This is a genomic window from Jeotgalibacillus sp. JSM ZJ347 (assembly GCF_044383825.1).
Lineage (GTDB): Bacteria > Bacillota > Bacilli > Bacillales > Jeotgalibacillaceae > Jeotgalibacillus.
On record NZ_JBISEN010000007.1, the window covers coordinates 1 to 55,572 of the forward strand.

70 protein-coding genes, 1 rRNA gene and 2 other annotated features are annotated in these 55,572 nt (G+C 45.0%); of the genes, 70 read left to right on the forward strand and 1 reads right to left on the reverse strand.

The features are described 5' to 3' along the window. From rrf to rpsI, 70 genes are all read left to right on the forward strand, one after another. Nucleotides 1-76 (forward strand): 5S ribosomal RNA (gene rrf / locus ACH6CZ_RS16240); the annotation flags it as partial. A gap of 473 nt (nucleotides 77-549) precedes the next feature. Next, complete coding sequence (locus ACH6CZ_RS14640) at nucleotides 550-1,011, forward strand: CtsR family transcriptional regulator (RefSeq protein WP_374098204.1); 462 nt, start codon at nucleotides 550-552, stop codon at nucleotides 1,009-1,011. A gap of 18 nt (nucleotides 1,012-1,029) precedes the next feature. Further along, nucleotides 1,030-1,578 (forward strand): protein-arginine kinase activator protein McsA, encoded by a 549-nt coding sequence (gene mcsA, locus ACH6CZ_RS14645; protein WP_374098205.1) that lies wholly within the window; start codon nucleotides 1,030-1,032, stop codon nucleotides 1,576-1,578. Next, nucleotides 1,568-2,647 (forward strand): protein-arginine kinase McsB, encoded by a 1,080-nt coding sequence (gene mcsB, locus ACH6CZ_RS14650; RefSeq protein ID WP_374098206.1) that lies wholly within the window; start codon nucleotides 1,568-1,570, stop codon nucleotides 2,645-2,647. The genes mcsA and mcsB overlap by 11 nt, the downstream gene beginning before the upstream one ends. Continuing rightward, nucleotides 2,644-5,082, forward strand: coding sequence for an ATP-dependent protease ATP-binding subunit ClpC (clpC, locus tag ACH6CZ_RS14655; protein WP_374098207.1), 2,439 nt, complete (start codon nucleotides 2,644-2,646; stop codon nucleotides 5,080-5,082). Before mcsB ends, clpC begins: the two co-directional genes overlap by 4 nt. 61 nt (nucleotides 5,083-5,143) lie before the next feature. Further along, nucleotides 5,144-6,520 (forward strand): DNA repair protein RadA, encoded by a 1,377-nt coding sequence (gene radA, locus ACH6CZ_RS14660; protein WP_374098208.1) that lies wholly within the window; start codon nucleotides 5,144-5,146, stop codon nucleotides 6,518-6,520. Nucleotides 6,521-6,523: 3 nt separating this feature from the next. Then, nucleotides 6,524-7,588, forward strand: coding sequence for a DNA integrity scanning diadenylate cyclase DisA (gene disA / locus ACH6CZ_RS14665; protein WP_374098209.1), 1,065 nt, complete (start codon nucleotides 6,524-6,526; stop codon nucleotides 7,586-7,588). Nucleotides 7,589-7,725: 137 nt separating this feature from the next. Beyond that, nucleotides 7,726-8,826, forward strand: a complete 1,101-nt coding sequence (locus ACH6CZ_RS14670) for a PIN/TRAM domain-containing protein (protein ID WP_374098210.1) — start codon at nucleotides 7,726-7,728, stop codon at nucleotides 8,824-8,826. A gap of 12 nt (nucleotides 8,827-8,838) precedes the next feature. After that, nucleotides 8,839-9,519: a 2-C-methyl-D-erythritol 4-phosphate cytidylyltransferase gene (ispD, locus tag ACH6CZ_RS14675; RefSeq protein WP_374098211.1), complete on the forward strand. Its 681-nt coding sequence runs from the start codon at nucleotides 8,839-8,841 to the stop codon at nucleotides 9,517-9,519. 15 nt (nucleotides 9,520-9,534) lie between these two features. Continuing rightward, nucleotides 9,535-10,011, forward strand: coding sequence for a 2-C-methyl-D-erythritol 2,4-cyclodiphosphate synthase (gene ispF / locus ACH6CZ_RS14680; RefSeq protein WP_374098212.1), 477 nt, complete (start codon nucleotides 9,535-9,537; stop codon nucleotides 10,009-10,011). 240 nt (nucleotides 10,012-10,251) lie between these two features. Next, nucleotides 10,252-11,709, forward strand: coding sequence for a glutamate--tRNA ligase (gene gltX / locus ACH6CZ_RS14685; protein ID WP_374098213.1), 1,458 nt, complete (start codon nucleotides 10,252-10,254; stop codon nucleotides 11,707-11,709). A gap of 69 nt (nucleotides 11,710-11,778) precedes the next feature. Then, nucleotides 11,779-11,994, forward strand: a binding site (T-box leader). 97 nt (nucleotides 11,995-12,091) lie between these two features. Next, nucleotides 12,092-12,742, forward strand: coding sequence for a serine O-acetyltransferase (gene cysE, locus ACH6CZ_RS14690; protein WP_374098214.1), 651 nt, complete (start codon nucleotides 12,092-12,094; stop codon nucleotides 12,740-12,742). Next, entirely contained in the window at nucleotides 12,739-14,136 is a 1,398-nt protein-coding gene (gene cysS / locus ACH6CZ_RS14695; RefSeq protein ID WP_374098215.1) for a cysteine--tRNA ligase, read from the forward strand. The genes cysE and cysS overlap by 4 nt, the downstream gene beginning before the upstream one ends. A gap of 2 nt (nucleotides 14,137-14,138) precedes the next feature. After that, the gene (locus ACH6CZ_RS14700; RefSeq protein ID WP_374098216.1) at nucleotides 14,139-14,564 is read left to right on the forward strand and encodes a Mini-ribonuclease 3; all 426 of its coding nucleotides are present in this window, start codon (nucleotides 14,139-14,141) and stop codon (nucleotides 14,562-14,564) included. Continuing rightward, the gene (rlmB, locus tag ACH6CZ_RS14705) at nucleotides 14,561-15,304 is read left to right on the forward strand and encodes a 23S rRNA (guanosine(2251)-2'-O)-methyltransferase RlmB (RefSeq protein ID WP_374098217.1); all 744 of its coding nucleotides are present in this window, start codon (nucleotides 14,561-14,563) and stop codon (nucleotides 15,302-15,304) included. Before ACH6CZ_RS14700 ends, rlmB begins: the two co-directional genes overlap by 4 nt. Nucleotides 15,305-15,310: 6 nt before the next feature. Beyond that, the gene (locus ACH6CZ_RS14710; protein WP_374098218.1) at nucleotides 15,311-15,823 is read left to right on the forward strand and encodes an NYN domain-containing protein; all 513 of its coding nucleotides are present in this window, start codon (nucleotides 15,311-15,313) and stop codon (nucleotides 15,821-15,823) included. 4 nt (nucleotides 15,824-15,827) lie between these two features. Next, a complete protein-coding gene (gene sigH, locus ACH6CZ_RS14715; RefSeq protein ID WP_374098219.1) occupies nucleotides 15,828-16,544 on the forward strand; it encodes an RNA polymerase sporulation sigma factor SigH in 717 nt (238 codons plus the stop codon). 77 nt (nucleotides 16,545-16,621) lie between these two features. Next, nucleotides 16,622-16,771 carry a 50S ribosomal protein L33 gene (gene rpmG, locus ACH6CZ_RS14720; protein WP_374098220.1) on the forward strand — a complete coding sequence of 50 codons (150 nt, stop codon included), beginning with the start codon at nucleotides 16,622-16,624 and terminating at the stop codon, nucleotides 16,769-16,771. Between the two features lie 55 nt (nucleotides 16,772-16,826). Beyond that, the gene (secE, locus tag ACH6CZ_RS14725; protein ID WP_374098221.1) at nucleotides 16,827-17,006 is read left to right on the forward strand and encodes a preprotein translocase subunit SecE; all 180 of its coding nucleotides are present in this window, start codon (nucleotides 16,827-16,829) and stop codon (nucleotides 17,004-17,006) included. 173 nt (nucleotides 17,007-17,179) lie between these two features. Beyond that, a complete protein-coding gene (nusG, locus tag ACH6CZ_RS14730; protein ID WP_374098222.1) occupies nucleotides 17,180-17,716 on the forward strand; it encodes a transcription termination/antitermination protein NusG in 537 nt (178 codons plus the stop codon). 446 nt (nucleotides 17,717-18,162) lie between these two features. Then, nucleotides 18,163-18,588, forward strand: a complete 426-nt coding sequence (gene rplK, locus ACH6CZ_RS14735) for a 50S ribosomal protein L11 (protein ID WP_039806251.1) — start codon at nucleotides 18,163-18,165, stop codon at nucleotides 18,586-18,588. A 104-nt stretch (nucleotides 18,589-18,692) separates the two neighbouring features. Continuing rightward, nucleotides 18,693-19,391 carry a 50S ribosomal protein L1 gene (gene rplA / locus ACH6CZ_RS14740; RefSeq protein ID WP_374098223.1) on the forward strand — a complete coding sequence of 233 codons (699 nt, stop codon included), beginning with the start codon at nucleotides 18,693-18,695 and terminating at the stop codon, nucleotides 19,389-19,391. A gap of 58 nt (nucleotides 19,392-19,449) precedes the next feature. Then, nucleotides 19,450-19,596, forward strand: a sequence feature (ribosomal protein L10 leader region). Nucleotides 19,597-19,642: 46 nt separating this feature from the next. Further along, complete coding sequence (gene rplJ / locus ACH6CZ_RS14745; RefSeq protein ID WP_374098224.1) at nucleotides 19,643-20,143, forward strand: 50S ribosomal protein L10; 501 nt, start codon at nucleotides 19,643-19,645, stop codon at nucleotides 20,141-20,143. 66 nt (nucleotides 20,144-20,209) lie between these two features. Beyond that, nucleotides 20,210-20,572, forward strand: a complete 363-nt coding sequence (gene rplL, locus ACH6CZ_RS14750; RefSeq protein ID WP_374098225.1) for a 50S ribosomal protein L7/L12 — start codon at nucleotides 20,210-20,212, stop codon at nucleotides 20,570-20,572. 76 nt (nucleotides 20,573-20,648) lie between these two features. After that, complete coding sequence (locus ACH6CZ_RS14755) at nucleotides 20,649-21,251, forward strand: class I SAM-dependent methyltransferase (protein ID WP_374098226.1); 603 nt, start codon at nucleotides 20,649-20,651, stop codon at nucleotides 21,249-21,251. A 223-nt stretch (nucleotides 21,252-21,474) separates the two neighbouring features. Beyond that, nucleotides 21,475-25,035, forward strand: a complete 3,561-nt coding sequence (gene rpoB / locus ACH6CZ_RS14760; RefSeq protein WP_374098227.1) for a DNA-directed RNA polymerase subunit beta — start codon at nucleotides 21,475-21,477, stop codon at nucleotides 25,033-25,035. Between the two features lie 60 nt (nucleotides 25,036-25,095). Next, complete coding sequence (gene rpoC, locus ACH6CZ_RS14765; RefSeq protein ID WP_374098228.1) at nucleotides 25,096-28,695, forward strand: DNA-directed RNA polymerase subunit beta'; 3,600 nt, start codon at nucleotides 25,096-25,098, stop codon at nucleotides 28,693-28,695. 371 nt (nucleotides 28,696-29,066) lie between these two features. After that, a complete protein-coding gene (locus tag ACH6CZ_RS14770) occupies nucleotides 29,067-29,315 on the forward strand; it encodes a 50S ribosomal protein L7ae-like protein (RefSeq protein ID WP_041120830.1) in 249 nt (82 codons plus the stop codon). Nucleotides 29,316-29,415: 100 nt separating this feature from the next. Then, nucleotides 29,416-29,835: a 30S ribosomal protein S12 gene (gene rpsL / locus ACH6CZ_RS14775; protein ID WP_041120831.1), complete on the forward strand. Its 420-nt coding sequence runs from the start codon at nucleotides 29,416-29,418 to the stop codon at nucleotides 29,833-29,835. A 47-nt stretch (nucleotides 29,836-29,882) separates the two neighbouring features. Beyond that, the gene (gene rpsG, locus ACH6CZ_RS14780) at nucleotides 29,883-30,353 is read left to right on the forward strand and encodes a 30S ribosomal protein S7 (RefSeq protein WP_039806267.1); all 471 of its coding nucleotides are present in this window, start codon (nucleotides 29,883-29,885) and stop codon (nucleotides 30,351-30,353) included. Nucleotides 30,354-30,404: 51 nt separating this feature from the next. After that, nucleotides 30,405-32,483 (forward strand): elongation factor G, encoded by a 2,079-nt coding sequence (gene fusA, locus ACH6CZ_RS14785; RefSeq protein ID WP_374098229.1) that lies wholly within the window; start codon nucleotides 30,405-30,407, stop codon nucleotides 32,481-32,483. Between the two features lie 134 nt (nucleotides 32,484-32,617). After that, a complete protein-coding gene (gene tuf, locus ACH6CZ_RS14790) occupies nucleotides 32,618-33,808 on the forward strand; it encodes an elongation factor Tu (RefSeq protein ID WP_374098230.1) in 1,191 nt (396 codons plus the stop codon). Between the two features lie 334 nt (nucleotides 33,809-34,142). Further along, complete coding sequence (locus tag ACH6CZ_RS14795) at nucleotides 34,143-34,607, forward strand: hypothetical protein (protein WP_374098231.1); 465 nt, start codon at nucleotides 34,143-34,145, stop codon at nucleotides 34,605-34,607. 253 nt (nucleotides 34,608-34,860) lie between these two features. Further along, nucleotides 34,861-35,169, forward strand: coding sequence for a 30S ribosomal protein S10 (gene rpsJ / locus ACH6CZ_RS14800; protein WP_039806276.1), 309 nt, complete (start codon nucleotides 34,861-34,863; stop codon nucleotides 35,167-35,169). 43 nt (nucleotides 35,170-35,212) lie between these two features. Then, nucleotides 35,213-35,842, forward strand: coding sequence for a 50S ribosomal protein L3 (rplC, locus tag ACH6CZ_RS14805; protein ID WP_374098232.1), 630 nt, complete (start codon nucleotides 35,213-35,215; stop codon nucleotides 35,840-35,842). A gap of 30 nt (nucleotides 35,843-35,872) precedes the next feature. Then, nucleotides 35,873-36,496, forward strand: a complete 624-nt coding sequence (rplD, locus tag ACH6CZ_RS14810) for a 50S ribosomal protein L4 (protein ID WP_374098233.1) — start codon at nucleotides 35,873-35,875, stop codon at nucleotides 36,494-36,496. Continuing rightward, complete coding sequence (gene rplW, locus ACH6CZ_RS14815) at nucleotides 36,496-36,780, forward strand: 50S ribosomal protein L23 (RefSeq protein WP_374098234.1); 285 nt, start codon at nucleotides 36,496-36,498, stop codon at nucleotides 36,778-36,780. Before rplD ends, rplW begins: the two co-directional genes overlap by 1 nt. A gap of 34 nt (nucleotides 36,781-36,814) precedes the next feature. Then, a complete protein-coding gene (gene rplB, locus ACH6CZ_RS14820; protein ID WP_374098235.1) occupies nucleotides 36,815-37,645 on the forward strand; it encodes a 50S ribosomal protein L2 in 831 nt (276 codons plus the stop codon). 60 nt (nucleotides 37,646-37,705) lie between these two features. Continuing rightward, complete coding sequence (gene rpsS, locus ACH6CZ_RS14825) at nucleotides 37,706-37,984, forward strand: 30S ribosomal protein S19 (protein WP_374098236.1); 279 nt, start codon at nucleotides 37,706-37,708, stop codon at nucleotides 37,982-37,984. 19 nt (nucleotides 37,985-38,003) lie between these two features. Next, nucleotides 38,004-38,345 carry a 50S ribosomal protein L22 gene (gene rplV, locus ACH6CZ_RS14830; protein WP_039806287.1) on the forward strand — a complete coding sequence of 114 codons (342 nt, stop codon included), beginning with the start codon at nucleotides 38,004-38,006 and terminating at the stop codon, nucleotides 38,343-38,345. A 3-nt stretch (nucleotides 38,346-38,348) separates the two neighbouring features. Further along, complete coding sequence (gene rpsC, locus ACH6CZ_RS14835; RefSeq protein WP_374098237.1) at nucleotides 38,349-39,011, forward strand: 30S ribosomal protein S3; 663 nt, start codon at nucleotides 38,349-38,351, stop codon at nucleotides 39,009-39,011. 2 nt (nucleotides 39,012-39,013) lie between these two features. Then, the gene (gene rplP, locus ACH6CZ_RS14840; protein ID WP_039806290.1) at nucleotides 39,014-39,448 is read left to right on the forward strand and encodes a 50S ribosomal protein L16; all 435 of its coding nucleotides are present in this window, start codon (nucleotides 39,014-39,016) and stop codon (nucleotides 39,446-39,448) included. Further along, on the forward strand, nucleotides 39,438-39,638 hold the full coding sequence (gene rpmC / locus ACH6CZ_RS14845; protein WP_039806292.1) for a 50S ribosomal protein L29: 201 nt from the start codon (nucleotides 39,438-39,440) through the stop codon (nucleotides 39,636-39,638). The genes rplP and rpmC overlap by 11 nt, the downstream gene beginning before the upstream one ends. Before the next feature lie 23 nt (nucleotides 39,639-39,661). Then, nucleotides 39,662-39,925 carry a 30S ribosomal protein S17 gene (gene rpsQ / locus ACH6CZ_RS14850; RefSeq protein WP_039806294.1) on the forward strand — a complete coding sequence of 88 codons (264 nt, stop codon included), beginning with the start codon at nucleotides 39,662-39,664 and terminating at the stop codon, nucleotides 39,923-39,925. Between the two features lie 42 nt (nucleotides 39,926-39,967). Further along, on the forward strand, nucleotides 39,968-40,336 hold the full coding sequence (rplN, locus tag ACH6CZ_RS14855; protein ID WP_039806296.1) for a 50S ribosomal protein L14: 369 nt from the start codon (nucleotides 39,968-39,970) through the stop codon (nucleotides 40,334-40,336). Between the two features lie 37 nt (nucleotides 40,337-40,373). After that, on the forward strand, nucleotides 40,374-40,685 hold the full coding sequence (gene rplX / locus ACH6CZ_RS14860; RefSeq protein ID WP_374098238.1) for a 50S ribosomal protein L24: 312 nt from the start codon (nucleotides 40,374-40,376) through the stop codon (nucleotides 40,683-40,685). A 26-nt stretch (nucleotides 40,686-40,711) separates the two neighbouring features. Then, nucleotides 40,712-41,251 (forward strand): 50S ribosomal protein L5, encoded by a 540-nt coding sequence (gene rplE / locus ACH6CZ_RS14865; protein ID WP_322422660.1) that lies wholly within the window; start codon nucleotides 40,712-40,714, stop codon nucleotides 41,249-41,251. A gap of 24 nt (nucleotides 41,252-41,275) precedes the next feature. Then, nucleotides 41,276-41,461, forward strand: coding sequence for a 30S ribosomal protein S14 (gene rpsN, locus ACH6CZ_RS14870; protein ID WP_036787751.1), 186 nt, complete (start codon nucleotides 41,276-41,278; stop codon nucleotides 41,459-41,461). Between the two features lie 30 nt (nucleotides 41,462-41,491). Continuing rightward, nucleotides 41,492-41,890: a 30S ribosomal protein S8 gene (rpsH, locus tag ACH6CZ_RS14875; protein WP_039806304.1), complete on the forward strand. Its 399-nt coding sequence runs from the start codon at nucleotides 41,492-41,494 to the stop codon at nucleotides 41,888-41,890. 31 nt (nucleotides 41,891-41,921) lie between these two features. Further along, a complete protein-coding gene (gene rplF / locus ACH6CZ_RS14880) occupies nucleotides 41,922-42,458 on the forward strand; it encodes a 50S ribosomal protein L6 (protein WP_039806306.1) in 537 nt (178 codons plus the stop codon). A gap of 33 nt (nucleotides 42,459-42,491) precedes the next feature. Continuing rightward, nucleotides 42,492-42,848, forward strand: coding sequence for a 50S ribosomal protein L18 (gene rplR, locus ACH6CZ_RS14885; protein WP_039806308.1), 357 nt, complete (start codon nucleotides 42,492-42,494; stop codon nucleotides 42,846-42,848). 23 nt (nucleotides 42,849-42,871) lie between these two features. After that, the gene (gene rpsE, locus ACH6CZ_RS14890) at nucleotides 42,872-43,372 is read left to right on the forward strand and encodes a 30S ribosomal protein S5 (RefSeq protein ID WP_204730749.1); all 501 of its coding nucleotides are present in this window, start codon (nucleotides 42,872-42,874) and stop codon (nucleotides 43,370-43,372) included. Between the two features lie 13 nt (nucleotides 43,373-43,385). Beyond that, the gene (gene rpmD / locus ACH6CZ_RS14895; protein ID WP_039806311.1) at nucleotides 43,386-43,568 is read left to right on the forward strand and encodes a 50S ribosomal protein L30; all 183 of its coding nucleotides are present in this window, start codon (nucleotides 43,386-43,388) and stop codon (nucleotides 43,566-43,568) included. 30 nt (nucleotides 43,569-43,598) lie between these two features. Next, nucleotides 43,599-44,039 carry a 50S ribosomal protein L15 gene (gene rplO, locus ACH6CZ_RS14900; RefSeq protein ID WP_039806313.1) on the forward strand — a complete coding sequence of 147 codons (441 nt, stop codon included), beginning with the start codon at nucleotides 43,599-43,601 and terminating at the stop codon, nucleotides 44,037-44,039. Continuing rightward, nucleotides 44,039-45,340 (forward strand): preprotein translocase subunit SecY, encoded by a 1,302-nt coding sequence (gene secY / locus ACH6CZ_RS14905; protein WP_374098239.1) that lies wholly within the window; start codon nucleotides 44,039-44,041, stop codon nucleotides 45,338-45,340. Before rplO ends, secY begins: the two co-directional genes overlap by 1 nt. A 56-nt stretch (nucleotides 45,341-45,396) precedes the next feature. Further along, entirely contained in the window at nucleotides 45,397-46,047 is a 651-nt protein-coding gene (locus ACH6CZ_RS14910; RefSeq protein WP_374098240.1) for an adenylate kinase, read from the forward strand. Next, nucleotides 46,047-46,793 (forward strand): type I methionyl aminopeptidase, encoded by a 747-nt coding sequence (map, locus tag ACH6CZ_RS14915; RefSeq protein WP_374098241.1) that lies wholly within the window; start codon nucleotides 46,047-46,049, stop codon nucleotides 46,791-46,793. The genes ACH6CZ_RS14910 and map overlap by 1 nt, the downstream gene beginning before the upstream one ends. Nucleotides 46,794-46,848: 55 nt before the next feature. Further along, complete coding sequence (locus tag ACH6CZ_RS14920; RefSeq protein ID WP_374098242.1) at nucleotides 46,849-47,100, forward strand: RNA-binding protein; 252 nt, start codon at nucleotides 46,849-46,851, stop codon at nucleotides 47,098-47,100. Nucleotides 47,101-47,121: 21 nt separating this feature from the next. Beyond that, a complete protein-coding gene (infA, locus tag ACH6CZ_RS14925) occupies nucleotides 47,122-47,340 on the forward strand; it encodes a translation initiation factor IF-1 (protein ID WP_039806323.1) in 219 nt (72 codons plus the stop codon). Nucleotides 47,341-47,378: 38 nt separating this feature from the next. Further along, nucleotides 47,379-47,492 (forward strand): 50S ribosomal protein L36, encoded by a 114-nt coding sequence (rpmJ, locus tag ACH6CZ_RS14930; protein WP_036787716.1) that lies wholly within the window; start codon nucleotides 47,379-47,381, stop codon nucleotides 47,490-47,492. Nucleotides 47,493-47,515: 23 nt separating this feature from the next. Next, entirely contained in the window at nucleotides 47,516-47,881 is a 366-nt protein-coding gene (rpsM, locus tag ACH6CZ_RS14935) for a 30S ribosomal protein S13 (RefSeq protein ID WP_374098243.1), read from the forward strand. A 26-nt stretch (nucleotides 47,882-47,907) separates the two neighbouring features. Continuing rightward, the gene (gene rpsK / locus ACH6CZ_RS14940) at nucleotides 47,908-48,297 is read left to right on the forward strand and encodes a 30S ribosomal protein S11 (protein WP_039806328.1); all 390 of its coding nucleotides are present in this window, start codon (nucleotides 47,908-47,910) and stop codon (nucleotides 48,295-48,297) included. Nucleotides 48,298-48,458: 161 nt separating this feature from the next. Then, entirely contained in the window at nucleotides 48,459-49,403 is a 945-nt protein-coding gene (locus ACH6CZ_RS14945; protein WP_039806329.1) for a DNA-directed RNA polymerase subunit alpha, read from the forward strand. A gap of 42 nt (nucleotides 49,404-49,445) precedes the next feature. After that, nucleotides 49,446-49,826 (forward strand): 50S ribosomal protein L17, encoded by a 381-nt coding sequence (gene rplQ, locus ACH6CZ_RS14950; protein WP_039806331.1) that lies wholly within the window; start codon nucleotides 49,446-49,448, stop codon nucleotides 49,824-49,826. A 636-nt stretch (nucleotides 49,827-50,462) separates the two neighbouring features. Next, entirely contained in the window at nucleotides 50,463-51,299 is an 837-nt protein-coding gene (locus ACH6CZ_RS14955; protein ID WP_374098244.1) for an energy-coupling factor ABC transporter ATP-binding protein, read from the forward strand. After that, complete coding sequence (locus tag ACH6CZ_RS14960) at nucleotides 51,275-52,135, forward strand: energy-coupling factor ABC transporter ATP-binding protein (protein WP_374098245.1); 861 nt, start codon at nucleotides 51,275-51,277, stop codon at nucleotides 52,133-52,135. Before ACH6CZ_RS14955 ends, ACH6CZ_RS14960 begins: the two co-directional genes overlap by 25 nt. After that, complete coding sequence (locus tag ACH6CZ_RS14965) at nucleotides 52,132-52,935, forward strand: energy-coupling factor transporter transmembrane component T family protein (RefSeq protein WP_374098246.1); 804 nt, start codon at nucleotides 52,132-52,134, stop codon at nucleotides 52,933-52,935. The genes ACH6CZ_RS14960 and ACH6CZ_RS14965 overlap by 4 nt, the downstream gene beginning before the upstream one ends. Nucleotides 52,936-52,947: 12 nt before the next feature. Beyond that, nucleotides 52,948-53,688 carry a tRNA pseudouridine(38-40) synthase TruA gene (gene truA, locus ACH6CZ_RS14970; protein ID WP_374098247.1) on the forward strand — a complete coding sequence of 247 codons (741 nt, stop codon included), beginning with the start codon at nucleotides 52,948-52,950 and terminating at the stop codon, nucleotides 53,686-53,688. 471 nt (nucleotides 53,689-54,159) lie between these two features. Beyond that, on the forward strand, nucleotides 54,160-54,597 hold the full coding sequence (gene rplM / locus ACH6CZ_RS14975; protein WP_039806340.1) for a 50S ribosomal protein L13: 438 nt from the start codon (nucleotides 54,160-54,162) through the stop codon (nucleotides 54,595-54,597). 25 nt (nucleotides 54,598-54,622) lie between these two features. Next, the gene (rpsI, locus tag ACH6CZ_RS14980) at nucleotides 54,623-55,015 is read left to right on the forward strand and encodes a 30S ribosomal protein S9 (protein ID WP_041120857.1); all 393 of its coding nucleotides are present in this window, start codon (nucleotides 54,623-54,625) and stop codon (nucleotides 55,013-55,015) included. A 165-nt stretch (nucleotides 55,016-55,180) separates the two neighbouring features. On the opposite strand, the gene ACH6CZ_RS14985 is transcribed toward rpsI, so the two are convergent. Continuing rightward, nucleotides 55,181-55,546 (reverse strand): potassium channel family protein, encoded by a 366-nt coding sequence (locus ACH6CZ_RS14985; protein ID WP_374098248.1) that lies wholly within the window; start codon nucleotides 55,544-55,546, stop codon nucleotides 55,181-55,183. Nucleotides 55,547-55,572: the final 26 nt, after the last annotated feature.

Here is a 55,572-nt window from a genome sequence, read left to right on the forward strand (position 1 = left end):
CGAACACGGAAGTTAAGCTCTTCAGCGCCGATGGTAGTTGGGGGTTTCCCCCTGTGAGAGTAGGACGTCGCTAGGCACACTGAGTCTTTCCTGAGGGGGAGGCTTTTTTTGTGTTTAAAAAAGCATTTGAAGAGGAGAGATCCCAAGAGCATTGAAGTCAAAAGTCCAGAATCCTAAAGGCATGAAAAGCAAAAAGACGAAACTCTAAGTACAGGTATGGACAATGGAATTCCTTTAACTCGAAAGTTATTGCCTCAATCCTGGATCAATCATTTCAATATATGATTTGATTCCCTCAATCCTAATTATAATTGCTTCAGCAACCTGAAATACATCTGGAAATCCTTCATTTTATGGAGTATTTTCCTCGTAAACTTCATTAATCTCATCAAGAAAAGTCACATATCCCTTATTTCCCCTCCACCAGTACGCTCCACACCAATCTCCCCTCCAATTACCAGTATCCATCCCCTCAATTGCACATACACTGAACTATGTTGTATAATCTTAGTCAAAGATAGTCAAAGTCAAGATAGAGGAGGTGGCAACGTGAAAAATATTTCTGATGTCATTGAAAACTATTTAAAAGAGGTTTTAGAAAAGAGCGGGAGTGAAATAGTGGAAATAAAGCGCAGTGAGATTGCTGAGCGTTTCCAGTGTGTGCCTTCTCAGATTAATTATGTGATGAAAACCCGCTTTACGATTGAAAGTGGCTATGTTGTGGAGAGTAAGCGTGGCGGCGGAGGGTATATACGTATTATAAAAGTAAGAAGTGATGATCATGCTCACCTGATAGATCAGATTTTAGAGATTTTACAGCCGGTGGTTTCACAGGCTGCTGCTGAGAGTGTGGTCTTCCGTTTAATTGATGAAGAAGTGATTTCGAAAAGAGAAGCGAAGCTGATGCTGAGTGCGATAGATCGTTCCACTTTAAACGTTCCTCTTCCTGTGAGGGATGAGATCAGGGGGCGAATCCTGACTGCCATGCTGACGGTTTTAAAATATCAATAAGGTCGCGGGGTGAACGAGATGATGTGTGAGCAATGCCAGGAGCGGCCTGCAGCTGTTCATTTAAAGAATGTTGTTAATGGCAAAAAGACAGAAATTCATTTATGCGAGGTATGTGCCCAGGATAAGGGTGAAGCATTTATGAATGATGATGGTGCTTTTTCATTTAATCATCTGCTTGCTGGACTGTTGAATGTTTCGCCTGTGATGAAGCAGAGTCAGCCCCAGCAGAATAAACGCCAGACAGTTGAATGCAGTGGCTGTCAGATGACGTTTGATCAGTTTTTAAAAATCGGAAAGTTTGGCTGTCCGAAATGTTATGAATCTTTCAGGGATCAGCTGCCGCCCATTTTAAAAAGGCTGCACAGCGGCAATACTGTGCATCAGGGGAAGCTTCCTGAGCGACAGGGTGGAACGATTCATATGAAGCGGAAGGTAACGGAGCTACGTTCTGACCTGAAAACTTTAATTGAACAGGAAGAATTCGAGCAGGCGGCTGAGATCCGTGATCAGATCCGTTCACTGGAAGCGGAGATTCGTGACGAAGGGGGCGGTGCTGATGAGTCTTAAGAAGTTTTTAAGTCAGGCAGTCAGTTCGTGGATGAATGAGGATGGTCCTTCGTCTGAGATTGTCCTGTCTACGAGGATCCGTCTGGCGAGAAATCATCATCAGCATGCGTTTCCGACTGTATTTACGAAGGAAGAGGCGGAGCAGACTGCAGAGGCAGTAGGTGCGGCAGTTCAGCAGACAGGGTATCCGCTCGAGGAGTTAAAGATGGAGGATTTGCAGGGGCTTGAGAAAAGGGTGCTGGTTGAGAAGCATCTGATCAGCCCGAACCTTGCTGAGGATTCAGGTTCATCTTCTGTCTGGCTGTCAAATGATGAAGATGTCAGCCTTATGGTGAATGAAGAAGATCATTTGCGGATTCAGTGTCTGTTTCCAGGGCTTCAATTGAAGGAAGCACTGCGAAAAGCGCTTGAGATAGATGATGCGATTGAAAAGCATTTTGATTATGCGTTCGATGAGCATTTCGGTTATTTAACTACCTGCCCGACAAATGTTGGGACGGGATTACGTGCATCTGTTATGATGCATTTACCAGGGTTAATGATGACGCACCAGATGAACCGGATTATTCCTGCAATTGGACAATTTGGTCTGGTGGCTAGAGGAATTTACGGTGAGGGTAGCGAAGCTTTAGGTAACATCTTTCAGATCTCCAACCAGACGACACTCGGAAAGTCGGAAGAAGACATTACTGAGGACCTTCTGCACGTGGTGGATCAGATTATTGCCCAGGAGAAGTCAGCCAGGGAGGCACTGGTTAAATCATCAGGGATCCAGCTCGAAGACAGGGTATTCCGGTCTTATGGTACACTTCGTTACAGCCGCGTGATTGAGTCAAAAGAAGCGGCAAAGTGCCTGTCGGATGTGCGTCTCGGCATTGATCTCGGCTTTATTGAAAATGTGTCAAGGAGCATCTTAAATGAGCTGATGATTTTAACACAGCCAGGATTTTTACAGCAGTATGCAGGAGGTTTCCTGCGTCCTGTGGAAAGAGACATCAGGCGGGCTTCGCTGATTCGCGAGCGTCTGGAGATGGATGTAAGTAAAGATAAAGGAGGATCAGACATATGATGTTTGGACGATTTACAGAGAGAGCACAAAAAGTATTAGCATTGGCACAGGAAGAGGCGATCCGCCTTTCCCATTCAAATATCGGTACTGAGCATATCCTTCTTGGTCTCGTTCGTGAAGGAGAGGGCATCGCAGCGAAAGCACTGCAGACGCTTAATTTGAGCACAACGAAAATTCAGGAAGAAGTAGAAGAGTTAATCGGTAAAGGGACAGAACAGTCACCTAGCGTTCACTATACACCGAGAGCAAAGAAAGTCATTGAGCTTTCAATGGATGAAGCACGTAAGCTAGGTCACTCATATGTAGGCACTGAACATATTCTGCTTGGCTTGATCCGTGAAGGTGAAGGCGTGGCAGCACGCGTACTGAACAACTTAGGTGTGAGCCTGAATAAGGCACGCCAGCAGGTACTGCAGCTTCTTGGCAGTAATGAAGCAGGCGGACAGCAGGCTTCAAATGCAAGTGCGAATACACCAACACTTGATGGGCTGGCACGTGACCTGACAGTGATTGCCCGGGAAGGAAGCCTTGACCCGGTGATCGGCCGAAGCAAGGAAATCCAGCGTGTAATTGAAGTATTAAGCCGCCGTACAAAAAACAACCCGGTATTAATCGGGGAGCCTGGTGTTGGTAAAACAGCGATCGCAGAAGGGCTTGCACAACAGATCGTACAAAATGAAGTGCCTGAAATTCTTCGCGATAAGCGCGTGATGACACTTGATATGGGTACAGTTGTTGCAGGTACGAAATACCGTGGAGAGTTTGAAGACCGTCTGAAGAAAGTGATGGATGAAATTCGTCAGGCAGGAAACGTGATTCTGTTTATCGATGAGCTGCACACGCTGATCGGTGCAGGTGGCGCAGAAGGTGCGATTGACGCATCAAACATTCTGAAACCGTCTCTTGCACGTGGTGAACTGCAGTGTATCGGTGCAACAACACTTGATGAGTACCGTAAGTATATTGAAAAGGATGCAGCGCTTGAGCGTCGTTTCCAGCCGATTCAGGTGGATGAGCCGACAGCTGAAGAGTCTGTACTGATTCTAAAAGGTCTGCGTGACCGTTATGAAGCGCACCACCGTGTATCGATTACAGATGCAGCCATTGAAGCAGCAGTGAAAATGTCAGACCGCTATATTTCTGACCGCTTCCTTCCGGATAAAGCAATTGATTTAATTGATGAGGCAGGGTCGAAAGTGCGCCTGCGTTCATATACAACACCACCAAACCTGAAAGAACTTGAAGCTAAGCTTGAAGGAATCCGCAACGAAAAGGATGCTGCGGTTCAGAGTCAGGAATTTGAAAAAGCGGCTTCTCTTCGTGATTCAGAGCAGAAAACGAAAGAAAAGCTTGAAGAAACAAAGAAAGAATGGAAAGAAAAGCAGGGTCAGGAGAATACTGAAGTGACAGTAGAGGATATCGCACACGTTGTATCTACATGGACGGGTGTACCGGTATCACGTCTTGCTGAAACAGAAACACAGAAGCTTCTGCACCTTGAAGATTCACTTCATGGGCGCGTCATTGGTCAGGAAGATGCGGTAACGGCTATTGCAAAAGCAGTTCGCCGTGCACGCGCAGGACTGAAGGATCCGAAGCGTCCGATTGGTTCATTTATCTTCCTGGGACCAACTGGTGTCGGTAAGACAGAGCTTGCCCGCGCACTTGCTGAATCAATGTTCGGTGAAGAGGATGCAATGATCCGGATTGATATGTCAGAGTATATGGAAAAGCACTCGACGTCACGTCTTGTCGGTTCACCTCCAGGCTACGTGGGATATGAAGAAGGCGGTCAGCTGACTGAGAAAGTCCGCCGTAAGCCATACTCAGTCGTGCTGCTTGATGAAATCGAAAAGGCACACCCTGATGTATTCAATATCCTTCTGCAGGTACTTGAAGATGGACGCCTGACAGACTCTAAGGGTCGTACAGTTGACTTCCGTAACGTTGTGCTGATAATGACGTCTAACGTTGGTGCGAGCGCGCTGAAACAAAACCGTCATGTCGGGTTTGCCGTACAGGATTCCAGTCAGGATTATAAGGATATGAAAGGCAAAGTGCTTGAAGAATTAAAGCGTGCGTTCCGTCCTGAATTCCTGAACAGAATTGACGAAACAATCGTCTTCCACTCGCTTGAGAAGAACCATCTGAAGCAGATTGTTTCACTGATGGCCGGCGAGCTTGTGAAGCGTCTGAAAGAAAAAGACATCGAGCTTGAGATCACAGAAGCTGCAAAAGAAAAAATTGCAGATGAAGGGTTCGATCCGGAATACGGTGCACGTCCACTGCGTCGTGCAATCCAGAAGCATATCGAGGACCGCCTGTCTGAAGAACTGTTAAAAGGTAATGTGCTTGAAGGCTATAAGGTGGAAATCGATTATAGAGACGGAGAATTTACCGTATCCCGCAAAGAAGAAGCAGATGTAACGAAATAATGTCAGAAGGTGCACGTGTGAAAGGCTGTCACGTGCACCTTTTTTAACGGAGGGAACAGGTTTGGCAAAAAAGAAATCCAAGTTTATGTGTAATTCATGCGGGTATGAATCTGCTAAGTGGATGGGAAAATGCCCTGGCTGCGGTGAGTGGAACACAATGGTGGAGGATGTGACGATAACCGGTAAACAACCGAGAAAATCGTTCACCCATACACCGGAGGGAAGCCAGTCTAAGGCAACGCCACTCATTAAAGTAGAGACACGTGAAGAAACGCGCGTGACGACCAAGATGCAGGAGTTAAACCGCGTGCTTGGCGGCGGTGTGGTTCCAGGTTCAATGGTACTGATCGGGGGAGATCCCGGAATCGGTAAGTCTACGCTCTTACTTCAGGTGTCATCACAGCTTGCTGAGACGAAAAATAAAGTGCTGTATATCTCAGGTGAGGAGTCAATTAAACAGACGAAGCTTCGCGCTGATCGGCTGAGTGTGACAGCTGAAGAATTAATGATTTATGCGGAAACAAATCTCGAATCGATTCACCACTCCATAGAACAGGTGTCCCCTGATATTGTCATCGTCGATTCAATTCAGACCGTCTATCACCCTGAAGTCACATCAGCACCGGGAAGCGTTACGCAGGTACGTGAATGTACAGCTGAGCTGATGCGGATTGCCAAAACGAAAAACATTGCGATTTTCCTCGTTGGTCACGTCACAAAAGAAGGATCAATTGCAGGACCAAGAATTCTGGAGCATATGGTGGATACCGTTCTCTATTTTGAAGGGGAGCGTCATCATACTTACAGAATTCTGCGCGCTGTGAAAAACCGATTTGGTTCGACAAATGAAATGGGTATTTTTGAAATGCGTGAAGAAGGTTTGCGTGAAGTTGGGAACCCGTCTGAGATTTTTCTTGAAGAACGTTCACAGGGAGCGGCTGGTTCTACTGTTGTTGCTTCAATGGAAGGAACAAGGCCGATACTTGTTGAAATTCAGGCACTTGTCACACCGACAAGCTTTAATAATCCGAGAAGGATGGCAACCGGAATAGATCAGAACCGCGTGTCATTATTAATGGCTGTACTTGAAAAGCGTGTCGGGCTGATGCTGCAGACGCAGGATGCCTACTTAAAAGTAGCAGGCGGTGTAAAGCTGGATGAGCCGGCAGTCGACCTGGCTGTACTCGTCAGTATCGCCTCAAGCTACCGTGATGAGCCGCCAAAACCGTTTGACTGTATGATTGGTGAGGTTGGTCTGACAGGTGAGGTGCGCCGCGTCTCAAGGATTGAACAGCGCGTGCAGGAAGCAGCAAAGCTCGGATTTAAGCGTGTCATTATTCCTGAAAATAATATCGGTGGCTGGACATTCCCTGAAGGTATTGAAGTCATCGGGGTATCAAATGTAGCAGAAGCCTTAAAGAAAACACTGGAGGGATAAAAAATGGATAATCGGAGAAGAAAGCGTCCGTCAGCTGACATTATTCAGCTCGTGGCACCGGGAACACCTTTTAGAGAAGGGATTGATAATGTCCTGCGTGCCGGGACAGGTGGCCTGATTGTTGTTGGCTGTAACGATAAGATGAAGCCGCTTGTAGACGGGGGTTTTCAGATCCATTGTCCATTCTCCCCAACTTATCTATATGAGCTTGCAAAGATGGACGGGGCGATTATTCTGAATGAGTCAGGCAGTAAAATTCTGATTGCCAATGCGCAGCTGAACCCGAGCCCGATGATTCCTTCATCAGAAACCGGGATGCGGCACCGGACTGCGGAGCGGGTCGCAAGAGAGACAGATTCTCTGGTCATTGCCATTTCACAGAGGCGGAATGTCATCACACTTTATAAAGGCACGTACCGCTATGCGTTAAAAGAAATTGCAGTGATTCTTGCAAAAGCAAATCAGGCGCTGCAGACGCTCGAAAAATATCGTACGGTGCTCGATCAGAGTCTGTCTCATTTAACGCTGCTTGAATATGAGGAAGCTGTCACATATAACGACGTTCTTCAGGTACTTCACCGTTTTGAAATGGTGATCCGGATCAAAAATGAGCTGCTGCTTTATTTGAGTGAGCTTGGATCTGAGGGCAGGCTGGTCCGCCTCCAGCTGAATGAGCTGCTTGCAGACCTTGAGAAAGAAGCAGTGATGGTGATCCGTGATTATGCCTGTAATAATCATGCAGCGGCGCAGGATATGTATGAAGTATTTGCTGAAGATGTATCATCTGAGGTGATGGATGATGAGACCATTATGAAATTGCTCGGACACCCATCTTCTACAGAGTTTGAGAGTCAGGCAGAGCCAAGAGGGTACCGTGTGCTGAATAAAATTCCTCGTCTGCCGCTTACAATTATTGAAAATATTATCGGAGATTTTGGCACGCTTGATCAATTAAAGCAGGCGACAGTGGAAGAACTTGATGAAGTGGACGGGGTCGGAGGGATCCGTGCGAGAAAAATAAAGCAGGGACTCAAATCCGTCAGGGAACAATCTCTAGCAGATCACTAACAAAAAATGGTTTGTAAGCATTTCTGTTGTATGATATGATATTTCGTTTTTGTTTAAATTGACTTGCTTATTACACTCATGCTACTCTTTTCACAAGCTTATCTAATAGAAAAAATTTCATCTGAGGAGGTGAAGGGATGCTAAAAAGAATTATTCAAATCTGTTTTCTGATCGTCGGTGGAACATTGGGGGTATTTTTATTACCTGAATTAGTCCTTATTCCTTTTAATCTTGATTATGCCATTTTAAACAACCCTTATGTAACCGCGATTTTAGGAGCAATCATTTTTTATGCAGCAACGTTCTGGGCCATTAAATATGTTGTCAACTATATTAAATGGGCGGAAGATTCATTGGTCAAAGCGCCGGTCACTGATATTTTATTCGGGACACTCGGTTTGATTATCGGTCTGATCACCGCTTTCCTTCTGGGGGTGGCAGTCAATGACATTGAAATCCAGATTGTGAATACAGTCGTACCGATTCTCCTGACGTTAATTCTCGGTTATCTTGGCTTTCAGGTTGGTTTTACGAAAAGAGATGAACTGATCCAATTGTTTTCAAGAAGTAACTCTTCTAAAAAGCTGGAGGAATCAGCTGCTAAGGAAGTCAGTGATGTACCGGCTTCAAAGCGTCATAAGATTCTTGATACAAGCGTCATTATTGATGGCCGGATTGCAGATATCTGTCAGACAGGCTTTTTAGATGGGGAAATTGTCATTCCTCAGTTTGTGCTTGGTGAGCTTCAGCATATCGCAGATTCATCAGATGCACTGAAGCGAAACAGAGGTCGCAGAGGGCTTGATATTTTAAAAAGGATCCAGCGTGATATCCCGATTCAGGTCACGATCTATGAAGGTGACTTTGAAGATATTCAGGAAGTGGACAGTAAGCTTGTGAAGCTTGCGAAAGTACTGAACGGGATTGTTGTAACGAACGATTTTAACTTGAATAAAGTGTGTGACCTGCAGGATGTGCAGGTATTAAATATTAATGATCTGGCGAATGCAGTGAAGCCGGTGGTATTACCGGGTGAAGAATTGCATGTTCAGATGATCAAAGACGGGAAAGAGCAGAATCAGGGTATCGCCTATCTTGATGACGGCACGATGATTGTTGTGGAAGATGGCAAGAACTTTATCGGCAAACATATCGATGTAATCGTCACAAGCGTACTTCAGACGTCTGCAGGCCGAATGATTTTCGCAAAGCCAAAGTCTTATGAGAAAGCACTGTAAAAGGAGTCATTTATGAATTATGAAGTTGTCATTCCGGCAGCGGGCCGGGGGAAACGAATGGGAGCGGACCGCAACAAGCTCCTGCTTGAACTGAGTGGGGTTCCCATCATTATTCATACGCTGCGTGTCTTTGAACAGGACCCATCATGCAGCGGCGCTATTCTTGTAATTCATCCGGATGACAGAGAGACGCTCGAACAGCTAATCAAACAGCACAGCCTGACGAAAGTCACGCAGATGGTGCCAGGCGGGGAAGAGCGTCAGCATAGCGTATATGAGGGGTTAAAAGTATCCGCTGCGGAGATCGTGATGGTCCATGATGGGGCACGGCCATTTATCAAGCGTTCAGTGATTCATCAGCTGGCTGAAGCAGCTGAAGCTGAAGGTGGTGCGATCGCAGCAGTCCCTGTAAAAGACACCATTAAAAAAGTACAAAATGGGTTAGTAACAGAAACAGTAGAGCGGTCAAGCCTGTGGTCGGTACAGACCCCGCAGGCTTTTCAGCTTGATCTCCTGATGAAAGCCCACAAAGAAGCAGTGCGCACCGGCTACCTTGGGACTGATGAAGCTTCATTAGTCGAAAAAACCGGTGGAAAAGTAGCGGTCATTGAATCAGATTATGATAATATAAAGCTGACCACAAAAGAAGATCTCGTTTTTGCTGAAGCCATTTTAGCCAAAAGCGATCAATAGAGAGGGGAAACTGCCATGTTTCGAATTGGACAGGGCTATGATGTCCATCAGCTTGCAGAGAACCGCCCGCTGATTATCGGCGGAGTCACCATTCCTTATGAAAAAGGACTGCTCGGACATTCAGATGCAGATGTACTGCTTCACGTTGTCGCAGATGCAGCACTTGGTGCAATCGGTGAAGGGGATATCGGACGACACTTCCCGGATACAGATCCGGAATTTAAAGGTGCCGACTCGAAAAAACTACTTCAGCACGTCTGGGGCATCGTCAGAGAACACGGCTATCGCCTGGGGAACATTGACTGTACCATTATCGCGCAAAAGCCGAAAATGGCGCCTCATATCGGGGGCATGCGCACAGTCATTGCAGAACTGCTTGAAGCATCAGAGACGCAGGTCAACGTAAAAGCAACCACAACCGAAAAGCTCGGCTTCGAAGGCCGTGAAGAAGGCATCGCAGCACAAGCGGTTATCCTTTTACAGAAGACCTGATCAGTAGAACTTGCTAAAGTCGTTATGCGCACGAAAATGGTATGAAACACGACTTTAAAAAGCATACACTTTGTACATGCACAGCAGTGATCGCAGTAGAAGGTGGCGACTCCTGTGGCAGGAAGGGACCGGTGAGGCAATGGCGCAGCCTGCTGACTCACCGCCCGGCCATGGAAAGCGTCCGCCTGAAACGGAGATCTAACGCCAATATATTAAGCAATCATTTTAGGAGGATTTTCTATGTCTACAGACATTCGCGTACGTTACGCACCAAGCCCGACAGGACACCTGCATATCGGGAATGCAAGAGCAGCACTATTCAACTACCTATTCGCAAGAAGCCATAATGGCACATTCATCATCCGTGTAGAAGACACAGATACAAAACGTAACATCGAAGGCGGAGAAGAGTCTCAGCTGGAGTACCTGAAGTGGCTCGGTATTGACTGGGATGAAAGCATTGATGTAGGGGGCGACTACGGTCCATACCGCCAGTCAGAGCGTAATGACCTTTATAAGAAGCATTATGATGACCTGCTTGAGCGAGGACTTGCTTATAAGTGTTATTGCACAGAAGAAGAGCTTGAAGCAGAGCGCGAAGGACAGATTGCACGCAGTGAAATGCCGCGTTACAGCGGAAAGTGCCGCAACCTGACAGATGATGAGCGCACTGCACTCGAAGCAGAAGGACGTAAGCCAAGCATCCGTTTTGCTGTACCACAGAACAAGACATATACGTTCAATGATATCGTAAAAGATGATGTATCATTTGAAAGTGACGGCATCGGCGACTTTGTTATTGTGAAAAAAGATGGAATTCCAACGTATAACTTCGCAGTAGCTGTCGATGATCACTACATGAAGATCTCTCACGTATTGCGTGGAGATGACCACATTTCAAATACACCGAAGCAGCTGATGATTTATGAAGCGTTTGGCTGGGACATTCCGAAGTTTGGTCACACAACACTGATTGTCAATGAAGACCGTAAAAAGCTGAGTAAACGTGATGGCGCAATCATTCAGTTCATTGAGCAGTATAAGGATCTTGGCTATCAGCCGGATGCGTTATTTAACTTTATTGCACTGCTTGGCTGGTCTCCAAAAGGGGAAGATGAGCTATTCTCTAAAGAAGAACTGATCGAGCGCTTTGATGCTGACCGCCTGTCGAAGTCACCGGCAGTATTCGACACGAAAAAGCTTGAGTGGATGAACAATCAGTATATGAAGAATCTTGACCTGGACGAAGTAGTAGCACTGTCAACACCTCACCTAGAAGAAGCAGGTAAGATCCCGAAAGACCGTACACCTGAGCAGGATGAGTGGGTGCGCAAGCTTGTCGGACTTTATCAGGAGCAGATGAGCTATGGTGCTGAGATTGTGGCACTGTCTGAACTGTTCTTCAAAGATGAAATTGCGTATGACGAGGAAGCGAGTGCCGTGCTTGCTGAAGAACAGGTACCTGAAGTTATGGCAGAGCTGAGCCGTCAGCTTGAAGCACTTGAAAACTTTGAAGCAGCGGAAATTAAAAAAGCGATTAAAGCAGTACAGAAAGAAACAGGTCATAAAGGTAAAAAATTATTTATGCCAATTCGTGTCGCAACAACTGGCCAGACGCATGGACCGGACCTTCCAAGCGCAATTGAAGTGTTGGGTAAAGAAAAAGTACTTGCACGTTTGAGTAAGCTGACTGATTAACATTTTGAAAAGAATAGTATATAGTATGTCTATAGAAAACTTTAAAACAGCTCATCCATCGTTTGATATATAAAAGCTTTGAGAGGGAGAAGTAAGAAAAATAAAAGCTCAAAAAGAGAGAACCGCCAAAGGCTGAAAGCGGTTTGGGCTGACTGTTTTCTGAAATGCACCCTTGAGCCTTTTGCTGAAAGTATATGTAGGCAACAGCGGTTCAGGCCGTTATCCTGACTAAGTTGGGGGCAGATTGCCTCAAACAGAGTGGAACCGCGCAAAAGCGTCTCTGTCATTTGACAGAGACGCTTTTTCTATTTTAAAACAACTAATTCATATCGTATTAGTTGGAATTATAAGAAATTCGGATAAAATGAAAGGAGTGAATGGTGTGTTCAAAAGGATTCGTGAGGATATAGATACTGTGTTTGACCAGGACCCTGCAGCCCGCTCTGCTTTTGAAATCGTCTTAACTTATTCCGGGCTTCATGCGATCTGGGCCTACCGGATTGCGCACTGGTTTTATAAGCGGAAATTGTTTTTTATTGCCCGGGCAATTTCGCAAATGGCGAAAGTGCTGACAGGGATTGAAATTCACCCTGCAGCTAAGATCGGCCGCCGCTTCTTCATTGATCACGGTATGGGTGTTGTGATCGGGGAAACGTGCGAAATCGGGAATAACGTGACGGTTTTTCAGGGCGTCACACTCGGTGGAACCGGTAAAGAAAAAGGGAAGCGGCATCCGACACTTGAAGATAATGTCCTGATTGCAACAGGTGCAAAAGTGCTTGGATCAATTGTTGTAGGGGAAAACTCAAAGGTCGGTGCAGGCTCTGTCGTATTAAAGGATGTACCTGCAAATTCGACTGTTGTCGGTATCCCCGGCAAGGTCGTCATCAGAGACGGCAAAAAAGTCCGCAGGGATCTGGATCATCAGGATATGCCGGATCCAATCTGGGAGCGGATCAGAACACTTGAAACAGAACTGGCTTTTGTCAAAGACCAGCTGAAGAAAGAACGTGAAAGGAGCTCACAGCCATGAGCATTCAGATGTATAACACAGTAACAAGACAAAAAGAACCGTTTAAACCGCTTGAAGAAGGAAAGGTATCCATGTATGTATGTGGTCCGACGGTTTATAACTATATTCATATCGGTAACGCCCGTCCGCCAATCGTATTCGATACAGTGAGACGCCATTTGGAATACAGAGGATATGACGTGAATTACGTTTCTAACTTTACAGACGTAGATGACAAGTTAATTCGCGCAGCAAATGAGCTGGGTGAAGAGGTTCCTGCAGTTGCAGAGCGCTTCATTGATGCTTACTTTGAGGATGTCGGGGCACTTGGGTGCGCACGTGGCACCGCTCATCCGCGTGTTACTGAAAACATTGAACTGATCATTGAGTTTATTGAGTCGCTTATTGAAAAGGGTTTTGCCTATGAGTCAGGCGGAGACGTCTACTACCGTACAAGAAAGTTCGATGGCTACGGTAAGCTGTCACACCAGTCAATTGATGAGCTGCGCATCGGCGCGAGAATCGAATCTGATGAACGTAAGGAAGATGAGCTGGACTTCGTTTTATGGAAAGCGGCGAAAGAAGGGGAGATCTCTTGGGAAAGTCCGTGGGGTGAAGGGCGTCCGGGCTGGCATATTGAGTGCTCTGCGATGGCAAGAAAGTATCTTGGAGATACAATTGATATCCACGCAGGCGGTCAGGATCTTGCTTTCCCTCACCATGAAAATGAGATTGCCCAGTCAGAAGCATTAACAGGCAAGCCTTTTGCGAACTACTGGCTGCATAATGGTTACATTAATATTGATAATGAAAAAATGTCGAAGTCACTCGGCAACTTTGTACTCGTTCATGACATTTTAAAAGAAGCAGATCCGCAGGTACTGAGATTCTTTATGCTGTCGGTTCACTACCGTCACCCGATTAACTATAACCGTGAGCTGCTTGAAGCGGCTGGAGCGGGACTCGACAGAATCCGTACAGCGTATGAAAACCTGAAGCACCGCAGAGAATCAAGCTCAGGTTTAACTGACAATAATGCAGAATGGATCGAAAAAGCTGAGGCAAAGAACGACGCATTTATTAAAGAGATGGATGACGACTTTAACACAGCTAATGCCATTTCAGTGTTATTTGATCTTTCAAGTGAAGCGAACCTTTACTTAAGAGAAAAGAATACATCTGTTGAGGTCATTGATGCATTTACAGAGACGTTAAAAGAGCTCACAGGCGTGCTTGGTATTGAATTAAAGGATCAGGAAATGCTTGATGAGGACATTGATGAATTAATCAGAAAGCGTGAAGCGGCTCGTAAAGACCGCGATTTTGCAACAGCGGATGCGATTCGTGACCAGTTAAAAGAAATGAATATCATTTTAGAGGATACAAAACAGGGTATTCGCTGGAGAAGAGGGTAACAATGGATTACTCATCTTCTTCACTAGATCCGAAACAGCTGAATGCATTAGCACTTGCTTATATGGGAGATGGCGTCTACGAACAGTTCGTCAGACACCACCTTCTCCTGATCGGGACGATTCGACCGAACGCACTTCAGCGTGAAGCGATCCGTTATGTTTCAGCAAAAGCCCAGGCGCAGGTGCTGCACAAAATGTTTGACATGGAGCTGTTTTCTGAAGAGGAAATGGCGATTATCCGCCGCGGACGCAATGCAAAGTCGGGCAGTATACCAAAAAACACAGATGTGGCAACCTACCGCTACAGTACAGCATTTGAAGCTTTAATTGGCTATTTATATTTAACAGACAGGAAAGAACGTATGGAAGAGATCATAGTTAAAGCCATCTCCATGATTGTAGATGAGCAGAAAGGAGCCGGGCGATGAGTGAAGAGTTTATTGGCGGGAAGAATCCGGTGCTAGAAGCGCTGAGAGCCGGAAGAGAAATCAATAAAATCTGGATCGGCGAAGGTTCACAGAAAGGGCAGATGCAGCAGGTCATTCAACTCGCAAAAGAGGCGAATGTACTGGTTCAGTTTGTACCGAAAAAGAAGATTGACCAGCTGATGGATGGTCAGCATCAGGGTGTTGTGGCGTCCATTGCAGCATATGAATACGCAGAAATGGATGATGTTTTTGCGCTCGCTGAGAAAAAGGGTGAAGATCCGTTTATCCTGATTCTGGACGAGCTTGAAGACCCGCATAACCTTGGTTCAATTATGAGAACAGCAGATGCAGTTGGCGTACACGGCATTATTATTCCAAAGCGCCGCGCAGTCGGGCTGACAGCCACGGTTGCAAAAGCGTCTACAGGCGCAATTGAACACGTGCCGGTTGTGCGTGTGACGAATCTTTCACGTACGCTGGATGAACTGAAGGATAAAGGCCTTTGGATTGCCGGAACCGATACAAAAGGCAGTGAAGATTATCGCCGCTTTGACGGAACAATGCCGGTTGGACTCATTATTGGCAGTGAAGGAAAAGGGATGAGCAGAATCCTGCGTGATAAATGTGACTTCCTGATTCACCTGCCAATGAGCGGTCATGTCACTTCGCTGAATGCATCAGTTGCTGCAAGTATCTTAATGTATGAAATTTACCGTCGCCGTCATCCGCTGGAAGGATGATCCGGGATGAAAAATGTACTGCTCGTCGATGGCTATAACATAATAGGCGCCTGGCCTGAACTGACTGAATTAAAAAGTCATGACCTTGGTTCTGCACGGGACAGGCTGATAGAGATGATGGCAGAATATCAGGGGTATACAGGCCACCGCGTGATTATTGTCTTTGACGCGCAGTTTGTCGAAGGCATGTCTAAGAAAATGTACAATTACCGCGTGGAGATTATCTTCACGCGGAAAAATGAAACAGCTGATGAGCGGATTGAGAAGCTTGCAATTGAACTGAATGATATTCAGACGCAGGTCATTGTTGCAACAAGTGACTTTACTGAGCAGTGGGCTATTTTTGGTCAGGGAGCGCTCAGAAAGTCTGCCCGCGAACTTTTAATTGAAGTAAATCAAATCGAAAAGAAAATTTCCAAAAAGATCGAAAAAAACCAATCAGCACGCCCTGTTTCAAAGATTCCAATCAGTAATGAAATCGCCGAAATATTCGAAAAATGGAGGCGCGGCGGCAAATGAGCGGTTGACGCTTAAAAATTCTGTAAAGTATAATATTTCTATCTATTTGTTTCACAGAGGCGGGGGGATCCATTTGAACGCACAAACTCAGACAGCAGGAAACGTATTCAGTGGAATGGAAGACGATAAAATTATCGAACAGATTCACAGTGGAAATAGTGATGCACTTGATTTTCTGATCAATAAATATCGCCATTTTGTCAGAGTGAAAGCACGCTCTTATTTTCTGATTGGCGCTGACAAAGAGGATATTATACAAGAAGGAATGATCGGGCTTTATAAAGCGATTCGCGATTATAAAGGCGAAAAGCTCACATCCTTCAAAGCATTTGCTGAATTGTGTATTACCCGTCAGATCATTACAGCGATTAAAACAGCAACCCGCCAAAAACATATTCCGCTTAATTCCTATGTATCTCTGGATAAACCGATTTACGACGAAGAATCGGACCGGACGCTGATGGATGTGATCTCACCTGCAAAGCAGACTGATCCTGAAGCCCTGATGATTCACCGGGAGGAATTCAGCAAGATAGAAGGTAAGGTAGCTGAGCTTTTAAGTGACCTTGAAAGACAGGTGCTTGCTTTGTATCTGGATGGTCAGTCCTATCAGGAGATTTCAGAGGAGCTGGACCGTCATGTGAAATCAATTGATAATGCACTCCAGCGTGTCAAAAGGAAATTAGAGCGCTATCTGGAGGCTCGGGAATTGACTTTCTAACAGGAATGTTATATTGACATGACTTCCATAGAGTGTTATTTTTTAAAGGATGCACATCCTGAAAAGGAATGAACATTATGACTAAAAAGACAATCCTTGCCTGTACTGAATGCGGTTCCCGTAACTATTCGATCCCTTCAAATGGAAACAGGCAGAACGATAGATTAGAAGTGAAGAAATTTTGTCGCTACTGTAATGCTCATACTGTCCATAAGCAGACGGTATGATGGCCTGCCCCCTGGCAGGCTGTTTGAAATAACACTGGTTGGAGGGTACGTCATCATGAGTAAAATCAGCAACTTCTTTCGAAACGTTGCTTCCGAAATGCGTAAGGTCAGCTGGCCGAAGCGTAAAGAACTCACAAAGTACACGGTTACAGTTTTAACAACAGTGATCTTTGTTGCAGTATTCTTTTTCGTGATCGACATGGGTATTGATGCGATCATTAACTGGATTTTATAATCCGCTTTCTTTTCGCACCTGAAGCGCATTTCGTGTACAATAGCAGGAGACATGTCAAAGCCCGTTTAACGGGTTTTTTCATTGTTTAAAATGATTTTTTGGATAATATGACGATCAGATAGATAAGTGTTGTGTAAAAAAGGCATCTGCCTTAATAAAGGAGGAACCCATTCGTGGAAAAGAATTGGTATGTGGTTCACACATATTCCGGCTACGAGAATAAAGTGAAAATGAACTTGGAAAAACGTGTTGAGACAATGGGGATGCAGGATAAAATCTTCCGCGTTGTCGTACCGGAAGAAGAAGAAACTGAAATCAAAGACGGTAAAGCAAAAACAGTGAAACGTAAAACGTTCCCTGGTTATGTACTTGTAGAAATCGTTATGACCGATGATTCATGGTACGTTGTGCGTAACACACCTGGCGTAACAGGATTCGTTGGCTCATCAGGCGGTGGCGCAAAGCCGACACCACTTCTTCCTGAAGAAGTAACACAGCTGCTCAAGCAAATGGGTATGCAGGAACGCACAGTAGACGTAGACTTTGAACTTGGCGAAAACGTCACAGTCAACGAAGGACCATTCGCGAACTTCGCAGGCGTTATCGAAGAAATCGACGCTGACAAAGGGAAAGTCAAAGTACTCGTCAACATGTTCGGCCGCGAAACACCAGTTGAACTTGAATTCACACAAATTACGAAGCTGGATTAAGAGGTGTTGGGAGCGGTTTTGATTTTGGTTGATGGAAAAAGACTTTGTTAAAAGGGTTTGATAAAATCCATCTCTATACTTGCACAGCTGATGAGCGGAGCGGAAGGGGGCGACTCCTGTGGCAGGAAGGGACAGGTGAGGCAATGGCGAAGCCTGCTGGCTCACCGCCCGGCCACGGAAAGCGCCCCCCCTGAAGCGTAGCTCATCAGCCAGCCTTAACAAAGTACAACCAAAAGAAAATCCGCTTATTTCACCAATTTCCTTAAAATATAAAAAGAACGGCTTGAATTATGATTTGAAAGATGGTAACATCTTTTAAGTCAGTATGTCTCAATAGAGAGACTGAACTAACATTTTATATTCTTTATATAAAAGAATCAGTTTTGAGTGGGAGGGCAAAAACAAAAGCCCTATTACCACATCACGGACTTAAGGAGGTGTGTCTCGTGGCTAAAAAAGTTATTAAAATGGTAAAGCTTCAAATCCCTGCTGGGAAAGCTAATCCAGCTCCGCCGGTAGGTCCTGCATTGGGTCAGGCTGGTGTGAACATCATGGGATTCTGTAAAGAGTTTAATGCTCGTACAGCTGATCAGGCTGGTCTTATCATCCCTGTTGAAATCACGGTTTTTGAAGACCGTTCATTTACATTCGTTACTAAAACTCCGCCAGCTGCAGTTCTTCTAAAGAAAGCAGCAGGAATCGAGTCAGGTTCTGGTGAACCAAACCGCAACAAAGTAGCGGCTGTCAAGCGTGACAAGGTACGTGAAATCGCGGAAACAAAAATGCCTGACCTTAACGCAGCTGATGTTGAAGCAGCAATGCGTATGGTTGAAGGTACTGCTCGAAGCATGGGGATTACGATTGAAGACTAATTGATGTTTTGTCTTGGACAGGGTTGCGAAGCTGAAGATCATTCACTCGCAACCTTTATTCGTGGGAGGTTATTCCGCTAAAACCACATTAGGAGGAACTTATAATGGCTAAAAAAGGTAAAAAGTATCAAGAAGCTGCAAAGCTTGTTGACCGTTCAGTAAACTACTCAGTAACTGAAGCAATCGAGCTTGCGCAAAAGACAAGCACTGTAAAATTCGATGCAACTGTGGAAGCAGCATTCCGCCTTGGTATCGACACTCGTAAAAACGACCAGCAGATCCGTGGGGCAGTTGTGCTTCCAAACGGAACTGGTAAAACGCAAAGCGTTCTTGTTTTCGCTAAAGGCGAAAAAGCAAAAGAAGCTGAAGCGGCTGGCGCAGACTACGTTGGAGACAGCGAACTTGTTCAAAAGATTCAAGGTGGCTGGTTTGATTTTGACGTAATCGTTGCAACACCTGACATGATGGGTGAAGTTGGTAAACTAGGACGCGTTCTTGGACCAAAAGGCCTTATGCCAAACCCTAAAACAGGTACAGTTACATTTGATGTTGAAAAAGCTGTAAATGAAATCAAGGCTGGTAAAGTTGAATACCGCGCTGAAAAGTCTGGTATCATCCACGTGCCAATCGGTAAAGTTTCATTTGATCAGGAAAAGCTTGTTGAAAACTTCAACGCAATCTTTGATGTTGTCCAGAAGGCGAAGCCAGCTTCATCTAAGGGAACTTACATGAAGTCAGTAGCAGTAACATCTACAATGGGCCCTGGAATCAAAGTTGACCCATCTTCTGTAACAGTAAAATAATTAACAAAGATTATTGACACAACATGAGAACATCTGCTATGATGTTCTCTGTTGTGAAATTATATATTCATTTGTACCGTAGACAGCAGGTGTCCTGAGTGACTTAATTTCCTGCCGAGGTCATGACGATTAAAAGAACTTTCTTTTATTTGAAATGATACGCCTCTATGTCTACTTTCCGGCATAGAGGCTTTTTTATGATCGGAACGGTATAAGTGACGCCTACAGCAAATATTACAGGAGGTGTTAGGATGAGCAGTATTATCGAGCAAAAGAAACAGCTTGTAACAGAAATCCAGGAAAAGCTACAATCAAGCGCAGCATCAGTGATTGTTGATTACCGCGGACTATCTGTTGCAGAAGTAACTGAGCTTCGTAAACAGCTTCGTGAAGCAGGCGTTGAGTTCAAGGTATACAAAAACTCAATGACTCGCCGTGCTGCAGAAGCTGCTGGTCTTGAAGGTCTTGATGAAAGCCTTACAGGTCCTAATGCAATCGCATTTTCTGCTGAAGATGTTGTTGCACCAGCGAAGATTCTTAACAACTTTGCGAAAGACCATGAAGCACTTGAACTTAAAGCAGGTGTGATCGAAGGATCTGTTGCTTCACTTGAACAAGTGAAAGCTCTTGCAGAACTTCCATCACGCGAAGGCCTACTTTCTATGCTTCTTAGCGTTCTTACTGCGCCAATGCGCGGATTCGCAGTTGCGACTCAAGCAGTTGCAGATCAAAAAGAAGAACAGGGCGCATAATTCCCTGTTAGCCGGATAGCAATATCCAAACCAAACTAAAAACATTCCACGAGGAGGAACTATATCATGACTAAAGAACAAATGATCGAAGCAATCAAAGAAATGACAGTTCTTGAACTGAACGACCTAGTAAAAGCAATCGAAGAAGAATTCGGCGTATCTGCTGCTGCTCCTGTAGCTGTAGCTGGTGGCGGAGCTGGAGAAGCTGCTGCTGAGCAAACTGAATTCGACGTTGTTCTTACTGAAGCTGGTTCTCAGAAGATCAAGGTTATCAAAGTGGTTCGTGAAATCACTGGTCTTGGCCTGAAAGAAGCTAAAGAAATGGTAGACAACACGCCTAAAGCTGTTAAAGAAGGCGCTTCTAAAGAAGAAGCTGAAGAAATCAAAGCTAAACTTGAAGAAGTTGGCGCTGGCGTAGAAGTTAAGTAATTTTGCCTTATGAGAAAGTCCGCTTGAAATATAGCGGGCTTTTTTTATCGAAAAGAAGAAGGGTGGAGTGGTCGCTATGTCGGATCATTATTACTCAAAAAAGCCTGGCGTTAAAAGTAAGCCAAGCTGGTGGAATTTTACGCTTCGCGGGCACGTGTTAAAGTTCAAAACTGATCAGGGTGTATTCTCAAAAAATGAAGTAGATTTCGGTTCGAGAGTGCTAATTGAAGCGTTCGAAGAGCCTGGGGTCGGCGGTCCGGTGCTTGACGCGGGCTGCGGCTATGGTCCGATTGGTTTGACGCTTGCGAAAGAGATGCCTGAAAGAAAGATTCATATGGTGGATGTCAATGAACGGGCGCTTGAATTAGCAAAAGAAAATGCGGAGCAGAATCAGGTTCGCAATATCTCAATTTATGAAAGTGACTGCCTTGATCAGGTTGAAGAGCAGTCTTTTGCAGCGATCCTGACAAACCCGCCGATACGTGCGGGGAAGCAAGTCGTGCACCGTATTTTCGAGCAGAGTGCAGAAAAAATCGTATCAGGCGGAACGCTATGGGTAGTGATCCAGAAAAAGCAGGGAGCACCATCTGCAAAAGCGAAGCTTGAAGCACTATTTTCAAGTGTGGAAGTTGCGGATAAGCAAAAAGGCTACTTTATCTTCAAAGCAAAAAAAGATTGACCGCCTATAGTGGTTGTGTTACTATTATAAGATGTAAAAATATTAATATCAGTAAGTATGTCCATTTTGTATAAATGGGCTGTCTTTTGGGTAAAATGGTTTAAATAAAGTTTTAAAGAATAGAAAATGTGGAGTTTTCCCGTTTTCTATTTGTGTTATGTTCGTTTTTTCTTTTTTAAGAGATAAGCGGACGCTAAAATGCTTGATTTGAGGGGTGAATCAGTTGACAGGTCAACTAGTTCAGTATGGACGACACCGCCAGCGCAGAAGCTATGCGCGTATTAGTGAGGTGCTGGATTTACCGAATCTGATAGAGATTCAGACAGCTTCTTACGATTGGTTTTTAGAAGAAGGATTACGCGAAATGTTCCGCGATATTTCGCCGATCGAAGATTTCACAGGAAACTTGTCACTTGAGTTTATTGATTACAGCCTTGGTGAGCCTAAGTATTCTGTTGACGAATCTAAGGAGCGCGACGTGACTTACTCTGCGCCGCTTCGTGTAAAGGTACGTCTATTGAATAAAGAAACTGGCGAAGTAAAAGACCAGGATGTATTTATGGGAGACTTCCCGCTGATGACTGAAACAGGCACCTTCATTATTAATGGAGCAGAGCGTGTTATCGTTTCTCAGCTTGTTCGTTCTCCAAGCGTTTATTTCCACGATAAAATGGACAAAAACGGGAAGCGCGGCTTCGGTGCAACGGTTATTCCAAACCGTGGTGCTTGGCTTGAGTACGAAACAGATGCAAAAGACGTTGTTCACGTCCGTATCGACCGTACACGTAAACTTCCTGTGACTGTATTGCTGCGTGCACTTGGTTTTGGATCTGATCAGGAAATTATTGATCTGATCGGAGACAACGAGTATATCCGCAATACGCTTGAAAAAGACAATACCGAAAGTGTTGAAAAAGCGCTTCTGGAAATCTATGAGCGTCTGCGTCCGGGTGAACCACCGACTGTAGAGAATGCCAAGAGTCTTCTGGAATCACGTTTCTTTGACCCTAAGCGTTATGATTTGGCTAATGTCGGCCGTTATAAAATGAATAAAAAGCTTCATATAAAAAATCGTCTATTTGGACAGGTTCTGGCTGAAACACTTGCTGACCCTGAAACTGGCGAAATTTTAGCTGAAAAAGGAACAACGCTTGACCGTCGTAACCTTGATAAGCTGATTCCTAACCTCGAAAGTGGCGTAGGCTTCATTACTTATAATCAGGTAGGCGGAGTTGTTGAAGAGGATCTAACACTTCAGACAATAAAAATTCAGGTGCCTAACTCAGAAGAAGGTCAGGAAATCAATGTAATCAGTAATGCTTATGTTGATGACAGCGTGAAAAACATTACGATTGCTGACATCGTTTCTTCTATCAGTTACTTCTTTAACCTGCTGCACGGCGTTGGCTTAACAGATGATATTGATCACCTTGGTAACCGTCGTCTGCGTTCAGTAGGGGAGTTACTGCAGAACCAATTCCGTATTGGTCTGTCACGTATGGAACGTGTGGTTCGTGAAAGAATGTCAATCCAGGATACAAATACAATCACGCCTCAACAGCTGATTAATATCCGTCCTGTTATTGCTTCTATCAAAGAATTCTTTGGAAGCTCTCAGCTTTCTCAGTTCATGGACCAGACAAACCCGCTTGCGGAACTGACGCACAAACGTCGTCTGTCTGCACTTGGACCTGGTGGTTTAACACGTGAGCGTGCCGGCTTTGAGGTACGTGACGTTCACTATTCTCACTATGGCCGTATGTGTCCGATCGAAACGCCTGAGGGTCCGAACATCGGGCTGATCAACTCATTGTCAAGTTTTGCGAAGGTAAACCGTTTCGGATTTATCGAAACACCATACCGCCGCGTTGACCCTGAGACAGGCAGAGTAACAGAACGCATTGATTATCTGACTGCTGATGAAGAGGATAACTATGTTGTAGCACAGGCAAATGCGCGTCTTGGCGAAGATGGTTCATTCCTTGATGAAGAAGTTGTTTCCCGTTTCCGCGGTGAAAACACAGTATTCAAGCGTGACCGTATCGACTACATGGACGTATCGCCTAAGCAGGTTGTATCTGCTGCGACAGCATGTATCCCGTTCCTTGAAAACGATGACTCGAACCGTGCGTTAATGGGAGCGAACATGCAGCGTCAAGCAGTTCCACTAATGAATCCAGAAGCACCTTTTGTAGGTACAGGAATGGAACACGTTTCTGCGAAGGACTCAGGAGCTGCAGTGATTAATAAGTATGAAGGAATCGTCGAGCGCGTTCAGGCCAACCAGGTTTGGGTACGCCGCTTAACAGATGTCGACGGTAAGGAGACAGAAGGCGATCTTGATAAATACAACCTGCAAAAATTCATCCGTTCAAATCAGGGTACATGCTACAACCAGCGTCCAATCGTTGCTGTAGGTGACCGTGTTGAAAAAGGTGAAATTCTTGCAGACGGACCATCGATGGAAGCAGGAGAACTTGCGCTTGGACGTAACGTACTTGTCGGCTTCATGACATGGGACGGTTTTAACTACGAGGATGCTGTCATCATGAGTGAGCGCCTTGTAAAAGACGATGTATACACGTCTATTCATATTGAAGAATATGAATCAGAATCTCGTGATACAAAGCTTGGACCTGAAGAAATCACACGTGATATTCCAAACGTAGGTGAGGATGCACTTCGCAACCTTGACGACCGTGGAATTATCCGTGTCGGTGCTGAAGTAAAAGATGGAGATATTCTTGTTGGTAAAGTAACGCCTAAAGGTGTAACTGAGCTGACTGCTGAAGAACGTCTGCTTCACGCAATCTTCGGTGAAAAAGCACGTGAAGTGCGTGATACGTCACTTCGTGTACCACACGGAGCAGGCGGAATCATCCTTGATGTGAAAATCTTTAACCGTGAAGACGGCGATGAGCTGCCTCCTGGTGTGAACCAGCTGGTACGCGTGTATATCGTACAGAAGAGAAAGATCTCTGTAGGGGATAAAATGGCCGGACGTCACGGTAACAAAGGTGTTATCTCACGTATTCTTCCAGAAGAAGATATGCCATATCTTCCAGACGGCACGCCGATTGACATCATGTTAAATCCACTTGGTGTACCATCTCGTATGAACATCGGTCAGGTTCTTGAGATGCACATGGGAATGGCTGCCCGTGCAATGGGTATCCATATCGCAACACCGGTATTTGATGGTGCCAATGAGGAAGACGTTTGGGAAACAATCGAAGAAGCAGGTATGTCACGTGATGGTAAGACAGTTCTTTATGATGGAAGAACTGGTGACCCATTCGACAACCGTGTATCAGTAGGCGTCATGTATATGATTAAGCTTGCGCACATGGTTGATGACAAGCTTCACGCACGTTCAACTGGACCATACTCACTCGTTACACAGCAGCCACTGGGCGGTAAAGCACAGTTTGGCGGGCAGCGTTTTGGTGAGATGGAGGTTTGGGCACTTGAAGCATATGGTGCCGCTTATACACTTCAGGAAATTCTTACTGTCAAATCAGATGACGTTGTCGGACGTGTGAAAACGTACGAAGCGATCGTGAAAGGTGACAGCGTTCCGGAGCCGGGCGTTCCTGAATCATTTAAAGTATTAATCAAAGAACTTCAGAGTCTTGGTATGGATGTGAAGATGCTATCTGCCAACGACGAAGAAATCGAAATGCGCGACCTTGATGACGATGACGACATCCATCAGGCTGATGCATTAAACATTGCGCCGGAAACAGAAGCACCAGCTTCTGAAACTGTCGGTACGAAAGAATAGTTGTGACACTGGGAATCAACAATAGGGTGAAACCTTTAAACGAAAAGGGAGGTAGGCTCCTTGATAGATGTTAATAACTTTGAATATATGAAAATTGGTTTAGCCTCACCAGACAAGATCCGCTCTTGGTCATTTGGTGAAGTGAAAAAACCTGAAACGATTAACTATCGTACACTGAAGCCTGAAAAAGACGGTCTTTTCTGCGAGCGAATTTTCGGCCCGCAGAAAGACTGGGAGTGTCACTGCGGTAAATACAAGCGCGTCCGTTATAAGGGCGTCGTTTGTGACCGCTGTGGTGTTGAAGTAACGCGTGCAAAAGTCCGCCGTGAACGTATGGGTCACATCGAGCTTGCTGCACCTGTATCTCACATCTGGTACTTCAAAGGCATTCCAAGCCGCATGGGACTTGTGCTTGACATGTCACCACGTGCGCTTGAAGAAGTGATCTACTTTGCTTCATACGTAGTAACTGAAGCAGGGGACACTGCACTTGAAAAGAAACAGCTTCTTTCTGAGAAGGAATACCGTGCGTACCGTGAAAAGTACAGCGGTAAGTTCCAGGCTGCAATGGGAGCTGAAGCAATCCGTAAGCTGCTTCAGGATATCGATCTTGATAAAGAAGCGGAAATGCTGAAAGAAGAATTAAAAACTGCTCAGGGACAGCGTCGTACGCGTGCGATCAAGCGTCTTGAAGTAGTGGAGTCATTCCGTAACTCAGGAAACCACCCTGACTGGATGATTCTTGATGTATTACCTGTTATCCCACCGGAACTTCGTCCGATGGTTCAGCTTGATGGCGGACGCTTCGCCACATCTGACCTGAACGACCTGTACCGTCGTGTGATTAACCGTAACAACCGTCTGAAGCGTCTATTGGACCTTGGTGCCCCGAGCATCATCGTTCAAAATGAAAAGCGTATGCTGCAGGAAGCTGTAGATGCACTAATCGATAATGGACGTCGTGGTCGTCCGGTTACAGGACCAGGTAACCGTCCATTGAAATCTCTTTCTCATATGCTGAAAGGGAAGCAGGGACGTTTCCGTCAAAACCTTCTTGGTAAGCGTGTTGACTACTCAGGCCGTTCAGTTATCGTTGTTGGACCTAGCCTGAAAATGTATCAGTGTGGACTGCCGAAGGAAATGGCACTTGAACTATTCAAGCCTTTCGTCATGAAAGAACTTGTTGAGCGCGGTCTTGCGCATAATATTAAGAGTGCAAAACGTAAGATTGAACGTGTTCATGATGAAGTTTGGGACGTACTTGAAGATGTCATCAAGGAGCATCCGGTTCTACTTAACCGTGCACCTACACTTCACCGTCTTGGTATCCAGGCATTCGAACCAACATTGGTTGAAGGCCGTGCGATCCGTCTTCACCCGCTCGTATGTACAGCTTATAACGCTGACTTTGACGGTGACCAGATGGCGGTTCACGTACCACTATCATCTGAAGCTCAGGCTGAAGCGCGCCTTCTTATGCTTGCTGCACAGAACATCCTTAATCCGAAGGACGGGAAACCAGTTGTTACACCGTCTCAGGATATGGTACTTGGTAACTACTACCTGACATTAGAACGTAAAGACGCTGTAGGTGAAGGTTCAGTATTCCGCGATGCGGATGAAGTCCTTCTTGCATACCAGAATGGTTATGTTCACCTGCACACACGTATTGCGATCCATGCAGGTGCTGTAAATAAACCAACATTTACGGAAGAACAGACGAAGAAACTTCTTCTGACAACTGTCGGAAAAGTAATCTTTAACGAAATTCTTCCGGAAGAGTTCCACTACATCAACGAGCCAACAATGGAGAACCTTGAGGTAAATACACCTGATAAGTACTTCGTTGACCCGACAACTGATGTAAAAGAACACTTCAAATCAGCTGATCTTGTAACGCCGTTTAAGAAAGGTTTCCTTGGAAGCATCATTGCTGAAGTCTTCAAGCGATTCCACTTAACGGATACGTCTAAAATGCTTGATAGCATGAAGAATCTTGGATTCAAGCACTCAACACGTGCTGGTATCACAATTGGTATCGCTGATATCGTGGTACTTCCTGAGAAGCAGGAAATCCTTGATGAGGCACAGTTGAAAGTTGATAAAGTCCAGAAGCAATTCCGCCGTGGTCTGATTACAGAAGAGGAGCGCTATGAGCGTGTCATCTCAATCTGGTCAGCAGCGAAGGATGTTATCCAGGATAAGCTGATGCTTACACTCGACAGCCTGAATCCAATCTACATGATGAGTGACTCAGGTGCCCGTGGTAACGCATCTAACTTTACGCAGCTTGCCGGTATGCGTGGTCTGATGGCCAACCCGGCTGGACGTATCATCGAGCTTCCGATCAAGTCAAGTTTCCGTGAAGGTCTGACAGTACTTGAGTACTTCATCTCTACACACGGTGCACGTAAAGGTCTTGCCGATACAGCACTGAAAACAGCCGATTCAGGTTACCTGACTCGCCGACTTGTAGACGTAGCACAAGATGTTATTGTCCGTGAAGAGGATTGTGGTACTGACCGTGGTCTGCGCGTAAGTTCATTAAAAGACGGAACAGAAATCATCGAAGCGCTTGAAGAGCGTCTAGAAGGCCGTTACTCTAACCAGACTGTGAAGCATCCTGAAACTGGTGAAATCTTCGTGAAACGCAATGAGCTGATCACAGAAGATATCGCCCGTCAGATTGTTGAATCTGGTGTAGAAGAAGTGTCAATCCGTTCTGCATTCACTTGTAACACGCGTCATGGCGTATGTGAGAAGTGTTATGGTAAGAACCTTGCGACTGGTGAAAAAGTTGAAGTCGGCGAAGCAGTCGGAATCATCGCAGCCCAGTCAATCGGTGAGCCGGGTACACAGCTTACAATGCGTACATTCCACACAGGTGGTGTAGCAGGAGACGATATCACACAGGGTCTTCCGCGTATCCAGGAAATCTTCGAAGCGCGTAACCCGAAAGGTCAGGCTACGATTTCTGAAATTGATGGTGTCGTAACTGAGATCACAGAAGGTAAAGACCGTCAGCAGGATATTACAGTGAAAGGTGAAGTAGAAACAAAGACGTATTCTGCTCCTTACACTGCACGTCTGAAAGTGGCAGTTGATGATGTCATCGAACGCGGTCAGGTTCTAACAGAAGGTTCAATCGATCCGAAAGAACTGATCAAGATCCGTGACGTTGCTGCCGTTCAGGAATATCTACTGAAAGAAGTACAAAAAGTATACCGTATGCAGGGTGTTGAAATCGGTGATAAGCACGTTGAGGTAATGGTTCGCCAGATGCTTCGTAAAGTCCGTGTTATTGAAGCCGGAGAAACAGAACTGTTGCCAGGTTCACTGCTTGATGTACACCAGTTCATGGAAGCAAACGAACAGGTTCTGCTTGATGGTAAGCAGCCGGCAACAGGCCGCCCGCTTATCCTGGGGATCACAAAAGCATCTCTTGAAACAGAATCATTCCTATCAGCTGCATCATTCCAGGAGACAACTCGTGTCCTGACAGACGCAGCAATCAAAGGAAAGCGTGACGAGCTACTTGGACTCAAGGAAAATGTTATCATCGGTAAACTTGTTCCAGCCGGAACAGGTATGCAGCGCTATCGCCAGGCTGAGATCGAAAATGAAGACATTCCAGAGGAAGAAGCAGTATCCGTGGAATAATTCACAGCCTGTGAAAGCAAAAAGGTGGCGCCCTTGTGGCGTCACCTTTTTTATCTATTATGTTTTAGAAGAATGCAATTGTTTTTATGGAAGTACTAGCAGTTGATTGTAGTGGGGGACGTAGACTCCCGCCCCAGGAAGGGACAGGTGAGACCCTGCAAGGCGCAGCCTGAGGAGGCTCACCGTCCGGGGGCAGGAAAGCGAGGTCCCCCACGGAAATCAACAGCGGTTACCGGAGATCAGCTGATTCTATTTAATCTTTATAAAGACACTGCAATTATTTACAAACTTTGTTGACAACCTATCATTGAGATGATAATATATTCAAGGTTGCTACTAATTAACAACCTGTTACTTTGGAGGATATGATTATGTCTTATGAAAAAGTATCACAGGCTAAACACATCATTGTAGGATCCAAGCAAGTCGTAAAGGCACTCAAAGCAGGGTCAGTGAAGGAAGTCATCGTTGCAGACGATGTCGACCGCCATGTAATTGACCGGGTGCTACTCACCGCTGAAGAGATGAACGTAAACGTAACCCATGTGGATTCAATGAAGAAGCTGGGCAAAGCGTGCGGGATCGAGGTTGGTGCTGCTGCGGTAGCCATTACTATGTAAACATGTTTTTGCAGCAGAAGTTGCAAAGACTTTGTTTTTACCCTAAAATGAACCACCTGGATGTGTGGGCTTAAAATAATGAAGAAGGGAGGACATAAACATGCCTACTATTAACCAATTAGTGCGTAATCCACGCCAATCAAAGGGCTCAAAGTCTGACTCACCAGCACTTAACAAAGGTTACAACAGCTTCAAGAAGAAAGCGACTAACCTTTCATCACCACAAAAGCGTGGTGTTTGTACTCGTGTTGGTACGATGACACCGAAGAAGCCGAACTCGGCACTTCGTAAATACGCTCGTGTGCGTCTTACAAACCAGATCGAGGTTACAGCATACATTCCTGGTATCGGGCACAACCTTCAAGAGCACAGTGTTGTTCTTATCCGTGGAGGACGTGTAAAGGATTTACCAGGGGTACGTTACCACATCGTACGTGGTGCGCTTGATACTGCTGGTGTAGATGGACGTCGTCAAGGTCGTTCACTATACGGTACTAAGAGACCTAAAGACCAAAAGTAATCGATTCAATATAAAGAAGTTATTTTCCTATGAAAGGAGGAAATCACATGCCTCGTAAAGGTGCAGTTGCAAAACGTGATGTTTTACCAGATCCGATTCATAACTCGAAGCTGGTAACTCGTCTAGTAAACAAAATCATGATTGACGGAAAGAAAGGTACAGCTCAGCGTATCTTATATTCTGCTTTCGATATCGTTCAAGAACGTTCTGGGAAAGATGCTCTAGAAGTATTCGACCAGGCGCTTAAGAACATCATGCCAGTTCTTGAAGTACGTGCTCGTCGTGTCGGCGGAGCGAACTATCAGGTACCGGTTGAGGTGCGTCCGGAACGTCGTACTACACTTGGACTTCGCTGGTTAGTAAACTATGCGCGTCTTCGTGGAGAAAAGACGATGGAAGAGCGTCTTGCTAATGAAATTCTTGATGCAGCAAACAACACTGGCGCTTCAGTTAAGAAGCGTGAAGATATGCATAAAATGGCTGAAGCAAATAAAGCATTTGCTCACTACCGCTGGTAAGATTCAGCATTTTATAAACCAAATCTCATTTAGTAGGAAGGAGAAAGACCAATGCCTAGAGAGTTCTCCTTAAAAGACACTCGTAATATCGGTATCATGGCTCACATCGATGCTGGTAAAACGACTGCTACGGAGCGTATCCTTTACTACACTGGCCGTATCCACAAGATCGGTGAAACGCACGAAGGTGCATCACAGATGGACTGGATGGAGCAGGAGCAGGAGCGTGGGATCACGATCACATCTGCTGCAACAACTGCTTCATGGAAGGGCCACCGTGTAAACATCATTGATACACCAGGACACGTAGACTTCACAGTAGAAGTTGAACGTTCACTGCGTGTACTTGATGGTGCTGTAGGTGTACTTGATGCCCAGTCGGGTGTTGAGCCACAGACAGAAACTGTATGGCGTCAAGCGACAACATACGGTGTTCCTCGTATCGTATTCGTTAATAAGATGGATAAGATCGGGGCAGACTTCCTATATTCTGTAGGAACACTTCACGACCGTCTTCAGGCTAATGCTCACCCAATTCAACTGCCAATCGGCGCGGAAGATGAATTCGAAGGAATCATCGACCTTGTTGAAAACGTAGCATACTTCTATGAAGATGATCTTGGTACTCGTACTGAGCAGCGTGAAATTCCTGAAGAATACAAGGAACAAGCTGAAGAATACCGTGGAAAGCTAATTGAAGCGGTAGCAGATCTTGATGAAGATCTAATGATGAAATACCTTGAAGGCGAAGAAATGACAGTGGATGAAATCAAAGCTGCAATCCGTAAAGGAACTTGTGACGTTGAATTCTACCCAGTAATCTGTGGTTCTGCTTTCAAAAACAAAGGGGTTCAGCTTCTGCTTGATGCAGTACTTGAATACCTTCCGTCACCACTTGATGTTAAGCCAATCACAGGACATGTTCCTGAGACAGAAGAAGAAGTTGTTCGTCCAGCTAGCGACGAAGAGCCATTCTCAGCGCTTGCATTTAAAGTAATGACAGACCCTTATGTAGGTAAGCTTACATTCTTCCGTGTTTATTCTGGTGTGCTCCAGTCTGGTTCATACGTACAGAATGCAACGAAAGGTAAGCGTGAGCGTGTAGGACGTATCCTGCAGATGCACGCTAACTCTCGTGAAGAAATTGCGGAAGTGTACGCTGGAGATATCGCTGCTGCAGTTGGTCTTAAAGACACAACTACAGGGGACACACTATGTGACGAAAAGAGTCTTGTTATTCTTGAGTCAATGGAATTCCCTGAGCCAGTTATCTCTGTTGCGATCGAACCTAAGTCTAAAGCTGACCAGGACAAGATGTCTCAGGCGCTTCAGAAGCTTCAGGAAGAAGATCCAACATTCCACGCACACACTGACCAGGAAACTGGACAGACGATCATCGCGGGTATGGGTGAGCTTCACCTTGATATCCTAGTTGACCGTATGAAGCGTGAATTCAAAGTAGAAGCTAACGTGGGTGCTCCTCAGGTATCTTACCGTGAAACATTCCGCGGCTCTGCACAAGTTGAAGGGAAGTTCGTCCGCCAGTCTGGTGGTCGTGGACAGTTCGGTCACGTTAAGATCGAATTCTCTCCAAACGAAGAAGGAGCAGGCTTTGAATTTGAAAATGCAATCGTTGGGGGATCTGTACCACGTGAATACATCCCGGCTGTTCAGCAGGGTCTTGAAGACTCTCTAGACAACGGTGTACTTGCTGGTTACCCTCTAATCGACATCAAAGCGAAGTTATACGATGGTTCATACCACGATGTTGACTCCTCTGAGATGGCGTTTAAGATTGCTGCATCTATGGCACTTAAAAATGCAGTTTCTAAGTGTAACCCGGTTCTTCTTGAGCCGCTAATGCGCGTAGAAGTTATGATCCCAGAAGAATACATGGGAGACATCATGGGTGACGTTACAGCTCGCCGTGGACGCGTAGAAGGTATGTCTGCTCGCGGTAACACACAAATCGTTAAAGCATTTGTACCGCTTGCTGAAATGTTCGGTTACGCAACTTCACTTCGTTCTAACACGCAGGGACGTGGAACATTCTCAATGTTCTTCGATCACTACGAGGAAGTACCGAAGTCTGTGAGTGAAGAAATCATCAAAAAAAATAAAGGTGAATAATTGATTTCACCCTTACAATAAAGTATAACTACTTATGTAAGCTGTGGTGACTTCTGGGGGCAACCGTCCCCAGGGAAGCCACATTTAAAAATAAAACTAATTAACTTTTAATTATTTTAAGGAGGAATTCCGTAATGGCTAAGGAAAAATTCGACCGTTCGAAAACCCATGCGAATATTGGAACAATCGGACACGTTGACCATGGTAAAACAACTCTAACTGCTGCAATCACAACTGTACTTCACAAGAAATATGGTCGTGGATCTGCAATGGCATACGATCAAATCGATGGTGCTCCAGAAGAGCGCGAGCGCGGAATCACAATCTCAACTGCACACGTTGAGTACGAAACTGACACTCGTCACTACGCACACGTTGACTGCCCAGGACACGCCGACTATGTTAAGAACATGATCACTGGTGCTGCTCAGATGGACGGCGGTATTCTTGTAGTATCTGCTGCTGATGGCCCAATGCCACAGACTCGTGAGCACATCCTTCTATCTCGTCAGGTAGGTGTACCTTACCTTGTTGTATTCATGAACAAGTGTGACATGGTAGACGACGAAGAACTACTTGAACTAGTTGAAATGGAAATCCGTGACCTTCTTTCTGAGTACGATTTCCCAGGCGACGATGTTCCTGTAATCAAAGGTTCTGCACTTAAAGCTCTTGAAGGAGAAGCTGAGTGGGAAGAGAAAATCTTCGAACTTATGGAAGCTGTTGACAGCTACATCCCAACTCCAGAGCGTGACACTGAAAAGCCATTCATGATGCCAGTTGAGGACGTATTCTCAATCACTGGTCGTGGTACAGTTGCTACTGGACGTGTTGAGCGTGGACAAGTTAAAGTTGGTGACGAAGTAGAAATCATCGGTCTTTCTGAAGAGCCGAAGAAAACTACTGTTACTGGTGTTGAAATGTTCCGTAAGCTTCTTGACTATGCAGAAGCTGGCGACAACATTGGCGCACTTCTTCGTGGGGTTTCTCGCGACGACATCAACCGTGGACAGGTTCTTGCTAAGCCAGGAACAATCACTCCACACACTAACTTCAAAGCTGAAGTTTATGTTCTATCAAAAGAAGAAGGTGGACGTCACACTCCATTCTTCACTAACTACCGCCCACAGTTCTACTTCCGTACTACGGACGTAACTGGCGTATGTAACCTTCCTGAAGGAGTAGAAATGGTTATGCCTGGCGACAACATCGAAATGACTGTTGAGCTAATCTCTCCTATCGCAATCGAAGAAGGAACTAAGTTCTCTATTCGTGAAGGTGGACGTACAGTAGGCGCTGGCGTTGTAGCTTCTATCCAGAAGTAATAGCGACTTTGCTTATACAAATCCTGCATCCTTATGGGTGCAGGATTTTTTTATGCGTGAAAAGGGAAGGAGGGATACGAGTGGAATGTGATCTGAAAATGCTTAAATGTGAACCGAAATTTTGAATATGTGAACCGAAAAATATCGAATGAGACCCGAAATCCCTTGAACCTCATCCGAAATACACAGTATCTGATCCTAAAAACCATCTCGCCCTGCCACTTGATCACCAGCCCAGGAACCCAAACTCACTTCCCCGCCCCCGCCAAATCAGCTACACTACTATAGAAGAAACCTGTCGCACATAACCTGAAATCAAAAAGGAGCCACCGCTATGCAGCCGATCCATCTCTGGCTATCAGTCTATGATCAGCAGACTAAAAAACCAAAGCGTCAGATCCAGCCGATTTTGCCACTCGTCATACTTACTTATCAGAAGTCATTAAAAAACAGCCAACCTACTGAACTGTCCATCTCAGCCATGAGCAGCTACATTGATCTGAATGAACAATACCTATCCCTATTAAAGCAGTGGGAAAGGGAAGGGTACTTTACCATAGAAGAAAGACGGTTCGGATCCATGATCTCAAGACTTTTTCACCTGGATGAAAAAGCAATTGCCGTCAAACGTGATTTACATCAATTAAAGGATCGAATCGAACTGCATATGCTCTCAGATGAAGATCTCCACTATTTATCTTTCAGCTCATTTTTAAACGACAGGCACAAGGCGTTTCGAACAAATCATCCCTGGTCAAAAGCAGCAGAATATCTCATTAAGCACCGGAAAAACCTATGAATTTTCTGCATATTTTCTTACCACTTGAAAGACAGCTGGATGCGTCTTATAATAGACAAAGTGTATTCGGAAAGTAATTTCGCAACAGGGGTTGCACAAATGAATTATTTTCTGTATAATATTTAATGTTGGTCTTTGACTTGCGATGATGCAGGAGGTTGCCGACACACCCGGCCGCTTTGCCATGGCTCGTGTGTGGGAAATTTCTGCGGAGAATGTCTATTCCTAAATAGGCGATAAAGGAGGGAAAATAATGGCAAAACAAAAAATCCGTATCCGTTTGAAAGCATATGATCACAGAATTCTAGATCAGTCTGCTGAGAAGATTGTTGAAACTGCAAAACGTTCAGGTGCGAGTGTTTCGGGTCCAATCCCGCTTCCAACTGAAAAGTCTGTTTACACAATTCTTCGTGCGGTCCACAAATATAAGGATGCTCGTGAGCAGTTTGAAATGCGCACACATAAGCGTCTAGTAGACATTGTGAACCCAACACCACAAACGGTAGATGCGCTAATGCGTCTTGATTTACCGTCTGGCGTTGACATCGAAATCAAACTTTAATCAACAAAAAATAAATTATTAAACATTATAGGAGGTGTGACTAATGACCAAAGGAATCTTAGGAAGAAAGATTGGAATGACTCAGGTTTTTGCTGAGAACGGCGATCTTATCCCAGTAACAGTAATCGAAGCTACGCCAAACGTAGTTCTTCAAAAGAAAGCTGTTGATACTGACGGATACGAATCAATCCAGATCGGTTTCGAAGACAAGCGCGAAAAGCTTGCTAACAAACCATCAAAAGGACATGCCGCTAAAGCTGAAACGGCTCCTAAGCGCTTCGTCCGTGAAATCCGCGGTGTTGAGCTTGGCGAGTATGAGATTGGTCAAGAAGTCAAGGTTGATATTTTCGCAGAAGGCGATGTAGTAGATGTAACAGGAGTATCGAAGGGTAAAGGTTTTCAGGGTGCAATCAAGCGTCACAACCAATCCCGCGGACCAATGACTCACGGTTCTCGTTACCACCGTCGTCCTGGTTCAATGGGTCCTGTTGATCCAAACCGCGTATTCAAAGGTAAATTACTACCTGGACGCATGGGCGGAGAAAAGATTACAGTTCAGAACCTTTCAATCGTTAAGGTTGATGCTGAACGTAACCTATTGCTTGTTAAAGGGAACGTTCCTGGCCCTAACAAGACACTTATCACAGTAAAAAGCGCGATTAAAGCGAAATAATAAACGTTAATCGGAAAGGAGGAAACAGGAATGCCTAAAGTATCCTTATTTAAACAGGATGGTTCACAAGCTGGTGATATCGAGCTTAACGAATCCATCTTCGGCATTGAGCCAAACAACGCAGTGATGTTCGAAACTGTACTGATGCAGCGTGCTGCACAGCGTCAGGGAACTCACAAAGTAAAAAATCGTTCTGAAGTAGCTGGCGGCGGTCGTAAGCCATGGCGTCAGAAGGGAACTGGACGTGCCCGTCAAGGTTCGATCCGTTCACCACAATGGCGCGGCGGTGGTACTGTATTCGGTCCAACACCACGCAGCTATAGCTATAAGCTTCCTAAAAAAGTTCGTCGTCTGGCGATCAAATCAGCTCTTTCAAGCAAAGTTGCTGAAGAAAACATCTTAGTTCTAGAGGCGCTTTCATTCGAATCGCCAAAAACGAAGGAATTTGCTTCAGTATTAAGCAGCCTTTCACTAGACAAGAAGGTCCTAGTAGTGACTGAAGGTCTTGACGAAAACGTTGCTCTATCTGGACGTAACATTCCAGGCGTAACAGTTATTTCTGCTACTGGCGTCAACGTACTTGATGTACTTGGCCACGACAAAGTGGTTATGACGAAAGGTGCAGTTCAAAAAGTAGAGGAGGTGCTTGCATAATGGATGCTCGCGATATTATTAAGCGCCCCGTAATTACAGAGCGTTCTTCAGACCTTATGGGTGAGAAGAAATACACGTTCGAAGTCGACACTCGTGCTAACAAAACACAGGTGAAAGACGCAATCCAGGAAATCTTTGGTGTGGATGTTGAGAAAGTAAACATCATGAACTACAAAGGTAAATTCAAGCGCATGGGACGTTACACTGGTTATACTAACAAGCGTCGCAAAGCAATTGTAACCCTGACAGAAGACAGCAAAGAAATCGAATTTTTCGAGGTTTAAAATAAACCGATAAATAGAAGAGGAGGGAACAGACATGGCGATTAAAAAGTACAAACCTACCTCTAACGGTCGTCGCGGCATGACAGCTTCTGACTTTGCTGAGATTACAACTAGCAAGCCGGAAAAATCACTTCTTGCGCCTATTAAGCGTAAAGGTGGCCGTAACAACCAGGGTAAGTTAACAGTTCGTCATCATGGTGGAGGCCATAAGCGCCAATACCGTGTCATCGATTTCGCTCGTACGAAAGATGGCATTCCAGGACGCGTTGCTACGATCGAATACGATCCAAACCGTTCAGCAAACATTGCACTAATCAACTACGTTGATGGTGAGAAGCGTTACATCCTAGCTCCTAAAGGACTAGTAGTAGGCATGGAAGTTATGTCAGGTCCTGAAGCGGACATCAAGACAGGTAACGCACTTCCACTAATCAACATCCCAGTGGGTACAGTTATCCACAACATCGAGCTTAAGCCTGGTAAAGGTGGTCAGCTTGTACGTTCAGCTGGTACATCAGCACAGGTTCTAGGTAAAGAAGGTAAATACGTTCTTGTACGTCTTAACTCAGGCGAAACTCGTATGATCCTTTCAACTTGCCGTGCGACAGTAGGACAAGTTGGTAACGAACAACACGAACTAATCAACATCGGTAAAGCAGGACGTTCACGCTGGTTAGGCAAGCGCCCAACTGTACGTGGTTCTGTAATGAACCCGAATGATCACCCACACGGTGGTGGTGAAGGTAAAGCGCCAATCGGCCGTAAATCACCAATGTCACCATGGGGCAAACCAACTCTTGGTTACAAGACTCGTAAGAAGACAAACAAGTCCGATAAATTTATCGTACGTCGTCGTAAAAAATAACGGGATTGAGCTACGGTTCATCAAACGGACCGTAGGGCAATCACGAAGGGAGGTTCCAATATGGGTCGCAGCTTGAAAAAAGGACCTTTTGTGGACGATCATTTAATGTCAAAAGTTGAGAAGCTTAATGAATCAGACAAGAAGCAGGTTATTAAAACTTGGTCTCGTCGTTCAACAATCTTCCCTAACTTCATCGGTCATACAATCGCTGTATACGATGGACGCAAACACGTACCGGTTTACGTGACAGAAGACATGGTTGGTCATAAACTAGGTGAATTCGCACCAAGCCGTACGTACAAAGGTCACGCAAGTGATGATAAGAAAACAAGACGCTAATTGAGAGGAGGCTATCCTAATGCAAGCAAAAGCTGTTGCAAACACAGTTCGTATTGCTCCTCGTAAAGTACGCCTAGTAGCAGATTTAATCCGCGGTAAGCAGGTTGGCGAAGCGGTGGCTATCTTAAACCACACACCACGCGCTGCATCACCAGTGATCGAGAAAGTATTAAAATCTGCTGTAGCGAACGCTGAGCATAATTACGACATGGACATTAACAACCTTGTGATTTCTGAAGCATATGTTAACGAAGGACCAACACTTAAACGTTTCCGTCCTCGTGCACAAGGTCGTGCAAGTGCCATTAACAAACGTACAAGCCACATCACAATCGTGGTATCTGAAAAAAAGGAGGGATAACACGTGGGTCAAAAAGTAAATCCAATTGGACTACGTATCGGAGTCATTCGTGACTGGGAATCAAAATGGTTCGCAGGCAAAGACTACGCAGACCTGCTTCACGAAGACCTTAAAGTACGTGACTACATCGAAGGTCGTCTGAAAGAAGCATCTGTTTCTAAAGTAGAAATCGAACGTGCGGCTAACCGCATTAACATTACAATTCACACTGCTAAGCCAGGTATGGTTATCGGTAAAGGTGGTACTGAAGTCGAAGCACTTCGTAAAGACCTTAACAAGATCACTGGCAAGCGAGTTCACATCAACATCGTTGAAATCAAACGCGCTGATCTTGATGCGAAGCTTGTAGGTGAAAACATTGCACGTCAACTGGAAAACCGTGTGTCTTTCCGTCGTGCTCAAAAGCAATCAATCCAACGCACAATGCGTGCTGGCGCTAAAGGGATCAAAACAATGGTTTCTGGTCGTCTTGGCGGAGCAGACATCGCACGTGCTGAACATTACAGTGAAGGTACTGTTCCACTTCATACTCTTCGTGCTGACATCGACTACGCTCACGTTGAAGCGGATACTACGTATGGTAAGCTCGGAGTTAAAGTATGGATCTACCGTGGAGAAGTTCTTCCTACCAAGAACCACAAGAAATCCGAGGAAGGAGGAAACTAATCATGTTATTACCTAAACGCGTTAAATATCGTCGTGTACACCGTGGAAAGATGCGCGGACAGGCAAAAGGCGGTACTGAAGTAAGCTTTGGTGAATACGGTCTTCAAGCTCTTGAAGCTAGCTGGATCACTAACCGTCAGATCGAGTCTGCTCGTATCGCGATGACACGTTACATGAAACGTGGCGGTAAAGTATGGATTAAAATCTTCCCACACAAGCCTTACACTAAGAAACCTCTAGAAGTCCGAATGGGTTCCGGTAAAGGGGCACCAGAAGGATGGGTAGCAGTTGTAAAGCCGGGTAAGATTATGTTCGAAATCGCTGGAGTATCTGAAGAAGTTGCTCGTGAAGCACTTCGTCTTGCATCACACAAACTTCCGGTTAAGACTAAGTTTGTAAAACGAGAAGAAATTGGTGGTGAATCAAATGAAAGCTAATGAAATTCGTGACCTTACCACTGCCGAAATTGAACAAAAAGTAAAATCTTTGAAGGAAGAGCTATTTAACCTTCGTTTCCAACTGGCTACTGGTCAGCTTGAAAACACTGCTCGCATCCGTCAAGTACGAAAAGCCATTGCTCGCATGAAAACCGTGATTCGTGAAAGAGAAATCGGCGCTAACAACTGATAAACTGAGAGGAGGTTTGCAGCATGAGTGAACGCAACCAGCGTAAAGTTTACACTGGCCGTGTTGTTTCTGACAAAATGGACAAAACAATCACAGTGCTAGTTGAAACACAAAAGAAACATTCACTTTATGGCAAACGAGTAAAGTACTCTAAGAAGTACAAAGCTCACGATGAACAAAACCAAGCCAAAACAGGCGACATTGTTCGTATTATGGAAACTCGTCCGCTTTCAGCAACAAAACGTTTCCGTCTAGTGGAAGTCGTAGAAGAAGCGGTTATTATCTAATATATTGTTCGGAAATGTTAATTCCGAAGGGAGGTAACCAACATGATTCAACAGGAATCACGTTTAAAAGTAGCTGACAACTCTGGCGCACGTGAAGTGTTAACCATTAAAGTTCTTGGAGGTTCAGGCCGCAAGACTGCTAATATTGGTGATGTGATCGTCTGCACAGTGAAACAAGCAACACCAGGAGGCGTTGTTAAAAAAGGTGAAGTTGTAAGAGCGGTAATCGTTCGTACAAAGAGCGGAGTTCGTCGTAAAGATGGTACGTACATCAAGTTCGATGAGAATGCTTGTGTCATCATCCGTGACGACAAAGGCCCTCGTGGAACTCGTATCTTCGGACCGGTTGCTCGTGAACTTCGTGACAGCAACTTCATGAAGATTGTTTCTCTAGCACCAGAAGTTCTTTAATTGATAATCAACCACCGTATCAAGGAGGTGCGACAGGATGCACGTAAAAAAAGGCGATAAAGTAATGGTTATTTCCGGAAAAGATAAAGGCAAAACAGGTACTGTTCTTGCAGCTTCTCCGAAAACTGACCGCGTAACTGTAGAAGGTGTGAACATCGTCAAGAAACATTCAAAACCTTCACAGATGAATCCACAAGGTGGAATCTCTAACATGGAGGCAGCAATTCACGTATCAAACGTGATGCTGATCGATCCGAAAACGAACGAACCAACACGCGTTGGTTATAAAGTTGAGGACGGCAAGAAAGTACGTATTGCTAAAAAATCAGGTGAATCTTTAGATAAATAGTTAATGAAGAGGGGAGGTACTCAAGCATGAACCGCCTAAAAGAAAAGTTCAATAATGAAATTACACCTGCTCTAGTTAAGAAGTTCGATTACACTTCTGTAATGCAGGTGCCAAAAATCGAAAAAATCGTAATCAACATGGGTGTTGGTGAAGCAGTTCAAAACACTAAATCACTAGATACAGCTGTAGAGGAGCTTACAACAATCACTGGTCAAAAGCCTTTGATTACAAAAGCTAAGAAATCTATCGCAGGCTTCCGTCTTCGTGAAGGTATGCCAATCGGTGCGAAAGTTACACTTCGCGGCGAGCGTATGTATGACTTCCTAGACAAGCTAATCTCTGTATCTCTTCCACGTGTACGTGACTTCCGCGGAGTATCTAAAAAGTCTTTCGACGGTCGCGGTAACTACACTCTTGGTGTTAAAGAGCAGCTTATCTTCCCAGAGATCGATTATGACAAAGTGAACAAAGTACGTGGCATGGACATCGTAATTGTAACGACAGCTAACTCAGACGAAGAGTCTCGTGAGCTTCTAACACAATTCGGTATGCCATTCCAAAAGTAATCTCTATAAAAGGGAGGCGTAAACGTGGCTAAAAAATCAATGATTGCGAAACAACAGCGCAAGCAAAAATTCAAAGTACAAGAGTATACACGTTGCGAACGTTGCGGACGTCCACACTCAGTACTACGCAAATTTAAGCTTTGCCGTATTTGTTTCCGTGAACTAGCATACAAGGGTCAAATTCCTGGCGTTAAGAAAGCCAGCTGGTAATACCCGATTTTGGGAAGGAGGTAAATTAATATGACAATGACAGATCCAATCGCAGATCTTCTGACTCGCATCCGTAATGCGAATCAAGTTCGTCACGAGAAGCTAGAGGTTCCTGCTTCTAACATGAAAAAAGAAATTGCAGAAATCCTCAAGCGTGAAGGTTTCATCCGTGACGTTGAATATATCGAGGACAGCAAGCAGGGTATCATTCGCATCTTCCTTAAGTATGGTGCAAACAATGAGCGTGTTATCACTGGCCTTAAGCGTATTTCAAAACCAGGTCTTCGTGTTTACGCAAAAGCTGATGAGCTTCCACGCGTACTGAACGGCCTAGGAATTGCAATCGTATCTACTTCAACTGGCGTTGTAACTGACAAAGAAGCTCGCGCTAAGCAAGTTGGCGGAGAAGTTCTAGCATACGTCTGGTAATACTTTTTAATCGAAAGAGAGGTGCAACAAAATGTCTCGTGTAGGAAAAAAACCAATCGAGGTACCTTCAGATGTAACATTAACTTTTGACGGTTCACATGTTACTGCGAAAGGACCTAAAGGTGAACTTTCATTCACTTTTAATTCAGAAATGAAATTCGAGCAGGAAGGCAGCACACTTACAGTTGTTCGTCCTTCTGACTCAAAAGAACACCGTACAATCCACGGTACAACTCGTGCGATCCTGAACAACATGATCGAGGGTGTATCTAAAGGTTTTGAACGTAGCCTTGAGCTTATCGGGGTTGGATATCGTGCACAGAAACAAGGTAACAAGCTTGTTCTTAACGTAGGATACTCTCACCCAGTTGAGATCACACCGGAAGAAGGAATCGAAATCGAAGTTCCTTCAAACACAAAGGTTACAATTAAAGGCGCAAGCAAAGAGCGCGTAGGCGCACTAGCTGCAAACATCCGTGACGTACGTCCTCCAGAGCCTTACAAAGGTAAAGGAATCCGTTACGAAGGCGAATATGTTCGTCGTAAAGAAGGTAAAACAGGTAAATAATGCCGCTTAGGCGCATGAAAGGAGTGACCTTGATTGATTACTAAAGTTGACAAGAATGCGGTACGTAAGAAACGTCATGCACGTGTTCGTACAACGATCACGGGAACTGAATCTCGTCCGCGTTTGAATGTTTACCGTTCAAACAAGCACATCTACGCTCAGCTTATCGATGATGCTAACGGCGTAACACTAGCTGCTGCATCTACGAAAGAGCTTGGTCTTGAAACTGGCGGAAACGTCGAGGCTGCACAAAAAGTTGGCGAAGCAATCGCTAAACGCGCAGCAGAAAAAGGAATGAAATCAGTCGTATTTGACCGTGGAGGATATCTTTACCACGGCCGCGTGAAAGCTCTTGCTGAAGCTGCACGTGAAAACGGACTTGAATTTTAATAGAAAAAGGAGGGACAATCCAGATGCGTCGCATTGATCCAAACAAACTTGAACTTGAAGAACGCGTAGTTACGATTAACCGTGTCGCTAAGGTTGTTAAAGGTGGCCGCCGCTTCCGTTTCTCTGCTCTAGTAGTAGTAGGAGACAAGAATGGCCATGTAGGTTTCGGTACAGGTAAAGCCCAAGAGGTACCTGATGCGATCCGTAAAGCAATCGAAGACGCGAAGAAAAATCTGATTGAAGTACCAATGGTTGAAGGAACGACTCCTCACCTTGTTACAGGCCGCTTTGGAGCAGGCTCAATCTTAATCAAGCCAGCATCTCCTGGTACAGGAATCATCGCTGGTGGACCAGTTCGTGCGGTACTTGAACTTGCAGGTGTCCACGACATTCTTTCAAAATCACTAGGTTCTAACACACCAATCAACATGGTTCGTGCCACAATTGACGGCCTTAAGCAGCTTAAGCGTGCAGAAGACGTTGCTAAGCTACGTGGTAAGTCAGTGGAAGAACTGTTAGGATAAGGAGGGATAAGTGATGGCAAATAAACTAGCAATTACCCTCACTCGCAGCGTGATCGGACGCAGTAAAGATCAGCGTGCAACAGTCCAGGCTCTTGGTCTTCGTAAGACTAACCAGACTGTTGAACAGCAAGATAACGAAGCTATTCGCGGTATGATCAATAAAGTGTCTCACCTGGTATCAGTTAAAGAAATCTAATTTCATGTTTATCAACAAGGAGGTGCCACTATGAAACTTCATGAGTTAAAACCTGCAGAAGGATCTCGCAGAGAACGCAATCGCGTTGGTCGCGGTATCGGATCTGGTAATGGTAAAACTTCAGGTAAAGGTCACAAAGGTCAAAACGCACGTTCAGGCGGAGGCGTAAGACCAGGCTTTGAAGGTGGTCAGAACCCATTAGCACGTCGTCTTCCAAAGCGTGGATTCACAAACATCCACCGCAAGGAATTTGCGATTGTTAATCTGGACACACTTAACCGTTTTGAAGAAGGTACGGAAGTAACACCGGAACTTCTGATCGAAACTGGAGTAGTAAGCAAAGAATTAGCAGGAATTAAGATTCTTGCTAAGGGTAACGTAGAGAAGAAGCTGACTGTTAAAGCTCACAAATTCTCTTCTGCTGCTAAAGAAGCAATTGAAGCTGCCGGCGGAACAACTGAGGTGGTTTAATGTTTCGGACAATCTCCAATTTTATGCGCGTGGGTGATATAAGAAATAAAATTATTTTCACCCTTTTAATGTTGGTGGTCTTTAGGATCGGAACTTTCATTCCGGTACCGGGTGTAGATGCACAAGTCCTTCAGGCACAGGATGAAATGGCTGGTCTGATAGGATTTATGAATACATTCGGTGGTGGAGCATTGATCAACTTCTCGATCCTGGCGATGGGTATTATGCCGTACATCACGGCCTCCATCATTGTTCAGCTTTTGCAAATGGACGTTGTTCCGAAATTTGCTGAGTGGTCTAAACAGGGAGATGTTGGACGTCGTAAGCTGGCTCAGTTTACACGTTACTTCACGATTGTACTGGCATTTATCCAGGCAATTGGAATGTCTTATGGCTTCAATCGTATGTACGGTGGATCATTGATCCCTGATACATCGATTACAACGTACATGCTTATCGCAATCGTACTGACAGCCGGGACAGCCTTTTTAATGTGGTTAGGAGAGCAGATCACAGCAAAAGGTGTTGGAAATGGTATTTCCATCATTATCTTTGCAGGTATCGTGGCCGCTATTCCTAATGGCGTTAATCAGTTATATGCACAACAGATTGAAGGTGCTGGGGAACAGCTTTTCCTTAACATCGTTATTCTGGCACTACTGGCACTTGCGGTTGTTGCAATCACTGTTGGCGTAATCTTCGTTCAACAGGCATTGCGTAAAATCCCGGTTCAGTATGCAAAGCGTGTAGGCGGCAAGAATGCACCGGCAACGGGCGGACAGTCGTCACACATTCCATTGAAAGTGAATGCTGCAGGGGTAATTCCGGTAATCTTCGCGATTTCCTTTATTATCACACCGCAGACACTCGTTACTTTCTTTGGTCAAAACAACATTACAACAACGATTCAGGAAGTATTTGATTATACTCAACCAATCGGTATGACGATTTACGTTGCACTGATCGTTGCGTTCACGTATTTCTACGCATTCATTCAGGTGAATCCGGAGAATATGGCAGAAAACCTTAAAAAACAAGGTGGTTATATCCCAGGAATCCGACCTGGACAAGCGACTCAGGATTACCTGACGAGCGTTCTTTACCGTTTAACTTTCGTAGGAGCGATTTTCCTTTCAGTAATTTCAATCCTGCCAATCTTCTTCATTAATCTTGCAGGTCTTCCGCAATCGGTTCAAATCGGCGGTACTAGCCTATTGATCGTTGTAGGGGTTGCACTTGAGACAATGAAGCAGCTTGAAGCACAGCTGGTGAAACGGAACTATAAAGGGTTCATGAGATAATCACATGGTTTTGGGGTGCGAGCCCTGAAGCCCATCGTCAATGAGGGGGCTTACTTGTGAATATTGTTTTAATGGGATTACCTGGTGCCGGAAAAGGCACTCAGGCTGAAAGAATTATTGAAAAATATAATATCCCTCATATTTCAACAGGGGATATGTTCCGTGCAGCAATTAAAAACGGAACAGAACTTGGATTGAAGGCGAAATCGTACATGGATCAGGGCGACCTGGTACCGGACGAAGTAACGATCGGTATTGTTCGTGAACGATTAAGCAATGACGATTGCCAAGAAGGGTTTCTGTTAGATGGATTCCCGAGAACAGTGGCACAAGCCGATGCGCTTGATGCATTACTCAAAGACCTTGGCAAAGAACTTGACTATGTTCTAAACATTAAGGTGGAAAAAGAAGAACTGATGACGCGTCTTACCGGCCGCTGGATCTGCAAGACCTGCGGTGCGACGTATCACACAGTATTCAACCCTCCTGCAGTAGAAGGTAAATGTGATAAAGACGGTGGGGAACTTTACCAGCGTGAAGATGATAAACCTGAAACTGTTAAAAATCGTTTAGATGTTAATATGAAGCAAACTCAGCCGCTTCTTGACTTCTACAGTCAAAAAGGCGTGCTCAGAGACATTGACGGCCAGCAGGATATCAACAAGGTATTCACTGACGTTGATGAATTGCTTGGGGGCCTTCGCTAATGATCATTTGCAAGACTCCTCGCGAGATTGAGATCATGCGCGAAGCAGGCAAGATCGTTGCGTTAACCCATCAGGAGCTGCAAAAGCATATAGCGCCTGGGATCACAACGAAGGAACTTGATGAGATTGCTGACCGGTTCATCCGTCAGCATGACGCGGTTCCATCCTTCAAAGGATACAACGGTTTTAGCGGAAGCATTTGTGCCTCTGTGAACGAAGAGCTCGTACACGGCATTCCAGGTAACCGGAAGCTTAAGGACGGCGACATTATCAGTATTGATATTGGCGCAAAGTACAAAGGCTATCATGGTGACTCAGCCTGGACTTACCCTGTAGGTGATATTCCGGCAGAGACACAAAAGCTGCTTGAAGTAACGGAAGAGTCTCTCTACCGTGGCTTGGAAGAAGCAAAACCGGGTGTTCGTTTATCGAACATCTCTCATGCTGTTCAAACGTATGCTGAAGAAAACGGTTTTTCAATCGTACGGGAGTATGTGGGGCATGGTGTAGGGCAAGACTTACATGAGGCACCGCAAATTCCTCATTTTGGTCCGCCTGATAAAGGACCTCGCCTAAAGCCTGGCATGGTACTAGCGATTGAACCGATGGTGAATGCAGGAAGTCGCTACGTCAAGACACTTGCTGATAACTGGACAGTCGTAACAGTTGATGGTAAAATGTGTGCGCACTTTGAACACACGATTGCGATCACAGAAGAAGGTTACGAAATCCTGACAAGAACCTGATTGAAGGTGATCCTTTTTGTTTGAATCCGATTCGCCCCCCGGGATAGGGCAAATTGTGCAGGTGAACAAGGGCCGCGATACTGGAGTATATGCGGTTGTCATTCATCGGTTAGATGAAAAGTTTGTTTTAATTGCGGACGGTGAAAACCGGAAGTTTGACCGGCCAAAAAAGAAAAACATTCATCATTTGACTTCATGCGACTATGTATCCCCTGAAGTTCAAAATAGTATATCCGAAACAGGGCGTGTGACAAACGGAAAACTGCGTCATGCAGTGACGACATTTGTCAGCACTCTGCAAGATTGATAAAGAAGGGAGATTTGTTCGATGGCGAAAGACGATGTTATCGAAATTGAAGGCACCGTTGCTGAAACTTTGCCTAATGCAATGTTTAAGGTAGAATTAGAAAATGGTCACACTGTGCTTGCACACGTGTCAGGCAAAATTCGTATGCACTTCATTCGAATCCTGCCAGGCGATAGAGTCACTGTGGAATTATCTCCATATGATCTGACTCGCGGCCGTATCACTTACCGTTACAAATAATCTTTTGCACTCCGAACCACTAAGGAGGTTTAGATAAGATGAAAGTGAGACCATCTGTAAAGCCAATCTGTGAGAAATGCAAAGTCATCCGCAGAAAAGGTAAAGTAATGGTGATTTGCGACAATCCTAAACACAAACAAAAACAAGGCTAATAATGAAGGAGGTGCTCATGTAAATGGCACGTATTGCTGGAGTAGATATCCCTCGCGATAAGCGCGTTGTGATTTCTCTAACGTATATCTTTGGTATCGGTAAATCAACTGCAAGTCAAATCCTTAAAGAAGCTGGTGTTTCTGAAAACACTCGCGTTCGTGATCTGACTGAAGATGAACTTAACAAAATCCGTGAAACGCTTGACAGCTATAAAGTTGAAGGTGACCTTCGTCGTGAAACGTCACTTAACATTAAGCGTCTAATGGAAATTGGTTCATACCGTGGTCTTCGCCACCGTCGTGGTCTTCCTGTAAGAGGACAGCACACGAAAAATAATGCACGTACTCGTAAAGGTCCTCGTAAGACTGTAGCGAACAAGAAAAAATAATTAGGTAAAGGAGGTTACTTCCTACAATGGCACGTAAACAACAAACTCGTAAGCGTCGTGTGAAAAAGAATATCGAAGCTGGTATTGCACACATCCGCTCAACTTTTAACAATACAATCGTGATGATTACAGATACGCAGGGTAATGCAATTGCATGGTCAAGTGCTGGTGCACTAGGTTTCCGCGGATCTCGTAAGTCTACTCCATTCGCAGCGCAAATGGCAGCTGAAACAGCAGCTAAAGCTTCAATGGAACACGGACTAAGAACTCTAGAAGTAACAGTAAAAGGTCCTGGTGCAGGTCGTGAAGCGGCTATCCGCGCACTACAAGCTGCAGGTCTTGACGTAACGGCAATCAAAGACGTAACGCCAGTACCTCACAATGGCTGCCGCCCGCCAAAGCGTCGTCGTGTTTAATTTTTCTGTATAAGATCGGCTGATTCTGGTCAATACTGGAAGAGGCGTTTCCTTCTTACAGAAAAGAATGATCCAGTTGTAAAGCACAATGGGAACCGTAAACATGGGGAATTTCGGAATACATTCCGGGGTTTCGACGTTTTGAAGGAGGGTAAATTTGAATGATCGAAATTGAAAAGCCAAAAATTGAAACGGTTGAGATCAGCGATGATGCCAAGTACGGAAAATTCGTTGTAGAGCCACTTGAGCGTGGGTATGGTACAACATTGGGTAACTCCTTGCGTCGTATCCTATTATCTTCACTTCCTGGTGCAGCAGTAACGTCTATTCAGATTGATAGCGTACTGCACGAATTTTCAACGATCGAAGGCGTCGTAGAAGATGTCACAACAGTTGTAATGAATATCAAGAAACTGGCATTGAAGATCTATTCAGATGAAGAAAAAACATTGGAAATCGATGTTCAGGGTGATGGTCAGGTAACTGCAGCCGATATTACTCATGACAGCGATGTAGAGATTCTTAATCCGGATCTGTATATTGCGACAGTGGGCAAAAACGGTCACCTTCGTATGCGTTTAACTGCATCAAGAGGACGCGGTTATACACCAGCAGACCAGAACAAGCGTGAAGATTTACCAATTGGAGTTATTCCGGTTGATTCAATCTACACACCTGTTTCCCGTGTAAACTATCAGGTTGAAAACACTCGTGTTGGTCAGTTGACTAACTTCGATAAGCTTTCACTTGATGTCTGGACAGACGGAAGCATTGGCCCGAAAGAAGCTGTTGCTCTAGGTGCTAAGATTCTGACTGAACACCTTAATATTTTCGTTGGATTAACGAACGAAGCACAGAATGCAGAAATCATGGTAGAAAAAGAAGAAGATCAGAAAGAGAAAGTATTGGAGATGACAATCGAAGAACTTGATCTATCTGTCCGTTCTTATAACTGCCTGAAACGTGCAGGAATCAACACAGTCCAGGAACTGGCTAACAAGTCAGAAGAGGATATGATGAAAGTGCGTAACCTTGGACGTAAATCCCTTGAAGAAGTTAAGGCTAAATTAGATGAATTAGGGTTAGGCCTTCGTAAAGAAGACTAATTGACCGATAGAACAGAATTTTAATAAAGGAGGGAACCCTTCATGGCTTACAGAAAGTTAGGACGTACAAGCTCTCAGCGTAAAGCACTTCTACGTGACCTTACAACTGACCTTATCGTCAACGAACGTATTGAAACAACTGAAGCTCGCGCGAAAGAACTTCGCTCAACAGTAGAAAAAATGATCACTCTTGGTAAACGTGGTGACCTGCACGCACGTCGTCAGGCAGCTGCTTTCATCCGTCGCGATCAAGCAACTGTTAAGAACGAAGAAGGCGAAGAGTCTACAGTATATGCTCTTCAAAAACTTTTCAACGATGTAGCACCTCGTTACACTGAACGTCAAGGTGGATACACTCGTATCATGAAAGTTGGTCCTCGTCGCGGAGACGGCGCACCAATGGTAATCATCGAATTAGTTTAATTCAGATTACACACTGAGAGGGCGGAGCCTAACTGCTCTCGCCCTCTTTGTTTAACGATTCATACGACACGCAAAAAGCAGAGCGCTATGATGGGCAGGTCCGCCTGTCCCGTCTAGCTCTAAGCACCTCATTCATCCATCGTCACAATGGACACGGAAATATATAAGCCACAAACTTGCGCATTTCCTTGAATGAGGTGCGCGCTTTTTTTGTATTAAGCTATGTTAAACTCAAGTGAGAGTTTGATGGAGTTTAGTATAAAAACAAACGAGAATTGATCTCCGCTCCAGGCGGACGCTTTCCCCGCGGCCGGCGTCACCGCTTTCCGCTACGATCAATTCTCTAGATGAAATTTTTAAATATATATAGCAGTCTCAGGTATTTACGTATATAAAAAGCAAACTACTTATTGATTAAAATTAAGCGGATGATTGGAGTGCAGGGCGGAGACTCCTGCGGAAAAACGGGTGGGAGTGCCAGTGCACTTCTGGCCCGGAGTGGTTTTCTGCCTGAGGAGGCTCGAGCGTTCGTCCGCGGAAAGCGAAGCCCTGCACGGAAATCAGCAGCGATTCTTAAACGAAATACTTTTTAACAATCTAGCAGAGCAGAGAATAGATGAAAGGAGTTCCGGCACAATGAGCAATATGATTTCACTTGAGAACATTACATTTAAATACCCCGGAACAGAAAGAGAAGTTTTAAAAAACGTCTCCATCACAATCAAATCCAGTGAATGGACAGCAATCGTCGGTCATAACGGCTCCGGCAAGTCCACACTCGCCAAACTGATGAATGGACTTTACTTTCCTGAACAGGGTTCTGTGACCATTGCCGGGATCGGACTGAATAAAGATACCGTATGGGACACACGCCGTCATATCGGCATGGTCTTTCAAAATCCGGATAACCAGTTTGTCGGTACAACCGTTCAGGATGATGTTGCGTTCGGTCTTGAAAACCATGGGATTCCTCAGGAAATCATGGTGGAACGCGTGCAGACTGCGCTGAAACAGGTAAAGATGGATGATTTCCTGCAGCAGGAGCCACATCACCTGTCAGGTGGTCAAAAACAGCGTGTTGCGATGGCAAGCGTACTTGCACTCAGACCGGATATTATTATTTTGGATGAAGCGACTTCAATGCTTGATCCTACAGGACGGGCAGAGGTGATCGAGCTTGTGAGAGAGCTTAAGAAGGAAGAAGAGATGACCGTGCTATCCATTACGCATGACCTTGAAGAAGCGGCGAAGGCAGACCGCATCATTGTGATGAATCAGGGGGAAGTGTACAGAGAAGGAACGCCAGAGGAGATTTTCGCACTTGGTCAGGAACTTGTAGACCTCGGTCTCGACCTGCCGTTTCCCTTGAAAATGGCGCACGTATTAAACGAAAAAGGTATACCGCTTGAGCGCAAGCCTTTGACGGAAGAAGAGTTGGTGAATGAGTTATGGACATCATACTTGAACAAGTAGAGTACCGCTATGCGGCGAATTCTCCATTTGAGAAAAAAGCGGTGGAGGATGTCAGTTTTAAAATCCCGGAAGGTCAGTGTACAGCAATCATCGGTCATACGGGGTCCGGTAAATCGACACTTTTACTTCATCTGAATGCTTTATTGAAGCCGACTTCAGGCACAGTTCAAATCGGTGATCGGGTTGTAAAAGCGGGACGCAAAGAGAAGGATTTAAAGCCGATCCGTGAAAAGGTTGGCATTGTCTTTCAGTTTCCTGAACAGCAGCTATTTGAAGAAACCGTCATGAAGGATATTTGCTATGGTCCGATGAACTTTGGCGTTTCAGAAAAAGAGGCACAGAAACGCGCCGCTTTTTGGCTAAAAGAAGTAGGCATGTCTGAGGATGTGCTGGAGAAATCGCCATTTGATCTTTCAGGTGGTCAGATGAGAAGGGTTGCGATTGCAGGCGTACTTGCGATGGAACCAGAAGTGCTCATTTTAGACGAACCGACAGCAGGTCTTGATCCGCGCGGACGCCGTGAAATGATGGAGATGTTCTATCGTCTTCATAAAGAGCGCGGCATTACACTCGTACTCGTTACACACAGTATGGAAGACGCTGCACGCTACGCTGATAAAGTCGTTGTGATGCATAAAGGAAAAAAAGTGCATGAAGCGCCGCCGCGTGAATTGTTCAGTGACTCAGCGCGTCTGGCAGAATGGGGGCTTGGCGTTCCGGAAGTTGTGAAATTTCAGCGGATGCTTGAAGCAAAAGCCGGCAAAGCATTTCCGAAGGTGTGCCTGACAATGGACGAGCTCGCTGACATGCTGAAGCAGGGAGGCGAACCGTTATGATGGAAAAAATGATTTTCGGACGTTATATCCCAGCAGATTCGATTGCACATAGGATGGATCCGCGTGCAAAACTGATTTTTGTATTTGCCTTTATCGCCATTATTTTTATTGCAAACGATGTTTGGGGCTATCTGATTGCAGCCGCCTTCACCTACGCAAGTATTAAGCTCTCAGGACTGTCTCTCAGATTTCTGATGAGCGGCTTAAAACCCGTGATGATTCTGATTGCTTTTACGTTCCTCTTACAGCTGTTTTTCGCACGTGAAGGCAATGTCATTTTGGATCTTGGCATGATCAAAATTTATGAAGAGGGAATCCGTCAGGCATTCTTTATTTCAATGAGATTTACATTGCTTGTTTTTATGACCTCATTGTTAACACTGACGACAACACCAATCTCAATTACGGATGGACTGGAGAGTCTATTAAATCCATTGAAAAAGGTCAAATTTCCGGCCCATGAGCTTGCGCTGATGATGTCAATTGCGCTCCGCTTCATTCCAACTCTGATGGATGAGACGGATAAAATCATGAAAGCACAGATGGCGCGCGGATCAGATATGTCGAGCGGCCCGCTGAAAGATCGTATTAAAGCCATTGTGCCGCTGATGATTCCGCTGTTTGTGAATGCATTCAAGCGTGCAGAGGATCTTGCAACGGCAATGGAGGTGCGCGGCTACCGCGGCGGTGAAGGCAGAACGAAGTACAGGCTTTTATTCTGGAAAGCACGTGATACATTTGCGCTGCTGTCGCTGGTTCTGCTCGCGGCAGCCCTTGCAGCATTCCGTTTTTGGATTTAAGGAGTGAAATGAATGCGAATTAAATGTACCGTTTCATATGACGGTTCACAGTTTTACGGATATCAGGTACAGCCGGGTCAGCGGACTGTGCAGGGTGAGATCGAACAGGCGCTTGCTGAGGTTCATAAAGGGAAGTTTATCAGGATCACAGCGAGCGGCCGTACAGATGCAGGCGTTCATGCGATGGGACAGGTCTTTCATTTCGATACAGACCTGCAGGTGCCGGCTGCGAAATGGCCAGTCATCCTGAATCAGAAAATCGGTGATGATGTGGCCGTATTAAGCGCTGAGGAAGCGCCTGAGACGTTTCATGCGCGCTTTGGTGTAAAAACGAAGGAATACCGTTATATCGTCAATACAAGCCCTGTAGCACTGCCATTCAGACGTCACTATGCTGTTCATTACCCGTATACGATTGATTTAGAAGCCATGCGTGAAGCGGCTGCCTATTTAGAAGGGGAGCACGACTTTACAAGTTTCTCATCTGCTAAAACAGAAGTCGTCGACCGCGTACGGATCATCGATTTTATCAAAATCGAAGAATTCGAGGGCGAGATCATTTTCCGTGTGAAAGGAAACGGCTTTCTATACAACATGGTACGGATCATCGCAGGCACGCTGCTTGAAGTGGGAAATGGCAAGTATCAACCTGTAGAAGTTGTGAAGATGCTTGAAGCAAAAGACCGCAGCGCTGCCGGTAAAACGGCCCCTGCACATGGATTATATTTGTGGGAAGTGAACTACAAAGACTGAATAGCACGAAGATAGAAGAAGTCACTTTCGGATCACATACACCAAATTTGCGGTCAGATTCCAGGATTTTCGGGTCGGATTCATCGTATTTCAGATCATATAATCTGAAAACTTAAAATGTCGGATCATATTTAGGAAATTTAGGGTCAGATCTTAACGAACTCAGGTCACATTCCAATGTATTTCGATCACATAAACGGTACCTGTATTCGCCGCTGACACCTTTCGCAATTCAATGAATACATCCGGAAATCATCAGCGGTTTATGAAAAAAATAAAAAAAATCACTAAAACAACTAATCCGGGTGTGACATCCCCTTGACAACGAGTGTCAAACATTATAAGATAGCCTATGGTATGTATTTCACCCTCAAGTAAGAACCCGGACCTTACAATGAGTGAAGTGTTATAAATACAACAAAACTAATGAAGTAATTCATAACGATATAATCTTATTTAGGAGGTAAACTCATGCGTACAACATTTATGGCTAAAGGCCACGAAGTAGAACGCAAGTGGCTAGTTGTAGACGCTGAAGGTCAAACTCTTGGACGTCTTGCAAGCGAAGTAGCTGCGATTCTACGCGGTAAAAACAAACCGACATTCACACCAAACGTTGACACTGGTGATCACGTGATCATCATTAATGCTGATAAAATTCATCTTACAGGTAAGAAGCTAACTGACAAGATCTACTACCGTCACAGCATGCACCCAGGTGGACTTAAGCAGCGTACAGCACTAGAAATGCGCACTAAGTACCCACGTCAAATGCTGGAGCTTGCAATTAAAGGTATGCTTCCAAAGAACTCTCTTGGACGCCAGATCTTCAAAAAGCTTCACGTATATGCAGGCGCTGAGCACCCGCACCAGGCTCAAAAACCAGAAGCGTACGAACTACGCGGTTAATTCAATTTAAGAGGAGGTAACTATCTTGGCACAAGTTCAATATATCGGCACAGGCCGTCGTAAGAGCTCTACTGCTCGTGTACGTCTAGTACCTGGTAACGGAACAATCGTTATTAACGGACGCGACGTTGAAAACTATATCCCATTCGCAACTCTACGCGAAGTAATCAAGCAGCCACTTAACATTACTGAAACACTTGGAAGCTATGACATCCACGTAAATGTTAATGGTGGTGGTTACACTGGACAAGCTGGAGCAATCCGTCACGGAATCTCTCGCGCACTTCTTACTGTAGATCCAGAATTCCGCGGCTCACTTAAGCGCGCAGGTCTTCTGACTCGTGATGCTCGTATGAAAGAGCGTAAGAAGCCAGGTCTTAAAGGCGCACGTCGTGCACCTCAGTTCTCAAAGCGTTAATTTTCTTTTTCGCTTACACAAACCCTCAGGCAGATGCCTGGGGGTTTTTCTGTGGATTTTCCGGCGTTTATTGATTCAGTTGAGTAACAGAGATAAAGCAAAGAGCTTGAGTCACATCCGGTAAATCCCGGATCACATTCACCTGCCATCCACCGCCCGAATTTCTTACTCCAAACTGCTCTTTTTCTGTGCTTTCTTCTGCTTTGACTCTATTTTATTTTTAGTAGTCAGCTCAAATATCTTCGTTACGAACCCTACAATAATGCCAATTCCCGCAAAAATATATACCATCGTAAATACCTTTCCGAAATCAGTCTGGGGTGAGAAATCTCCGTAGCCTACAGTAGAAAGTGTAGTCACACTAAAGTAGAGGGCATCTAACACCCGCAGGCCTTCCACCGTACTATAAAAAATCGTACCTGAGATTAAAGTAAAAACAGTAAGCGTTAATAACACTTGAAACTCAGGTTCTTTCAAACCCTTCAAAATTGCACGCAGCATTCTTTGCAATGTAATCAGAAAAGATATCATTGTGATCCACTCCATTCACAGCTTCT

Coding starts and splice junctions, on each gene's coding strand:
- mcsA (WP_374098205.1), top strand. CDS start 1,030: ATGATGTGTGAGCAATGCCAGGAGCGGCCTGCAGCTGTTCATTTAAAG.
- mcsB (WP_374098206.1), top strand. CDS start 1,568: ATGAGTCTTAAGAAGTTTTTAAGTCAGGCAGTCAGTTCGTGGATGAAT.
- clpC (WP_374098207.1), top strand. CDS start 2,644: ATGATGTTTGGACGATTTACAGAGAGAGCACAAAAAGTATTAGCATTG.
- disA (WP_374098209.1), top strand. CDS start 6,524: ATGGATAATCGGAGAAGAAAGCGTCCGTCAGCTGACATTATTCAGCTC.
- ACH6CZ_RS14670 (WP_374098210.1), top strand. CDS start 7,726: ATGCTAAAAAGAATTATTCAAATCTGTTTTCTGATCGTCGGTGGAACA.
- ispD (WP_374098211.1), top strand. CDS start 8,839: ATGAATTATGAAGTTGTCATTCCGGCAGCGGGCCGGGGGAAACGAATG.
- ispF (WP_374098212.1), top strand. CDS start 9,535: ATGTTTCGAATTGGACAGGGCTATGATGTCCATCAGCTTGCAGAGAAC.
- gltX (WP_374098213.1), top strand. CDS start 10,252: ATGTCTACAGACATTCGCGTACGTTACGCACCAAGCCCGACAGGACAC.
- cysS (WP_374098215.1), top strand. CDS start 12,739: ATGAGCATTCAGATGTATAACACAGTAACAAGACAAAAAGAACCGTTT.
- ACH6CZ_RS14700 (WP_374098216.1), top strand. CDS start 14,139: ATGGATTACTCATCTTCTTCACTAGATCCGAAACAGCTGAATGCATTA.
- rlmB (WP_374098217.1), top strand. CDS start 14,561: ATGAGTGAAGAGTTTATTGGCGGGAAGAATCCGGTGCTAGAAGCGCTG.
- ACH6CZ_RS14710 (WP_374098218.1), top strand. CDS start 15,311: ATGAAAAATGTACTGCTCGTCGATGGCTATAACATAATAGGCGCCTGG.
- rpmG (WP_374098220.1), top strand. CDS start 16,622: ATGACTAAAAAGACAATCCTTGCCTGTACTGAATGCGGTTCCCGTAAC.
- secE (WP_374098221.1), top strand. CDS start 16,827: ATGAGTAAAATCAGCAACTTCTTTCGAAACGTTGCTTCCGAAATGCGT.
- rplA (WP_374098223.1), top strand. CDS start 18,693: ATGGCTAAAAAAGGTAAAAAGTATCAAGAAGCTGCAAAGCTTGTTGAC.
- rplJ (WP_374098224.1), top strand. CDS start 19,643: ATGAGCAGTATTATCGAGCAAAAGAAACAGCTTGTAACAGAAATCCAG.
- rplL (WP_374098225.1), top strand. CDS start 20,210: ATGACTAAAGAACAAATGATCGAAGCAATCAAAGAAATGACAGTTCTT.
- ACH6CZ_RS14755 (WP_374098226.1), top strand. CDS start 20,649: ATGTCGGATCATTATTACTCAAAAAAGCCTGGCGTTAAAAGTAAGCCA.
- ACH6CZ_RS14770 (WP_041120830.1), top strand. CDS start 29,067: ATGTCTTATGAAAAAGTATCACAGGCTAAACACATCATTGTAGGATCC.
- rpsL (WP_041120831.1), top strand. CDS start 29,416: ATGCCTACTATTAACCAATTAGTGCGTAATCCACGCCAATCAAAGGGC.
- rpsG (WP_039806267.1), top strand. CDS start 29,883: ATGCCTCGTAAAGGTGCAGTTGCAAAACGTGATGTTTTACCAGATCCG.
- fusA (WP_374098229.1), top strand. CDS start 30,405: ATGCCTAGAGAGTTCTCCTTAAAAGACACTCGTAATATCGGTATCATG.
- tuf (WP_374098230.1), top strand. CDS start 32,618: ATGGCTAAGGAAAAATTCGACCGTTCGAAAACCCATGCGAATATTGGA.
- ACH6CZ_RS14795 (WP_374098231.1), top strand. CDS start 34,143: ATGCAGCCGATCCATCTCTGGCTATCAGTCTATGATCAGCAGACTAAA.
- rpsJ (WP_039806276.1), top strand. CDS start 34,861: ATGGCAAAACAAAAAATCCGTATCCGTTTGAAAGCATATGATCACAGA.
- rplC (WP_374098232.1), top strand. CDS start 35,213: ATGACCAAAGGAATCTTAGGAAGAAAGATTGGAATGACTCAGGTTTTT.
- rplD (WP_374098233.1), top strand. CDS start 35,873: ATGCCTAAAGTATCCTTATTTAAACAGGATGGTTCACAAGCTGGTGAT.
- rplW (WP_374098234.1), top strand. CDS start 36,496: ATGGATGCTCGCGATATTATTAAGCGCCCCGTAATTACAGAGCGTTCT.
- rplB (WP_374098235.1), top strand. CDS start 36,815: ATGGCGATTAAAAAGTACAAACCTACCTCTAACGGTCGTCGCGGCATG.
- rpsS (WP_374098236.1), top strand. CDS start 37,706: ATGGGTCGCAGCTTGAAAAAAGGACCTTTTGTGGACGATCATTTAATG.
- rplV (WP_039806287.1), top strand. CDS start 38,004: ATGCAAGCAAAAGCTGTTGCAAACACAGTTCGTATTGCTCCTCGTAAA.
- rplP (WP_039806290.1), top strand. CDS start 39,014: ATGTTATTACCTAAACGCGTTAAATATCGTCGTGTACACCGTGGAAAG.
- rpmC (WP_039806292.1), top strand. CDS start 39,438: ATGAAAGCTAATGAAATTCGTGACCTTACCACTGCCGAAATTGAACAA.
- rpsQ (WP_039806294.1), top strand. CDS start 39,662: ATGAGTGAACGCAACCAGCGTAAAGTTTACACTGGCCGTGTTGTTTCT.
- rplN (WP_039806296.1), top strand. CDS start 39,968: ATGATTCAACAGGAATCACGTTTAAAAGTAGCTGACAACTCTGGCGCA.
- rplX (WP_374098238.1), top strand. CDS start 40,374: ATGCACGTAAAAAAAGGCGATAAAGTAATGGTTATTTCCGGAAAAGAT.
- rplE (WP_322422660.1), top strand. CDS start 40,712: ATGAACCGCCTAAAAGAAAAGTTCAATAATGAAATTACACCTGCTCTA.
- rpsH (WP_039806304.1), top strand. CDS start 41,492: ATGACAATGACAGATCCAATCGCAGATCTTCTGACTCGCATCCGTAAT.
- rplF (WP_039806306.1), top strand. CDS start 41,922: ATGTCTCGTGTAGGAAAAAAACCAATCGAGGTACCTTCAGATGTAACA.
- rpsE (WP_204730749.1), top strand. CDS start 42,872: ATGCGTCGCATTGATCCAAACAAACTTGAACTTGAAGAACGCGTAGTT.
- rpmD (WP_039806311.1), top strand. CDS start 43,386: ATGGCAAATAAACTAGCAATTACCCTCACTCGCAGCGTGATCGGACGC.
- rplO (WP_039806313.1), top strand. CDS start 43,599: ATGAAACTTCATGAGTTAAAACCTGCAGAAGGATCTCGCAGAGAACGC.
- secY (WP_374098239.1), top strand. CDS start 44,039: ATGTTTCGGACAATCTCCAATTTTATGCGCGTGGGTGATATAAGAAAT.
- map (WP_374098241.1), top strand. CDS start 46,047: ATGATCATTTGCAAGACTCCTCGCGAGATTGAGATCATGCGCGAAGCA.
- infA (WP_039806323.1), top strand. CDS start 47,122: ATGGCGAAAGACGATGTTATCGAAATTGAAGGCACCGTTGCTGAAACT.
- rpmJ (WP_036787716.1), top strand. CDS start 47,379: ATGAAAGTGAGACCATCTGTAAAGCCAATCTGTGAGAAATGCAAAGTC.
- rpsM (WP_374098243.1), top strand. CDS start 47,516: ATGGCACGTATTGCTGGAGTAGATATCCCTCGCGATAAGCGCGTTGTG.
- rpsK (WP_039806328.1), top strand. CDS start 47,908: ATGGCACGTAAACAACAAACTCGTAAGCGTCGTGTGAAAAAGAATATC.
- ACH6CZ_RS14945 (WP_039806329.1), top strand. CDS start 48,459: ATGATCGAAATTGAAAAGCCAAAAATTGAAACGGTTGAGATCAGCGAT.
- rplQ (WP_039806331.1), top strand. CDS start 49,446: ATGGCTTACAGAAAGTTAGGACGTACAAGCTCTCAGCGTAAAGCACTT.
- ACH6CZ_RS14955 (WP_374098244.1), top strand. CDS start 50,463: ATGAGCAATATGATTTCACTTGAGAACATTACATTTAAATACCCCGGA.
- ACH6CZ_RS14960 (WP_374098245.1), top strand. CDS start 51,275: ATGGACATCATACTTGAACAAGTAGAGTACCGCTATGCGGCGAATTCT.
- ACH6CZ_RS14965 (WP_374098246.1), top strand. CDS start 52,132: ATGATGGAAAAAATGATTTTCGGACGTTATATCCCAGCAGATTCGATT.
- truA (WP_374098247.1), top strand. CDS start 52,948: ATGCGAATTAAATGTACCGTTTCATATGACGGTTCACAGTTTTACGGA.
- rplM (WP_039806340.1), top strand. CDS start 54,160: ATGCGTACAACATTTATGGCTAAAGGCCACGAAGTAGAACGCAAGTGG.
- ACH6CZ_RS14985 (WP_374098248.1), bottom strand. CDS start 55,546: ATGATATCTTTTCTGATTACATTGCAAAGAATGCTGCGTGCAATTTTG.